The following is a 57,336-nucleotide window of genomic DNA, read 5'->3' on the forward strand; positions in this document are numbered from 1 at the left end:
CTCATCTCCCGGATATTTCCGGTCGACGGGGTATCAACATATCTGGCGTTGACTTTTGGCACGCTGTTGAGTTCTCAAGGAACGGACGCTTCCTTTGTGCCTGTTTCACCAGGCTCTCCGGGCGCTTCCCTTCGGTCTTGCGTTTCCGACTCTATCAGATCCTTGCGGCTCCGATTTTCGCCGGTGCGTTTCTGCCTTTCGGCTTCTTCGCGTTTCCAACCTTACCAGATCCGTTTCCGTCTCTGGCCCCCTGCTGGAGCGGGGCTGGCCTTCCAGCTTTCGCTTTCCGGCCTTTCCGACTTTAACAGATCCGATCTTCACCGTTTCCGGTTCGGATGGGATTCCGTTTCCCCGTCGGAGGGGTTTGCCTTTCGGCTTTTCCGACTTTAGCAGAAGATGAGCGGCCGAGATAATCGGCCGAGCTTCTGATAATTGATCGAATCTGCTTCGCCGATTTGAATTTCCGGCCGAAGCGAAGAAGAGACTAACCGTCGCTGACGAGCCTGTCTAGTTCGTCGCAACCGTTTGAATCTACCTCCCCACGCCGACCATGTCAATGGCTTTGTGGGCAGATGAGGAGACTAGCAGGTCAGCTGGGTTGGACGCACATCAGGCGGCCGTCGGGAGGGGGGCCTCACGGTCGGTGGCGGCGATGTCTCCGGTTTCGCCGGTGCGTACGGCTCGGCCGCCCAGGACGTAGACGTACAGGAGGAATGCCAGCTCGGCGACGACGCCGATGGTGATGCGGGCCCAGGTGGGCAGTCCGGAGGGGGTGACGAAGCCTTCCAGGGCGCCGGATATGAAGAGGACGGCGGCGAGGCCGATGGCGACGCCGAGGGCGGAGCGGCCCTCTTCTGCCAGGGCCGTGCGGCGGGTGCGGGGGCCCGGGTCGATGAGGGTCCAGCCGAGGCGTAGGCCGATTCCCGCGGCTACGAAGACGGCGGTCAGCTCCAGGAGGCCGTGCGGGAGGATCAGGCCGAGGAAGGTGTCGAGGCGGCCCGCGGAGGACATCAGACCGATGCCTGCGCCCAGGTTCAGCATGTTCTGGAAGAGGATCCACAGGACGGGGACGCCGGCGAAGGCACCCAGGACCAGGCAGAGCGCCACCGCCTGTGCGTTGTTCGTCCATACCTGGGCGGCGAAGGATGCGGCGGGGTGGCTGGAGTAGTACGCCTCGTACTCGCCGCCGGGGCGGGTCATTGCGCGGAGGTCCTCCGGGGCGCCGATCGCCGCCTGGACCTCGGGGTGTGCGGCGATCCACCAGCCGAGGAGGGCAGCGACGACGGTGGAGAGGATCGCGGTGGGGATCCACCAGTGGCGGAGGCGGTAGACCGCTGCAGGGAAGGCCGTGGTGAAGAAGAGGGCGGCGTCGCGCCAGGAGGACTTGCGGGCGCCGGTCACCGCGCTGCGGGCGCGGGCCACCAGGGAGGTGAGGCGGCCGGTCAGGGCGGGGTCGGGGGCGCTGGAGAGGAGGAGGGAGAGGTGGGTGGTGGTGCGTTGGTAGAGGCCTACGAGTTCATCGGCCTCGGTTCCGGTGAGGCGGCTTTTGCGGCGGAGGAGGGCTTCGAGGCGGTCCCATTCGGCACTGTGGGCCGTGACGAAGACATCGAGGTCCATGAGGGGTCGCTCCTCGTAGCGCCGGGTGGGTTCCGGGCCAGCTTGGCAGACTGGGCCTGATCGGCGTGGAGTGGGCGGGAGTTGTGCGCAAGCGGGAGTGGAAGGGCGTGGGGCGCGGTGAGTGAGCTCGTAACGGGTGAAGCGGTGGTGCTGGGGCTCCGGCCGGCGCGGTTGCCGAGTCGGGGGCTGGCGGTGCTGGTGGATCTGGCCGTGGCCTGGGGGGCGTACCTCGCGGTGTCGCTGGTGCTGGTGAGCACGATGTCGTCGATGGACAGCGCGGCACTGGCGGCGGCTTCGGTGGCGGCGTTCGTACTCGTGCAGGTCGGGATGCCGATTGCGATCGAGACGGTGAGCCACGGGCGGTCGCTGGGGAAGGTGATCTGCGGGCTGCGGGTGGTGCGGGAGGACGGGGGGCCCATCCGGTTCCGGCATGCGCTGGTGCGGGGTGCCATGGGTGCCATCGAGATCGTGCTGACGATGGGGGTGGTGGCGTCCATTGCGTCGCTGGTGTCGGCGCGGGGGCGGCGGGTGGGGGACGTGTTCGCCGGGACGCTCGTCGTGCGGGAGCGGATACCGGTGGAGGAGGCGGGGGCGCGGTTGCCGGCTCCGGCTCCTTGGCTGGCGGCGCAGGTCGAGGGGCTGGATCTGTCGCGGGTGCCGGACCGGTGGTGGCTGACCGTACGGCAGTACCTGGGGCGGATGGGGCAGCTGGATCCGCAGGTCGGCTGGGCGATGGCGGGGCGGCTTGCGGAGGACCTGCGGGGGTTCACGGGGGCAATGGCACCTGCGGAGGCGGATCCGGCGGCCTATCTGGCCGCGGTGGTGGGTGAGCGGCAGGCACGGGAGGCACGGCGGGCGTTCGGGGGGTCGGTGGGGATACCGGAGGAGGGGACGGCTTGGGGTCCGGGTCCGGGGCCAGGTTTCGGTCCGGCTCCTGTTCCTGCCGACGGTGCAGGCACGGTTTCGTTGGAAGGTCCGGTGGAGGGTGCGGCCCCGGTTCCGGTGGCGGGTGAGGGGCGATGGGCTGCGCCCGGGGATGTGCCGGCGGGCCGGAGTCCGGGGGTGGCCGGGGTGCCGTCGGCCGGTGCGAGTTCCTCGGTGGCCGGGGGCGGGGCCGGGCGTACGGACGTGATGCTGGAGGCGGACGGGGCCGGTGGGGTGGCGCGTACGGGGTTTGCGCCGCCTGCGTGACGGGGCCAGGAGGCGGCGGGTGAAGGCGGGGGTGTGCCGTCGGCGCGGGGCGGGCGCCGGGGCTCGGGCGGCGGTTTTACGGGAACGTCGACGGTGGGGATTCGAGGGATTCGAGTTCGATGCCGGGGGCGGAGAGGACGACGTCGCCGGCGATGTGGACGGTGTGCTGCTCGCCGGTTTCCAGGTCGTTGACCTGGTATGCGTCGGCGGTCAGAGAGCCGTTGTCAGTGGCGTGTGGTGTGCTCGACAGCAGGGCCCAGGACTGGTCGAGGGTGCGAGGGGCGAGGACGGGGGGTGTGAAGGCGACGAGGCGGGTGCGGACGGCGCCGGCGCCGAGGGCGGGGCGCAGCAGGCGGGTGGTGGCGATGAGGAAGGCGGGGGATGCGCCGGTGAAGGCGTGGGCGGGGACGTTGCCTTCGGTGGCGTGTTCGCCGGTCGGGTCGGTGCGTACCCAGGTGACGCCGTCCAGGGCTGCGCCGCGGACCTGCCAGGCGGAGGCGTGGAGTTCCAGGCGGATGGGGCGGCCGAGTTCGTCGAGGGTGAGGTCGACGGAGCCGGCGTGATCGCCGGAGGGGGTGGTGATCTGCGAGACATAGCGCCAGCCGGAGGGGCCGGTGGCGCAGTGGAAGTGCTCTTCACCCAGGGGGGTGTGATCGTGCGGGTCGTGGAGGGAGTAGTGGCCGCGGGGCATGGGGCTTGCCGTCCTTCGGGCGGGCCGGTGGCGGATGAGCTCGGTGGGCCTGTGGTGGGGCCCTTACGGGCCAGGCCCCCGCCGTGAGGGGCGAGGGCCTGGCTTTCCGGGTTCACCGGCTGCTGGTGGGTGCCAGTTGCTGATCGCCGGCGCCGGAAAGGGCGCCGGGGATCAGGGGATGGCTCAGTAGCGGTAGTGGTCGGACTTGTACGGGCCCTCGACCTGGACGCCGATGTAGGCGGCCTGCTCCGGGCGCAGCTCGGTGAGCTTGACGCCGAGGGCGTCGAGGTGGAGGCGGGCGACCTTCTCGTCGAGGTGCTTGGGGAGCACGTAGACGTCGGTCGGGTACTCCGCGGGCTTGGTGAACAGCTCGATCTGGGCCAGGGTCTGGTCCGCGAAGGAGTTGGACATCACGAAGCTGGGGTGGCCGGTGGCGTTGCCCAGGTTCAGCAGGCGGCCCTCGGACAGGATGATCAGGACCTTGCCGTCGGGGTGCGTCCAGGTGTGGACCTGGGGCTTGACCTCGTCCTTGACGATGCCGTCGACCTTCGCCAGGCCGGCCATGTCGATCTCGTTGTCGAAGTGGCCGATGTTGCCGACGATCGCCTGGTGCTTCATCCGCACCATGTCCGACGCCAGGATGATGTCCTTGTTGCCGGTGGTGGTGATGAAGATGTCGGCGGTCTCGACGACCTCTTCGAGGGTGGCGACCTGGTAGCCGTCCATGGCTGCCTGGAGGGCGCAGATCGGGTCGATCTCGGTGATGATCACTCGGGCGCCCTGGCCGCGCAAGGACTCCGCGCAGCCCTTGCCGACGTCGCCGTAGCCGCAGACCACGGCGGTCTTGCCGCCGATGAGGACGTCGGTGGCGCGGTTGATGCCGTCGATGAGGGAGTGGCGGCAGCCGTACTTGTTGTCGAACTTCGACTTGGTGACGGCGTCGTTGACGTTGATCGCCGGGAAGAGGAGCTCGCCGTCGCGCTGCATCTCGTACAGGCGGTGCACGCCGGTGGTGGTCTCCTCCGTGACGCCACGGATCTCAGAGGCCAGCTTCGTCCACTTCTGCGGGGACTCGGCGACGGTGCGGGTGAGCAGTTCGAGGATGGCGCGGTGCTCGTCGCTCTCGGCGGTCTCGATCGCGGGGACCTTGCCGGCCTTCTCGTACTCGACGCCCTTGTGGACGAGGAGGGTGGCGTCACCACCGTCGTCGAGGATCATGTTCGGGCCGCCGGTGGACGAGTTCGGCCAGGTCAGGGCCTGCTCGGTGCACCACCAGTACTCCTCGAGCGACTCGCCCTTCCAGGCGAAGACCGGGACGCCCTGGGGGCTGTCGGGGGTGCCGTTCGGGCCGACGGCGATGGCCGCGGCGGCGTGGTCCTGGGTGGAGAAGATGTTGCAGGACGCCCAGCGGACCTCGGCGCCGAGCGCGACCAGGGTCTCGATCAGGACGGCGGTCTGCACGGTCATGTGCAGCGAACCGGTCACGCGGGCGCCGGCCAGCGGCTGCGTGGCGGCGTACTCCTTGCGGATCGCCATCAGGCCGGGCATCTCGTGCTCGGCGAGGGTGATCTCCTTGCGGCCGAAGGCGGCGAGGGACAGGTCGGCGACCTTGAAGTCCTGGCCGGTGGCTGCTGTCGTCATGCGGGCTGCTCCTCGAGCGTCGCGTGGTTTCGGGCTGGGCAGTCTGCGGCGCGGGCAGGCGTACGCAGAAGCGGATACACCTCTCCCCTGGCCGCAGCGCAGTCCGTCGGAGGCCCTCTCTCCCTCGGCCGGTCCGCGGGGCGGACCGCCCGACCGCCATCAGCAGCGACGTCTGGCACTGGTCACGAATCTACACCGATCGGCCCAGTGAACCCCAGCCCGATTGGTCCGTCGAGGGGCCGGATCCGTGCCATCCAGGCCAGGAAGGGGTGGCTCGTGCGCGAGCTCCGGTGCCGGGACGGGGTGGCACCCAGGGGGCTTGACAACGTTGCCGTGTGGTGCAGGATGCCCGGAGCGCGGGAACGGGAGAACCCTGCACGGCCGCGCTCATGTTCGTGAGGAGAACCACGTGACGATGAGTCCAGCCGATCCCCCCAAGGGCGCGGGGAGGGGCGGGCAGGGGCTGAAGCTGCTCGCAGTGACGGCCTGCCCGACCGGTATCGCCCACACATATATGGCCGCGGAGAAGCTGGCGCAGGCGGCGCGGTCCCTCGGGCATGAGATCAAGGTGGAGACCCAGGGGTCGATCGGGGCCGAGAATGTACTCTCTGACAACGATGTCAGAGACGCGGACGGGATCATCATCGCCGCCGACAAGGATGTGGACCGGGGGCGGTTCGTCGGCAAGAGGGTGCTGGCCGTCGGGGTCGCGGAGGGGATTCACCATCCCGAGGCGCTGATGGATCGGGTGCGGACCGCGCCGGTGTACGAGGGCGGCGGTCCGGCGGCCCCGGAGAGCGGCGGCGGCCGAGAGCGAAGCGTCGGGTACAAGGCGCTGATGAACGGGGTCAGCTACATGATCCCGTTCGTCGTGGTCGGCGGGCTGCTGATTGCGATATCGCTGGCGCTGGGCGGGCATCCGCAGGCCGACGGCGGCCTGGTCATCCCCGACGGGTCGTTCTGGAAGCACGTCAACGACATCGGTGTCATCGGCTTCACGCTGATGGTGCCGATCCTCTCCGGCTATCTCGCGTATGCGATCGGCGACCGGCCGGCGCTGGTGCCGGGCATGATCGGCGGCTGGATCGCCAATACCGGTTCGTTGTACGACTCCAAGGCGGGCGCCGGCTTCATCGGCGCCATCGTCACCGGCTTCCTGGCCGGCTATCTCGTGCAGGGGATCAAGAAGGTCAGGGTCCCCCGGTTCGTCCAGCCGATCATGCCGATCATCGTGATTCCGATCGTGGCCACGACCGCGCTCGGGCTCTTCTTCATCTATGTCATCGGCAGGCCGGTCGCGTGGGTGTTCACGCACCTCACCGGCTGGCTCGGCGGGATGACCGGGTCGAGCGCGGTGCTGCTCGGCGCGATTCTGGGCCTGATGATCGCGTTCGACATGGGCGGCCCGGTCAACAAGACCGCGTTCCTGTTCGGCGCGGGGCTGATCGCGTCCGGCAACCAGACCGTGATGGGCATGTGTGCCGCCGCGATCCCGGTCATGCCGCTGGGCCAGGGGCTGGCCACTCTGCTCCGTCGGCGGCTCTATACGGAGCAGGAGCGGGAGACCGGGATGGCCTCGCTGTTCATGGGGCTGTTCGGGATCTCCGAGGGGGCGATCCCGTTCGCCGCGGCGCGGCCCGCGCAGGTCATTCCGGCGAACATGCTCGGCGGCGCGGTGGCCGGTGCGCTCGCGGGGATGACCGGGGTGTCGGACGCGGTGCCGCACGGCGGACCGATCGTGGCGGTGCTGGGGGCGGTCGGCGGGGTGCCGATGTTCTTCGTGGCCGTGGTGGCCGGGGCGGTGGTGACGGCGCTGACGACGGTGGCGCTGGTGGATGTCGCGGAGCGGCGGAAGGGGCGGGGCGCGGCGGCCGTCGGCGCGCCGGTGGCGGAGCCCGTGCCGGTGGGGGCCGGGGTGGCCGTGGGGGCCGGGGCAGCCGTGCCCTCCGGAGCCGGTGGCGGGGCAGCCACCGGAGCCGGTGCGGCGGATTCCCGTACGGCTCCGGACGCGGACGGCGACGACGGGCCGGAAATCCTCTCCGGCTACATCACGCCGGGGACCGTGCGGACGCACCTCGCGGCCGACAGCAAGGAGGCCGCGATCCGCGAACTGGCCGGGCTGGCGGCGGCCACCGGCAAGGTGGCGGACGTCGGGGAGCTCGTACGGGTGGCGCTGGCGCGGGAGGCGCAGGGCACCACCGGGCTCGGCGAGGAGATCGCCATTCCGCACGCCAAGACGGATGCGGTGACCGCGCCGGTCGTCGCCTTCGCGCGGTCCGCGTCGGGCATCGACTGGGGTTCGCTGGACGGGACGCCGGCCAGGCTGGTGTTTCTGATCGCGGTGCCGGAGGCGGCTGCCGGGGACGAGCATCTGCGGATCCTGGCGCTGCTGTCGCGGAAGCTGATGGATACGGACTTCCGGGCGCGGCTGCAGGGCGCGGAGGACGAGGCGGCGGTGCTGCGCGTCCTCGGCGAGATCCGGTAGCCGCAGGCGCAGCACCGGCCGGCCGTACGCAGCGAAAGGCCCCCGCACCTCACCCGGTGCGGGGGCCCGCTGCTTACGGGACGGCTCAGTGTCCGCCCGGCGTCGCCTCCGGGTCGTTGCCCGCGGCGGCCGCGGTCTCGCTGTAGATGTCGGGCTCCAGGTAGATGACGCGGGCGATCGGCACGGCCTCACGGATACGGGCCTCGGCGGCGTCGATGGCCTTCGCGACCTCGGCGGCGGTGTCGTCGTGCTCGACCGCGATCTTGGCGGCGACCAGCAGCTCCTCGGGGCCGAGGTGGAGGGTGCGCATGTGGATGACGCGGGTGACGACATCGCCGTCGACGATCGCCTCGCGGATCTTGGCGACGTCTTCGGGGCCCGCGGCCTCGCCGAGCAGCAGCGACTTGGTCTCGGCGGCCAGGACCAGGGCGATCAGCACCAGCAGTGCGCCGATGCACATGGTGCCGATGCCGTCCCAGATGCCGTTGCCGGTGGCGAGGGTGAGGCCGACGCCGCCCAGCGCGAGGACCAGACCGACCAGCGCGCCGAAGTCCTCCAGGAGGACGACCGGCAGCTCGGGGGCCTTGGCGCGGCGGACGAACTGGGTCCAGGTCTGCTGGCCGCGCAGCTCGTTGGACTCCTTGATGGCCGTACGGAAGGAGAAGCCCTCGGCGATGATCGCGAAGATCAGGACGCCGACCGGCCAGAACCAGTTGTCCAGCACGTGCGGCTCGTGGATCTTCTCGTAGCCCTCGTAGAGCGCGAAGACGCCGCCGATGGTGAACAGGACGATGGAGACCAGGAAGCCGTAGATGTACCGCTCGCGGCCGTAGCCGAAGGGGTGCTCGGCGGTCGCTGCGCGCTTGGCCTTCTTGCCGCCGAGCAGCAGCAGGCCCTGGTTGCCGGAGTCCGCGATGGAGTGCACGCCTTCGGCCAGCATCGAGGACGAGCCGCTGAAGGCGAAGGCCACGAACTTCGCTACGGCAATCGCCAGGTTGGCGCCCAGCGCCGCGACGATGGCCTTTGTCCCGCCTGATGCACTCATATGTGCCGCTTGTCCCTTCCGTCGACCGGGCTTTACCGCCCCTTTAATGCCGTGCGGCGGTCATTGTTGCAGCCCGGCGCCGGGGCGGTGGCATGAGGCCAGCATGCGGCCGTGGGGGCGGGGGTCCCTAGGGGGTGGGGGAACAGATCCCTTAGGGGATGCGGGCGCCCCCTCGGGGCCACAACGCGGCGGGGTCGGGGCGGTATTCCCGGGCTCGGGGCGGTATTTCCTGGCCCTGAGCGATACTCCCGGTCCCGGGGCGATACTCACGGTCCCGCGGCGGCAATGGCCTACCGGGGCGGCAACGGCCCGGCGCTGAGGCTGCCGACCTGCCGACCTGCCGACCTGCCGACCTGCCGACCTGCCGACCTGCCGACGCAACGACCGTAGCGCTACGCAACGACCGTAGCGCGGAAAAGGGTTCCCTCGCCGGAGACGGTGAGCCGTTCGCCGGCGGCGACGAAGGCGGATTCGCCGGGGGCGAGGGTCAGGGTGTCGGAGGCGTCGGCGGTCAGCCGGGCCGTGCCCGCGGTGCACAGCAGGACCTGGGGCGTACGGGCGTCCAGCGGGTGGGGTGCGGCGCCGGGGGCGAGGGCGAAGCGGGAGAGGCGGAATTCGTCGATCGGGGTCTCGTAGACCTCTTCGCCGTCGACGGCCTCGGGGCGCAGGACGCCCGGATCGCCGGCCGTGAAGCGGACGATCCGCAGGAGTTCGGGGACGTCGACGTGCTTGGGGGTGAGGCCGCAGCGCAGGACGTTGTCGGAGTTGGCCATCAGCTCGACGCCGAGGCCGCTGAGGTAGGCGTGCGGGATGCCGGCGCCGAGGAACAGGGCCTCGCCGGGCTGGAGTTGGACGTGGTTGAGGAGCATGGCGGCGATCACGCCGGGGTCGCCGGGGTAGTGGTGGGCGAGGGCGGCGTAGGCGGCGTAGTCCTGCGCGTACGGGCCGCCCTCGGCGCCGAGCCGCTCGGCCGCGGTGGCGGCGCGCTCGACGGTGTCGGCCATCGCGCCGTGCTCGGCGGACAGGACGGCGGTCAGCACCTCGCGCAGCGCGGATTCCTCGGGGCTGGCGCGCAGGATGTCGACGTACGGCTTGAGGTCGTCGATGCCGAGCGCCTCCAGGAGGTCGGCGGTGTGGGCCGGGTGGCGGAAGCCGCAGAGGCCGTCGAAGGGGGTGAGGGCGCAGATCAGCTCGGGCTTGTGGTTGGCGTCCTTGTAGTTGCGGTGGCCGGCGTCCATCGGGACGCCCCGTCGCTCCTCGTCGGCGAAACCTTCCTTCGCCTGGGCGAGGTCGGGGTGGACCTGGAGGGAGAGCGGGGAGCCGGCCGCGAGCAGCTTGAGCAGGAAGGGGAGGCGGGGGCCGAAGGCGTTCACGGTGGCGGCGCCCAGTTCGGCCTCGGGGGCGGCGTCGATCACCTCGGCGAGCGAGACGGGGCCCGTGCCGCGGTCGATGCGGGAGGGGGCGCCGGGGTGGGCGCCCATCCACAGCTCGGCCTGCGGTGCGCCGGTCGGCTCCACGCCGAGGAGCTCCGGGATGGCGGTGGTGGAGCCCCAGGCGTAGGGGCGCACGGTGTTGGCGAGGCGGTCCATGGGGCTGCTGCTTCCTCAGGTGTGTACGTGCCGCTGGCCGGGTCGGTCCGCGGGGATCCGACCAATGATCACTGGGTGTCGGCAAGCGCCAGGTAAACGGCGGCGAAATCCGTGATGGCGAGCAGTTCCGTGGCGCTCTCGAGTTCGCTGCGGCTCTCCGGTTCGAGCTCGCTGAGGGCGGTGTCGCACTCGTCGGCGAGCGCGTTGGCGGCGCGGGTGGCGGAGTGCGGTCCCGGCTCCCCGTCGCGCAGCAGCAGGACCCGGGCGCGCAGTGCGGCGGGCTGATCGACGCGGTCGCGGAAGAAGTCGTCCGGGTCGGCGCCGGCGGCCAGGGTGCCGGCCAGCAGCGGGCGGTGCGTGGTGAGGGCCTCGGGCAGTTCGGCGACGAGCGCGGGGCGGCCCGCGAGCGCGGGCAGGACGGTGGCGAAGTGCCGGCCGACGGCGCCGGCGACGGTGCCCTCGGTCCAGATCAGGGGGAGCGCGTCGGCGAGGTCGGCGGCCAGGGTCTTGGCCGGGTTGGTGTAGGTGGCAACCGCCGGGCCGCAGCGTTCGGCGAGCTGGTCGAGGCGGTCGGCGAGCTGGCCGAGCGCTTCCGGCGGCGCGGTGAGCAGGCCGATCCGGTCGGCGAGCGCGAGCAGCGGGATGAGCAGCGACCAGAGGGTGCCGGGGGCGGCCGGGGGCGCGCCCTCGACGTCGAATTCGGCGTCGTACGGGGTGGTGGCCAGGGGGACGGTGAGGCCGCGGGCCTGGGTGACGGCCTCGGCGAGGGGGCCGCCGGCCGGTGTGACGGCGACGACGGCGCAGCCACGGCGGTAGGCCTGTTCGACCAGCTCGGCGAGGCCCGGGTCGGAACCGTCGGGTCCGGCGAGCAGCAGCAGGTCCAGGGGGCCGGTCCAGCCGGGCAGTGTCCAGCGCAGAGCACCGGGCAGCGGGGCGACGCCGGTGGGCGGGATGTGGGTGACCGGGCAGCTGCCGCCGCCGAGTGCGCTGAGGAGTTCGGCGACTGCGGGGGCGGCGGGGCCGGGTCCGGCGACCAGGACGGCGCGTGGCCGCCCGTCGGGCGTCAGGTCGGGGATGCCGGCTTCGGTGGCGCTGCGGGCGGCGGTACGGACCCGGGCGCCGGATTCGGCTACGCCGCGCAGCAGTCCGTAACGGTCGGCGCCGGCCAGCGCCTCTGGAGCATCGAGGAGTGACTCGTCGAGCATGGTGGGCGCGGCCTCCGTTCGCCGGTACGGGCGGGTGGACACCGGGTGGCGCCGGGGCGGGCCCGGCACTTCCCGGTCAGGCGGGGCGGCTGGCCTCGTCGACGAGGAGCACGGGGATGCCGTCCCGGACGGGGTAGGCGAGACCGCAGTCCGCGGAGGTGCAGGTCAGCTCGGCGGGGTCAGCGGCCGTGCGGTCCTCGAGCGGGGCGTGGCACGCCGGGCAGGCGAGGATCTCGATCAAGCTGGCTTCGACCGGCATGGAGGCTGCTCCTTCGGGGTGGTTGCGGCCTGGCCAGCGTACCGCCGTACGGGGGGCCGGGTCCTGTGCGGAGGGGATGTGCGGAGGTCGGAGGGGGTGGGGGCGATGCGGCGGCCACCCCCGGACGGGCGGACCCAGGGCCTGTCCGATGGGTCAGGGCCGGAAAGGCTCTAGCCGCGGATGACGGCCAGCGCCTCGTCGCGTACCCGGTCGGCGGTTGCCCTGTCGCGGGCCTCGACGTTCAGGCGGAGCAGGGGCTCGGTGTTGGAGGGGCGGATGTTGAACCACCAGTCGGCGGCGGTGACCGTCAGGCCGTCGAGTTCGTCGAGGGTGACGCCTTCGCGGCCCTGGTAGGCGGCCTTGATGGCGGCGAGGCGGCCGGACTGGTCGTCGACGGTGCTGTTGATCTCGCCGGAGGCGGCGTAGCGGTCGTACTGGTCGACGAGCTGCGAGAGCGGTCCCTGCTGGCCGCCGAGGGCGGCGAGGACGTGCAGGGCGGCGAGCATGCCGGTGTCGGCGTTCCAGAAGTCGCGGAAGTAGTAGTGCGCGGAGTGCTCGCCGCCGAAGATGGCGCCGGTTTTGGCCATTTCCTCCTTGATGAAGGAGTGGCCGACGCGGGTGCGGACCGCCTTGCCGCCGTTCTCCTTGACGACCTCGGGGACCGACCAGGAGGTGATGCAGTTGTGGATGATCGTTCCGCCGGGGTGCTTGGCGAGTTCGCGGGCGGCCACCAGGGCGGTGATCGCGGACGGGGAGACCGGGTCGCCGTTCTCGTCGACGACGAAGCAGCGGTCGGCGTCGCCGTCGAAGGCGAGGCCGAGGTCGGCGCCGGTCTCGCGGACGCGGGCCTGGAGGTCGACGATGTTCTTCGGGTCGAGGGGGTTGGCCTCGTGGTTCGGGAAGGAGCCGTCCAACTCGAAGTACAGGGCGTCGAGTTCGAGGGGCAGGCCCTCGAAGACCGTGGGGACGGTGTGGCCGCCCATGCCGTTGCCGGCGTCGACGACGACCTTCAGCGGTCGGATGCCGGTCAGGTCCACCAGGTCGCGCAGGTGGGCGGCGTAGTCCTCGAGGACATCGCGCTGGGTGACGGCGCCGGTGGCGGCCACCGGCTCGGGGGCACCGTTCTTGGTCCAGTCCTCGACGAGGCCGCGGATTTCGGCCAGGCCGGTGTCCTGGCCGACCGGGGCGGCGCCCGCCCGGCACATCTTGATGCCGTTGTACTGGGCGGGGTTGTGCGAGGCGGTGAACATCGCGCCGGGCAGGCCGAACGCGCCGCTGGCGTAGTAGAGCTGGTCGGTCGAGCAGAGCCCGATCTCGGTGACGTCCGCCCCGCGGGCCGCAGCGCCGCGGGCGAAGGCGCGGGCCAGGCCGGGCGAGGAGGGGCGCATGTCGTGCCCGGTCACGATCGCGTCCGCGCCGGTGACCTGGACGAAGGCCGCGCCGAACAGCTCGGCCAGCGTCTCGTCCCACTGGTCGGGGACCACACCGCGCACGTCGTACGCCTTGACGATCTGCGACAGATCGGTCACTGCCGGGCCTCCTGGAGTCGCTGAGTCGCTACGGAGCCCCAAACCTACCCGGCCGTCCTGTGCGGGGGCCGTGAACCGGCCGTGCGTGGCACCGGATCCGCGACGGCCCCCGCGCCGGCGGTTGTCAGGGCAGCATCCAGCCCAGTACGGCGCCGCTCTGGCCGATCACGATCAGGCACATCACCAGCAGCAGGCCCAGGCTCCACGGCAGCAGCCTGCGCAGCAGGTCCCCCTCCCGTCCCGCGAGGCCGACGGCGGCGCAGGCGATCGTCAGATTCTGCGGCGAGATCATTTTGCCGAGCACCCCGCCGGAGCTGTTGGCGGCGGCGAGGAGTTCGGGCGGGAGTCCAGACTGGCGGGCGGCGGTGACCTGGAGGGCGCCGAAGAGGGCGTTGGCGGAGGTGTCGGAGCCGGAGACCGCGACGCCGAACCAGCCCAGGACGGGCGAGAGGAAGGCGAGCCCGGCGCCGGCCGCGGCGACGAAGTGGCCGATGGTGGCGGCCTGTCCGGACAGGTTCATGACGTAGGCGAGGCCGAGGACGGAGGTCACGGTGAGGACGGTGCGGCGCAACTCGTGGACGGTGGCGGCCCATTCGCGTACGGCGTCCTTGGCCCGTACGCCGAGCAGTGCGGCGGTGGCGAAGCCGGAGAGCAGCACCAGCGTGCCTCCGGTGGCGATCAGCGGCAGGGCGAAGACATTGCCGCCGACGGGCGTGCCGTCCGGGGCCGCGACATTCAGCAGGGGCCAGTCGAAGGTCTGCGTGGCCTTCTCCAGCAGCTGCTTGAGCTGCGGAATCTGGGCGAGGGAGAAGACGGAGATGATCAGCGCGTAGGGCGCGTAGGCGCGGACGACCTCGCGGCGCTCGTCGCGTACGTCGAGGTCCTGGCTGCGGGCGCCGGTGAGCACCTTGGTGCGTACCGCCTCGTCGGCCGGGCGGCGAGCGCCGGGGACGGCCACCAGCGCGGCGGTGCCGGCCAGTGCGGCGCCGATGTCCGCGAGCTGTGCGGAGACGTAGTTGGCCGCCGCGAACTGGACGGCGGCGAAGGCTCCTCCGCAGGCGAGCGCGGGGAGCCAGGTCTCTCGCAGTCCGCGCCGCCCGTCCACGAGGGCGACCAGTGCCAGCGGGACGACCAGTGCCAGCAGCGGCGTCTGACGGCCCACCACGGAGGCGACGGAGTCCAGCGGCAGCCCGGTGACCTGGGCGAGGGTGGTGACCGGGGTGCCCATGGCGCCGAAGGCGACCGGTGCGGTGTTGGCGACCAGGGCGACGACGGCGGCCTTGACCGGGTCGAAGCCGAGCGCGACCAGCATCACCGCGCTGATCGCGACCGGCGCCCCGAACCCGGCCAGCGCCTCGAGCAGCGCGCCGAAGCAGAAGGCGATGACCAGGGCCTGGATGCGGGGGTCGGCGGAGAACCGGGAGAAGGAGCGGCGCAGCACGTCGAAGTGTCTGGTGCGGACCGTCATCCGGTAGACCCACAGGGCGTTGACGACGATCCAGAGGATCGGGAAGAGGCCGAAGAGGGCGCCCTGGGCGGCGCTGGAGAGCGTCTGGCCGGCGGGCATGCCGTAGCCGAGGCAGGCGACGGCCACGGCGACGGCGAGGCCTATGAGGCCGGCGGCGTGGGCGCGCATCCGTACGGCACCGAGCAGGACGAGGACGGTGAGCAGCGGCAGTGCGGCGACGAGGGCGGACAGGGCGAGCGAGTTGGCGAGGGGCTCCAGCTGTTGGACGTACACATGGCCTCCCGGCGTGGGCGGCTCCCGTGGGGGATGGTGCGATCGCCATTCCGTGATGCGGAAGCGGATCACGCGGGAGTGGAGGCATGGTCGTGTCCGCGCCAAGTTGGCGTCAATGCTCCGTCATCGGCCGATCGCGAAGAGTTTCCGGCCGAGGCGCCGGGGTTCAGGAATCGGGGGACCGCAGTACCCGCAGATGGCCGCGGCGGGCCACCTCCATGGGCCGGCCGTCGCGGCCACCGGGTCCGCCGGTCTGCGGCCCGTCGGCGCCCGCGGCACGTTCCTGAGGGCGGGCGGCCTCGCGTACGGCATTGGCGAGCGCTTCGAGATCGTCGCCGCTGGGCTGGGCGGGACCCGTGTCGATGGCGAGGCGGACGACCTCCCAGCCGCGGGGCGCGGTCAGCCGCTCGGAGTGCTCGGCGCACAGGTCGTAGCAGTGCGGCTCGGCGTAGGTGGCGAGCGGTCCGAGCACGGCGGTCGAATCCGCATAGACGTACGTCAGCGTTGCGACGGCGGGGCGGCCGCACGCAGTGCGCGAACAGCGACGTACAGGGCTCACGACGTTGGACGCTACCGCACTCTTGAGCGGGCCGCGACGACTCTCCCCCGGCTCACCCAACCGTGTCGTCCCGCTTCGTCCGATGCGTCTGACCTGCACCCGCCCTCCCGTCGCCCGCCACCGCCCGAGTGGAAGCGCTCCGCGCTGCTGTGACATGGCCGGTCCGGGCAGGGCGGGACGGACGGCGCGCGGCGCGGAAACCCGTCATCAGTCGGTGCAGTTCGTGTCATTCCGCGGGCGATCCGCGATCTGATGGGGGGATGCAAACGAACGGAGTGCGGACCGGACCGGTCACTCGGCGACATCGTGCGTCTTGCTGCGCTTCCCGGTGCCACCCGGCCCGCGACGGTTACGCTCGATGCTGATGGACAGCCCCGTACCTCCCCGACCACCAGAGCCGCGGCTCCGCCGCCGCGACCGGCACGGCCGTGGCATGCGCGGCCCGATCGCGCCTCCCCAGGTGCCGCTTTCGGTGAGCCGCGCCGACGCCTTCGTGGATCTTGTCTATGACTCGCGGGACCGTCTGGAGCGGCGCTGGCCGCAGCTCGCGGAGGTCGACTTCATGGTCCTGGAGGTGCCCGGTTTCGGCCCGGACGCCCGGCCGGATGCCGAGGCGGACGACGAGACCGTCCCGCTGGGCCGGGTGGTGCCGGCCGGTGGCGGACATCGCGACCGGATCGTGATCTACCGCAGGCCGGTGGAGATCCGCACCAAGAGCCGCGACGAGCGCGCGCTGCTGGTCCACGAGGTGGTCGTCGAGCAGGTCGCCGAACTGCTGGGGCTGGCCCCGGAGTCGGTGGACCCGCGGTATGGGCAGGACTGATCCCGTACGGCGGGGCGGGGCGGGCCGGGGCAGGAGCCGTTGAGGGTTCCGCCCCGGCCGGGCCTCAGTCCGTCAGCAGAGACAGGTCCTGGCCCGCTGTCGGGACGACGACGGTGCCCCGGTCGTCCGGGAGGGTCTGCACGGTGAAGGCGGGGATGCCGCCCATCGGCTGTGCCAGGGTGCGCGCCGCATGGACCGGGCCGCTGCCCGGCTGGGGCTCCACCGTCAGCGCGTAGGAGCCCTTGAGGCCCGGCGGGCGCGGCGGGTCGACGGCGAGGGTGCTGCCGCCCTTGACCGTGTAGGTCCTGGAGACCGGCGTGCCGCCCTCGCTCCCCGCCGACGCGGTGACCTTGACCTTGGCGTCCTTGCCCTTCTCGGGCGCGACGAGCGAGAGCGTGCCGCCCCTGGCCCGGTTGTCGGCGACCGTGGCGCGCTTGTCCACCGGGCGGGTCGCCGGGATGAACGCCATCTCCTGGTGGGCGCCCTTGCCCCGGGTCACCCGCAGTGCGGCCGCGACCGGGGCCCTGGAGCCGCCGTCGGCGGGCGTGAGCACCAGCGAGCCGGCCTCGCCCTTGGTGAGGTCCTTGAGGTCGACAGCCTTGGTCATCCCGCTGTTGACGTGCAGCGTGTCCACTCCGGCCGGGGTGATCAGACCGGTCGGGGTGGCCAGCTGCACCTTGAGGTCGGCGTCCGCCTCACCGGGCGCGACGACGACCAGACGGACGGAGGTGGCGTCCTTCGGGATGCCGGGGAGCACCAGGGCGGCGGCCGGGTCGGCGGCGGGCGGCAGCCAGTCGCTGCCGAGCTTGGCATCGGTGGCCTGGACGGCGGCGCCGACCCGGCCCTGGGGGACGACGACGTGCAGCGCGGCGTTGGTGGTCGGGCTGCCGGTCAGCGTGGACAGCAGCCGCGAGACGGTGGTGTGCGCCGGAACGGTGATGCCGTCGACCCGTGCGCCGCTCAACTCCCCGTCGTTGCCGCGCAGTTCGAGGTCCACCTCGGCGTCGGTCGGGCCGGGGTTGGTCAGATGGATGTAGTCCTGACGGTCCTTGTCGGTGCTCACTCCGGGGAACCAGAACGTGGTGTCCGGGGCGGTGCAGCTCAGCCCGAGCAGTCCGCGGCCGCTGCCGGCGGCGACGGAGGTGGTCTGCTGGACGGACCAGCCGGGGGCGAAGGTGCCGTCCGCGTCGCCCGCCAGCGCGGGCGCATCGGCGGCGTCGGTCGTCGCGGTGACCGGCCTGCCGGCCTCCTTGAGGGGCGCCACGGGGCGGGTGTCGCGGGGCGGGACGATCTTGGTGCCGCCGGAGCCGTCCGCGCCCGTCTCCTTGGACCTGCCCTCGTCCTTGCCCTTGCCCTTCTCCTTGCCGCCCTTGCCGCCCTTGCCGTCGTCGGCGCCGCGGTCCTCCACCGTCCCGGCGGGCAGCAGCTTGGCGGTGCCCTTCTTGGCGTCCACACCGGCCGCCGCGCCCTTGGGCACGAAGGACGTGTACGTGGTGTCGCTGACCGCCGAGGACGACGGGGCCGGGCAGAGCAGCGAGGAGCGCTGGACGGGCAGCCGGGCGCCCCCCTGCGGGCTTGTACCGGCCGCGCCGTCCGGTACGGCGACGGCGGCGACACCGGTGACGGCGGCGAGCCCCACCGCCGCGCCGATCAGGGACATCATCGTGCGCTTCACTGCTGGTCGCTCCCGTCACGGCGCGGCTCGGGGTAGGAGCCGGGGTACGTCGTGCCGTCGTCGTAGGGCTGCTGGGGCTGCTGGGGCTGCTGGGCGTAGCCGTACGGGTCGTAGCCGCCCGCCTGGTAGGGGTCCGCCGCGTACGGGCCGGGCGCCTGGTACGGGTCGGCCTGGGGGTACGGCGGCTGCTGCGCGTACTGACCGGCCTGGTACGGGTCGGCGGGAGCGTAGGGCTGCTCACCGGGCTGGGCCGGGGCGGCCTGCGGGGCGGCCTGCCACTGCTCGTAGGACTGCTGCTGCGGGACCGCGGCGTACGGATCGCCGCTCTGCACTGCTTCCTGGGCCGGTACGGCCGGTGGCTCCTCCCCCGTCCGCGCCGCGGGAATGCCGGACTCCGGCGCGGCCTGCTGACCGGCGGCCTCCGCGGCGGCCCGCAGCCTGCGCGCCCGGCGGCCGTCCCCGGTGGCCGCCTGGGCGGCGGCCGCCACGGCGGCATCCTCGGGCAGGTCGTCGTCGATCTCCCGGCGGCGGCCCGGCAGCGCCATCACCACCAGGACGACGGCGAACAGGCCCTGCAGCCACAGCCAGACGGTGTGGCCGACGGGGTTCTCGTAGGTGAGGTCGAGCCGTCCGCCGTCCGAGGGGAGCTGGAATCCCTGCGCCCAGCCGTCGACGGTCACGGGCTTGAGCGCGCTGCCGTTCAGGGTGGCCCGCCAGCCCGGGTCGGCGGCGTCCGCGAGGCGCAGCACCCGGCCGGCGTCGCCGTCGGGCACCTTGTCGGTGTGCGCCTCGACGGGGCCGGACGGGACGGGGACGGGCGCGGCGGTCTGGCCGGCGGTGGTGCCGTCGGTGGCGCCGCCCGGCACGATGGAGACCCGCGAGACGCGGCGGTCGACGCGCCACAGGGCGCTGCCGTGGTCCTTGCTGAGCCGGGTCAGGCCCGGGGTCGCGTCCAGTACCCGGCCCATCGCGCGGGGCGCGCCGTCGCGCACCAGGATGTAGCGGACGGCGTAGCCGCCGAGCTGGTTGGTCTGGTCGGCGCCGGAGCCCGCCACGAGGTTGGCGACGATGCCGCCGAGCCGCTTGTCCTCGCCGGCGGTGACGGCCAGGTCGGCGTCGCCCAGGCGGGAGCCGGAGCCGCGGACCAGGGCGTAGTCGACATGGCCGGTGCTGCCGTCGAGGACCAGCGTGCGGGCCCGGTCGTCGCTGCCGGACTCCTCGGCGACGAACGCCGGGACCTGCGAGGGATCGCGCCGCTCCAGAGGACCGGCCGCGCCGGTGATCATCCAGCTGACGGCGGCGTAGAGCGGGGCGAGGACGGAGGCCAGCGCGATCAGCACGGCGACCGGCTGCTTCCAGCCGAAGCCCGTGGCGGCCATCCGGGTGCGGATGCCCTCGGCGCCGATCGCCGCGGCGCACAGCAGCGCCAGCCCGTAGACGAGCATGGCGGGCCCGGTCCAGCCGGAGCCGTTGCCGAGCGCCGCGCACAGCAGCCCGGCGACGGCCACGACCCAGGCGGTACGGATCGCGGTCTGCCGCTCGTCGCGCAGCGTGGCCGCCAGTGCGGCCAGGACGACGCCGATCAGGAGCAGCCCGCCGGCCGCCTTGGGGCCGCCGGGGCTCAGGCCGATCAGGTCCAGTGCCGAGGCGGAGCCGGCGCCGTAGTCGAGCCCGGCCTCCTGGAAGAAGCGCAGGGGGCTGCCGAACAGTGACAGCGACCAGGGGGCGAGCACCACGACGGGCACGACGGCCACGGCCAGGAAGCGCAGTACGTAGCCGACCAGCGGCTCACGGCTGCTCCGCTTCGCTCCGTCTCCGCTCTTTGCCGAGCCTCCGGATGCGGAGCCCAGGGCGCGCCGCACCAGGAGCGCGATGCCGAGCAGTACGGCGACCGGCCAGACGACCGGGGTGAAGGCCGCGGTGAAGGTGACCAGCAAGGTGTATGCCCAGGTGGCGCGCCAGCTCGGGCGGGTTCCGGGGCTCAGGCGCAGACCGCTGGCGGCGACCGCGGCGCGGGCCATCAGCGGCAGCAGGATGGCGAGTACGGCGGTGCCCAGGCGGCCGCCGGCGAGCGCGCCGGTGGCCGCGGGCAGGAAGGCGTACGCGATGCTGCCCCAGGCCCGCAGCAGCCGGGAGGCGACCAGCGGGCGGGAGGCGAAGTAGGCGGTGAGCCCGGCCAGCGGGACGGAGCAGACCAGCAGCAGGGTGATCGTGAAGCCGGTGCTGCCGAGGAAGACCGTGGAGACCAGGGCGAGGACCGCCAGGTAGGGCGGCGCGGAGGCGGCGTCCCCGGTGCCGACCGCATGCCAGCTGTCGAGATACGCCGACCACAGGTCGGACACGCTGCCGGGCGCGGGAAGCATCGCGCCGCCGGTGAGCGCGCCGGTGCCGAGCAGTCCCCGGCAGGCAATCAGCGAGACCAGCAGCAGCAGGAGGAAGAGCACCGGCCCCGGCTTGCGGGCGATCCGCTTGAGCCGTGCGAACTGCTCGATCTCCAGGAAGTCGGCGTCGTCGCCGCCGGGCCCGGACTCCGCGGCGCCGTGTCGGCCGGCCGAGGCGACATCCGGCGCGGCACGGCCCGCCAGATTGCCCGCGACCTGCTCGACGGTGGCCCGTACGGTCGCGCCGGGCGGCGGGAAGAGCGGCCGCAGCTCGCTCGCGTCCACTGCGGGCCGGCCCCTGCGTTTCCGCGCGGCGAGGATCTTTCCTGGTCGCAGCAGGGTGCCGAAGAGCCCGGCGAGTTCGTCGAGCGCCTGGCCGGGGACCTTGCCGACGAGATAGGCGAGGACCCGCAGGAAGGTGCCGAGCACCAGCCGCAGCAGGGTGTACAGGAGCAGCGCGCCGCGGGTGTTGGCGAGGAGTGTGTAGACGGCACCGGACTTGTCCACCCGGTGCGGGTTGGCGACGAAACGGCCGACGCAGTCGATGGGGCGGCGTTCGCGGGCGGCGGCCTCGGCGTGCCGCAGGACCGCGTCCGGCGCGACGAGCACCTGGTGGCCGGCCGCCTGGGCGCGCCAGCACAGGTCGACGTCGTCACGCATCAGCGGCAGCCGGCGGTCGAAGCCGCCCAGCTGCTCGTAGACATCGCGGCGGATGAGCATGCCGGCGGTGGAGACGGACAGCACGGGGCGGATCTGGTCGTGCTGGCCCTGGTCCTGCTCGCGGCGGTCCAGGCCGGTCCAACGGCGGCCGCTGCGGGCGATGCTGACGCCCGTTTCGAGCAGCTGGCGGCGGTCGTACCAGCTGCGCAGCTTGGGGCCGACGACGGCGGTGGAGGGGCTGGCGTCGGCGACCCGCAGCAGCTCGGCGAGCGCGGTGGGCGCGGGGGCGCAGTCGTCGTGCAGCAGCCACAGCCACTGGACGGGCTCGCCGTGCGGCAGCTCCGGCATGTCGTAGGCGTCGTCGCGCCAGGTCCGGCTGACCGGGTCCCAGCCGCTGGGCCGGCGCAGATAGGCCAGGTCGTCGGGGGTGAGCACGGGGGCCGTCCGGACGGCTTCGTCGACCGCGGTGCCGAATCCGGAGCGGCGGGCGAGATGCAGCACCCGCTCGTCCCCGATGGCATCGGCGAGCAGCTGGGCGGAGTCGTCCGCGCTGCCGGTGTCGGCGCCGATGACGTTCTGCACCGGGCGCTCCTGGCCGAGCAGCCCGGCGAGCGCGTCGGGCAGCCAGCGGGCCCCGTCGTGGGAGACGATCACGGCGGTGACGACATGCCGCGGGAACTCTGGGGTGTCAGCTGTGTATGAGGCGGCCTGGGCCGCCGACTGGCTGTGCACGGACATCGAGGTACGGGCCCTCCGGACCCGGGAGTCCGGGGCCCGCGGCGAAGTCGCTCAAGGCCCCCGCCCCCGGAAGACACTGCGACGGACTACGAGGCGACGCGCGCGACCCGTGGGGCGGCGGCGCATCTCGGACGGTGCCCCACACTAATGGTTCGCACCGGTGCGCTGACCGGGTCCGTACACAGCAGTCCGCCTCCGGCCGTCAGGGCACCGGAGGCGGAGTGTTCGCTATAGGGGGATATCGGGAGTTGGCGTGGTACGGCGGCATGCCGTGCGAAGCCGCGCGCCGTGGGCGTTACGGGCTGCCGTGACATCGTCAGACGGCGGCCTTCTTCAGCCGGCGCCGCTCGCGTTCGGACAGACCGCCCCAGATGCCGAAGCGCTCGTCGTTGGCGAGCGCGTATTCAAGGCACTCGGAGCGGACCTCACACGCGAGGCAGACCTTCTTGGCCTCGCGGGTGGAGCCGCCCTTCTCCGGGAAGAAGGATTCGGGGTCGGTCTGGGCGCACAGTGCGCGCTCCTGCCAGCCGAGCTCCTCGTCCGCCTCCTCGACCAGCAATTCCTGGAACAGCTCGGTCATGTGCGCCCCTCGTCTGTCTTTACGTCCCCGTGATCCAGCCGTGATCGTTTTTGGCTGAACGACACGAGTGAAATTACAAGTGTGCTGATCCGGGCCAGTCAAGCCGAGATCTGCTATTGGGCCTCTTATTCACTCTGTGGAACCAAGCGTATGCGGAAAGTGTTCAAATCATCAAAAACCAGGACACTTCCCCGGGCATGCCGCCCGGCGCTTCCTTCCCACCACGTGAGACGCGACGGGCGGCATTCACGTTGCACCCCGTGCGCCGGTGGGGGTCCCCCCTGCTCCTCAAGAGCTTGGGGGAGGGGAAGATCACAGACGGATCACGGGACCGCAACGGCGTTTGGATGCGCGGTTGATGGGCGACATCTCCCGGCCGACGAGTGCACAAACCTTTCAGCGGACACCGCAACCGGATGAGGTGAAACATCCGCGGCAAACCCGGCGTCCGGTTGACATCGCGCCGCGAACCCGGTCTCCTTGACCGCATGCCAGTGACTCCCGCGCCCCGACTGACCCGTGCCTACGGGTCGCTCTGCGCTGCGCAGGCTCGCTGTCGCTGTTCCAGCTGTTGAAGCCACTGAGCTCCAGCCGTCCCGCTCGCACCACCCCGCAGCGCCCCTGCTTTCTCTGCGAGCCCGCGCCGTGCCCCCACCGGGAAAGCCCGCGCCGCGCCGCACCCCTCCCCCAGCAGCTCCTGTGCCGAGGAACCCGTAACCCCATGAACAGCGACGTCCAGATCGCCGGCGATCCGCTCGCCATCCCCCACCTGCTGCCGCCCGTGCCCGCCCACCCCACCACCGTCGCCGGCTTCGTGGGCCTGGCCCGCTCCATCGCCGCCGACCGCGACAGCTGGGCCCCGCTCGTCCGCTACGACGCCACCACCCGCTGGTACCACCGGCTGCGCACAGGCCCCGGCTACGAGGTGTGGCTGCTGAGCTGGGTGCCCGGCCAGGGCAGCGGCCGGCACGACCACGGGCACTCGTCGGGTGTGCTGACGGTCCTGGAGGGCGAGTTGACCGAACGCGGTGAGGACGGCCCTCGCACGCTGGAGGCCGGCGCCCAGAGGGTCTTCGCGCCGGGGTACGTCCACGAGGTCGTCAACGACTCGCTGGCGCCCGCCGTCAGCCTGCATGTCTACTTCCCCGGACTGACGGACATGCCGATGCACAGTGCCCAGTGCGCACCCTCGGCCCAGGAGACCGCGGCCCGCTGAGCCCGCACCCCTGACACGCCCTCCCGTCGCCCGGCCGCCACCCCTGATGGACCCAGCCTTCGGCTGACACGCCCTCCCGCCACCCGACCACCACCCCTGATGGACTCAGCCTTCGGCTGACACACTGTCCGGCATGCGCATTGTGGTTCTGGCCGGCGGTATCGGCGGCGCCCGCTTTCTGCGGGGACTGAAGGCAGCGGTTCCGGACGCGGACATCACCGTCATCGGGAACACCGGAGACGACATCCATCTGTTCGGGCTCAAGGTGTGTCCCGACCTCGACACCGTGATGTACACCCTCGGCGGCGGCATCAACGAGGAGCAGGGCTGGGGCCGCACCGACGAAACCTTCCGGGTGAAGGAGGAACTGGCCGCCTACGGCGTCGGGCCCGAGTGGTTCGGGCTCGGTGACCGGGACTTCGCGACGCACATCGTGCGCACCCAGATGCTGGCCGCCGGCTATCCGCTGAGCGCCGTCACCGAGGCGCTGTGCGCCCGCTGGCAGCCCGGTGTGCGGCTGCTGCCGATGTCCGACGACCGGGTGGAGACCCATGTCGCCATCGACGAGGACGGCGAGCGCAAGGCGGTCCATTTCCAGGAGTACTGGGTGCGGCTGCGCGCCTCGGTGCCCGCGCACGCCGTGGTGCCGGTCGGCGCCGACCAGGCCAAGCCCGCGCCCGGTGTGCTGGAGGCCATCGCGGCGGCGGACGTGGTGCTCTTCCCGCCGTCCAACCCGGTGGTGAGCATCGGCACCATCCTGGCGGTGCCGGGCATCCGGGAGGCCATCGCGGACGCCGGGGTGCCGGTGGTCGGCCTCTCGCCGATCGTCGGGGACGCCCCCGTACGCGGTATGGCCGACAAGGTGCTGGAGGCGGTCGGCGTCGAGGCGACGGCCGCCGCGGTCGCGCAGCACTACGGTTCGGGGCTGCTGGACGGCTGGCTGGTCGACTCCGTCGACGAGGGCACGGTGGCCGAGGTTGAGGCGGCCGGGATCCGCTGCCGGGCCGTACCGCTGATGATGACGGACGTGGAGGCCACGGCCACGATGGTGCGCGAGGCGCTGGCGCTGGCCGAGGAGGTTCGGGCTTGACTGCTCCCCTCTCTCTGAAGGGGAGGGATTCTCTCCTTCAGGGCTGAGCGGGGATTTCCAGCACACGCTGCCAGACAGGGCGGCGCCCCGCCTGGTCTTACGCGATCAGCACCAGCCGGGTTCAGACCAGCCCGGACGTGGGGGCACCTCCCAGCGGTAGCTGGGCGACATCACGCGGGCGGAGTTCTTGTCCCTGGGCGAGACGGCTCCGCACGCGGTGCAGGCACAGGTTCGTTCGGAAAGAGGTAGTGCGTGCTTGGTTCTCGCTTCGCACTGCGCACAGTCCCTCGTGGTGTGCGCGGGGTGGACCAGATGCACGACGCGGCCGTGCTTGCGGCCCCTCTCGATCAGGGCCGCCTCAGCCGTGCCGATGGCGGCATCGGCGGCCTTGCGGGCCATGGTCGTCTTGGCCAGGAACTTCGGCCGGAAGTCCGCAACGGCCAAAGCGTCGTGGTCGCGGACCACGGACTTGGCCCTTCCCCAAGCTCTCGGCTCCGCTCGAGCAGGGGGAGACCCCATCCGGGCTGTGTCCTGGCGCTGTCGGGCTATCTGCTGGTGCGGCTTCGCCCTGGGCATCCCCGCACGCCGGCACATCGGAAGCCGGTCCTTGATGTCCTTCAGCGCCTTGGCAGGGGACTTGTCGAAGTCCCGTACGAGCTGCTGCTGCGGAACGCTGGAACCCTCCCGCAGCCACGGCGTCATCCGCCTCGCCTCTGTCAGCGTCCCGTCCAGCGCAGCCGGCCCACACTTCTCACCCGCGGTGTGCGCCTTCTTCGACCGTGCCACACACTCGTTCCAGAGCCACCGGCACCTCGCCCACTCACCGGGCAGCGCGGTACGGGCGGGGGACGACACACGCAGACGGTAGGTATACCGGGCGTGCCCGGCAGCCTCGCCCGTCTGCGCTTGCGTCGCCATGTACACGAACCTACCTGGGAGGTATGGCAGTTGAGAGTTCCTGACCTTTACGGGCTGTCTGAAGGCCGGGGCATCCTCGGAGGAATCCAGTGACCGCCCCCCAGGCGCCCGCGTACCGGGTGTGGGCGCTGCCGGGGATTCCGGAGGTGCGGCCCGGCGACGACCTCGTCAAGCTGATCGCCGCGGCGGCCGGCGGCTCCGGAACGTCCCAACTTGCCGACGGGGACGTCCTGCTGGTGACCTCGAAGATCGTCAGCAAGGCGGAGGGCCGGGTCGTCGAGGCCGCCGACCGCGAGGCGGCGATCGACCAGGAGACCGTACGGGTGGTGGCGCGCCGCGGCGCCCTGCGGATCGTGCAGAACCGGCAGGGGCTGGTGATGGCGGCGGCCGGCGTCGATGCCTCCAACACCCCTTCCGGGACCGTCCTGTTGCTGCCGGAGGACCCGGACGCCTCGGCGCGCGCCATCCGGGCGGGCATCCGTACCGAGCTGGGCGTCGACGTCGGCGTCGTCATCAGTGACACCTTCGGGCGGCCGTGGCGCGGCGGGCTCACCGATGTCGCCATCGGGGCGGCCGGGGTGCGGGTGCTGGACGATCTGCGCGGCGGCACGGACGCGCACGGCAATCCGCTCAGCGCCACCGTGGTGGCCACCGCCGATGAACTGGCCGCCGCCGGTGACCTGGTGAAGGGCAAGGCCGCCGGGCTGCCGGTCGCCGTGCTGCGCGGGCTCCCCCATGTCGTCGAGGAGGCGGGCGACGGTGACGGGGCGCGGGCGATGGTGCGAACCGCCGAGGACGACATGTTCCGGCTGGGGACCTCGGAGGCCGTACGGGAGGCGGTGACGCTGCGGCGTACGGTCCGCGCCTTCACGGACGATCCGGTGGATCCGGGGGCGGTACGGCGCGCGGTGGCGGCGGCGATCACCGCTCCCGCGCCGCACCACACCACGCCCTGGCGGTTCGTCCTGCTGGAGTCGCCGGAGTCGCGCACGCGCCTGCTGGACGCGATGCGGGAGGCCTGGGTCGCGGATCTGCGCGCCGACGGGAAGTCGGAGGAGTCCATCGCCAAGCGGATACGGCGGGGCGATGTGCTGCGGAACGCGCCGTACCTGGCGGTGCCGTGCATGGTGACGGAGGGCTCGCACACCTACCCCGACGCGCGGCGCAATGCCGCCGAGCGGGAGATGTTCGTGGTCGCGAACGGCGCCGGGATCCAGAGCTTTCTGGTCGCGCTGGCCGGGGAGCGGCTGGGCTCGGCCTGGATCTCGTCGACGATGTTCTGCCGGGACGTCGTACGGGAGGCGCTCGGGCTGCCCGGGGAGTGGGAGCCGATGGGGGCGGTGGCCATCGGGCGGCCGGCCGGGCCGCCGAAGGAGCGGCCCGCGCGGGACGGCGCGGACTTCATCGTGGTGCGCTGAGCCCGCACCGCCGCGCCGGGAGCCTCACAGCCGCGCGATGTCGCCCACCGGGAAGCGCGGGGCGCGGCGCGGCGGCGCGATGCCGGACAGCAGGATCAGCCGGGCCGCCCGGTGGCGCTGGCCCTCGTACGGGGCGAGGAGTTCGAGCATCTGCTCGTCGGTCGTGCCCCGGCGGCCGGTGAGGGCATAGCCGATGATCTTCGGCAGGTGGAGGTCGCCGACGGTGAGGGCGTCCGGGGCGCCGAGGGTGCGTTGCAGCGTCTCGGCGGCGGTCCACGGGCCGATGCCGGGGAGGGCCGTGAGGCGGCGGGTGGCGGCGGCGAGGTCCATCCGGGCCGCCTCCTCCATGCGGCGGGCGACGCGTACGGCGCGCAGGATCGCGTCGGAGCGCTTGGCGTCGACGCCCGCGCGGTGCCACTCCCAGGAGGGGATCAGGGCCCAGCCGCGGGGGTCCGGCATCACCCGCATCCGGTCCCACGGGCCGGGGGCGGGCTCGCCGTGCCGCTGGAGGAGGAGCCGCCAGGCGCGGTAGGCCTCGTCGGCGGTGACCTTCTGCTCCAGGACCGAGGGGATCAGCGACTCCAGGACCAGGCCGGTCCGGGCGAGGCGGACGCCGGGGTGGCGGCGGCGCGCCTCGTGGACGATGCGGTGCCGGGCGGTGAGCCGCTCCGGCTCGTCGGACTCCCCCAGCAGGTCGGGCAGCCCCTCCAGCAGCCAGTCGGCGCCGGGGCCCCAGGCCTCGGCCTCGACGGTGCCGGCGGCCGGGCGGGCGGCCAGGCGCAGGGTGCCGGGGCCCTGGGGCGTACGGCAGGCCCGCCAGATCTCGTCGCCGCGCACCGCGAAGGCGGGGTCGCCGGGGCCGCGCCGCAGCACGCACAGGGTGCGGTGCAGGTCGTAGGGGCCGGGCGGGACCCAGCTGCGGGCGGGCATGCGGCCAGATTAGGCGATGCCGGGCAGTGCCTTACTGGTCGGAGGAGAAGCGCACCGAGCCCGCCGGGATGTCGGCGCCGCACCAGATGCGGATGCCGTCGCGCAGTTCGTTGTCGGCGCCGATCCGGGCGCCGTCGCCGATGACCGCGCCGTCCAGGACCGTACGGGCCCCGATCCGGGCCCCGGCACCGATCAGGGAGTCCTGAACCTGGGCGCCCGGTTCGATCACCGCGCCCTCGAGGACCGCGCTGCCGTCGATCCGGGCGCCGGCGCCGACGACGGCGCGCGCGCCGATGACGGTGCCGCCGGTGAGCTTGGCGTCCGTGGCGACCTCGGCACTCTCCAGGACGAGGCGGTCGCCGCAGCGGCCGGGGACGGCCGGGGACGGGGCGCGGCCCAGGACCAGGTCGGCGGAGCCGCGGACGAAGGCCTGGGGGGTGCCGAGGTCGAGCCAGTAGGTGGAGTCGACCATGCCCTGGAGGTGGGCGCCGTCGGCGAGGAGACCGGGGAAGGTCTCGCGCTCGACGGAGACCGGGCGGCCGGCCGGGATGGTGTCGATGACGGAGCGGTTGAAGACGTAGGCGCCCGCGTTGATCTGGTCGGTGACGATCTCTTCGGGGGTCTGCGGCTTCTCGAGGAAGGCGGTGACCCGGCCGGTGGCGTCGGTGGGGACCAGGCCGAAGGCGCGGGGGTCCTCGACGCGGGTGAGGTGGAGGGAGACGTCCGCCCCGGAGGTGCGGTGGGTCGCCACCAGGGCCTTGATGTCGAGGCCGGTGAGGATGTCGCCGTTGAAGATCAGCACCGGGTCGCCGGGGGCGGAGTGCAGCCGCTCGGCGACATTGCGGATGGCGCCGCCGGTGCCCAGCGGCTCCTCCTCGGTGACGTATTCCAGGTGCAGGCCGAGGGCCGATCCGTCGCCGAAGTACGGCTCGAAGACCTCGGCGAGGTAGGAGGTGGCCAGGACGATGTGCGTCACCCCCGCGGCGCGGGCCCGCGCCAGCTGGTGCGTGAGAAAGGGCACACCGGCCGCCGGGACCATCGGCTTGGGCGTATGCACCGTCAGCGGGCGCAGCCTGGTGCCTTTGCCGCCGACCAGGAGGATCGCTTCAGTCACCTTGTCGTCTCTGCTTCCTGCTGGGGTCGGCGAACGGCCGACCAGTGTAGGCAGACGGGAATTGCGGCCGCGCTCCGTGGGACATCGGGAGGCGAGCGCGCGTCATGGCCGGTAGGACGTAGCGAACGCGCGAGCGGTTCATCGGTGGCACACCCGGACGGTACCGGACGGTAACTGCCGGTGCCCTGGTCAGCGGCCCTGGAGTTTGGCGGCGGCGGTGCGGGTGGCGGCGAGTTTGTCGTAGAGGCGGTCGCCGGGGCAGGCGGACTGGAAGCCGTCACGATGGCCGGAAATGACGTGCAGTTGGGCGGTTTCACCCTTCTTGAAGAGGTTGCTGCCGGCGGAGGTGAGGCGCACCGTGCCGCGCGGATCGACGCCGGCCAGGCCGAGCTTCCAGGCCGTCAGGGCGGAGACGGCCTCGACGGAGGCCTTGGCCGGTTCCTCCTCGGTGAAGGTGCCGAGGACGGCGATGCCGGTGGTGTCGTCGTTGAAGCCGAGGGTGTGCGCGCCCAGCACCGCCTTGGCGACGCCGCCCGAGCGGCCTTCGTAGATGACGCCGCATTTGTCGATGAGGAAGTTGTAGCCGATGTCCCGCCAGCCGCTGCTCTTGACGTGGAAGCGGTAGATGGCGCGGATCGCCGAAGGGGCCTCTGCGCAGGTGTAGCCGTTGCCGGTCGCGGTGTGGTGGACGAAGGCGGCCTGTACGGCGCCGGTGTAGCCGGCGGTGGGCTCGCGCAGTTTCTCGTCGGCGCCCCAGCCGGCCCGGGTGACGATCCGCGGGCGGGGTCCGATGTACGCCTTGGGAGGGGCGGCCTGGCCGTCGGGCGCCGGCGGGTCGCCCTGGGCCTCCTTCGGGGCCTCGCCCTGGTCCTGCCCCTGGGCCTCCTTTTGCGCCTCCGCCTGTGCCTCGGCCCGGCCGAGGGGCGGGAGTTCGGCGGCCGCGCCGCGCTCGGCGGGCGGGGCCGCTCCCGGGTCGACGAGCTCCAGCTGGAGTCCGCCGGGGACGGGGGCCGGCGCGCGCTCGCCGGACTCCGGGTCGCGGCCGCCGCTCTCGGGGACGCGGTCGCCGGCCTCGGGGGCGATGCGCAGCTGTACGGCGTCGGAGGCGCCGACCCACAGGGGCGCGGTGCTGCCGCGTACCCCGCTGTTGCGGCGCTCGGCGGAGTCGGGGTCGGGGAGGTCGTCGTTGTGACTCTGCACGTCCTGCCAGCCGGACCAGGTGTGGGAACCGGTGGCGCGGGTGCGGACCTGGATCTGGCCGCGCAGCTGGACGTTGGGGTCGTCCCAGACGACGCCGAGGAGCGAGAACGGCCGTACCTCCTTGACCGGCATGACCCGCGTTCCGGGGACGGGGGCGGGCTCGGGCTCGGGCTCGCCGGCGCGCGGGGCGGGCGCGACGAGGTCCTCCAGCGGTACGGACTGGGTGCTGCCCGGCGCGGCGTCGGCGGGCGTGGGGGCGGCGCCGGCCGGGGACTGCAGCGGCAGGGCGAGCGCGGCCGCCGTCAGGGCGCCGAGGGCAGCGGTGAGAAGAGAAGGGCGCATGAACAGCATCCTTGCCACGGCCGAGCGCCCTTTGCCATCGCTGATCTGACGGTGTATCGGCCGAACGGCGGCAGGCGCATGGGCCGAACCGGTGGCCGGGACTGCCGCGCCCGGCCGTTTGCCGGCCGCCGCCGCGCGTACCCTGGCCGCGATGAACGCCACCGATCGCACCCCCGCCGACCTGCTGCGTTCCGCGCTCGCCGCGGACCCGGCCCGCCCGCTGGTGACCTTCTACGACGACGCCACGGGCGAGCGCGTGGAACTGTCCGTCGCCACCTTCGCCAATTGGGTGGCGAAGACCGCCAACTACCTCCAGGGCGATCTGGCCGCCGCGCCCGGCGACCGGCTCGCGCTGCTGCTGCCCGCCCACTGGCAGACCGCCGTCTGGCTGGTGGCCTGCTCGTCGGTCGGCGTCGTCGCGGAGGTCGGCGGCGATCCGGCCGCGGCCGACCTCGTCGTCAGCGGCCCCGACACCCTGGAGGCGGCGCGGGCCTGTTCCGGGGAGCGGGTGGCGCTGGCGCTGCGCCCGCTGGGCGGCCGCTTCCCGCAGCCCCCGGCGGGCTTCGCGGACTACGCCGTCGAGGTGCCGGGCCAGGGCGACCGGTTCGCGCCGTTCGTACCGGTGGACCCGGGCGCGGTGGCGCTGGCCGTCGACGGCGAGGAGCTGACCGGCACGGACATCGGCGAGCGCGCGGCGGCCGACGCCGCGGCCGCCGGGATGCCCGGGGCGCCGCGGGTGCTGTCGGGGCTGCCGTACGACACCTGGCAGGGCCTCTCGTACGGGCTGTATGCGCCGCTGGCGACCGGCGGCTCGGTGGTGCTCTGCCGTCACCTGGAGCGGCTGGAGGCGGACGGGACGACCGCCCGCGAGGCCGACGAGAAGATCACCCACCGGGCGCCGCTCCCGGCCTCCTGACCCCTTTTCCTCCCCCGTCCGGCGGACCGGCCCCCCTGCGAGCGGGCCGGTTCGCCCGATGTGTTCCAGGATTTTGCCTACGTGCAACCATGCGCGGGTTCGTCCGCCGTCACCGTCGGCCGGCACCGCGTGCGGGCGCGACGCCGACTCCGTGAGGGAGGGACGCACAGTTGACCGACCGCCCCAGGACTCCGTCCGGCCGCCAGAGCCCTTCCGAGGGCACCGGCCGGGCGCGGCGGGGTGCCGGTCGCCCGGCGGCGCGCAGCGCGCGGTTCCCCGGCTGGGGCCCGCGGCCGCTGCGCTCGGGGGTGGCGGGCGACGGTCCCGGCCCGCCGCGCACCCCGCCCTCCCCGCTGCACTGGATGCGCCGGGCGGCGCTGGGGACCGCGGCCGCCGTACTGGTCACGGCCGGTACCGGCTGGGGTCTGTACACCAAGCTCAACGGCAATATCCGGTTCGACAGCGACACCCAGAACGAGCTGGAGAAGTACGAGGCCGAGCGGCCCGATGCGGGCCCGCCGAACGTCGAGAACATCCTGCTGATCGGCTCCGACAACCGCGGCGACGGCAACGAGGGGTACGGCGCGGACAGCGGCACCCAGCGCTCGGACACCACGATCCTGCTGCACCTGGCGGCGGACCGGAAGAGCGCCACCGCGGTCAGCATCCCGCGGGACCTGATGGTGCAGGTGCCGCACTGCAAGCGCTCCGACGGCAAGGAGATCGCCGAGCAGACGGCGCAGTTCAACTGGGCGTTCCAGTTCGCCGGGGCCGCCTGCACGATCCGCACCGTCGAGAAGATGACCCGGATCCGGATCACCCACCACATGATCATCGATTTCGTCGGGTTCAAGAAGATGGTGGACGCGGTGGACGGCGTCGAGGTCTGCCTGCGCCGGCCCATCAATGACGAGAAGGCGCATCTGGTGCTGCCGGGCGGTCGGCAGACGCTGCACGGGGAGGATGCGCTCGGATTTGTACGGGCCCGGAAAAGCCTGGGTAACGGCAGTGACACGCAGCGTATGGAACGCCAACAGGAGTTTCTTGGCGCGCTCGTGAAGAAAGTGCAAAGCAATGGTGTGCTGCTCAATCCGACGCGGCTGTATCCGGTGCTGGATGCCGCGACGAGTTCCCTGACCACCGATGCGGATCTGGCTTCGCTCACCGGCCTGTACGAATTGGTCCGCAGCATGCGCAGCATTCCCACGGGCCGGGTGCAGTTCCTGACGGTGCCGCGTCAGGAGTACCGCTACGACCCCAATCGCGACGAGCTGGTGGAGCCCGACGCGGGCCGTCTCTTCGGTGAGCTGCGCAGGGACCGCCCGGTGGCGGTGGCGCCGACGCAGGACCCGGAGGAGACGGCCGCCGCCTCGGACGGGAAACCCGATGATCCGCCCTCGCCGGCCGGCGGTTCGGCGCCGCCCTTTCCGGGGACCACGGCGGAACGCGGGACCTGCGAATAAAGAAGCCGCAAAGGAACCCGCGGCGAACCCGCAGCCTCTCGAATGGATTGGGCGGATTGCCCAGTTGTAGGGAAGTGGAATTTGTCACCGGCGTCGCCGGGCGCTGAACTGGGCGGATAGTGTGAGCGACCCGGCCCGCCCGACCACGGGCCGATGACCATGAGGTCACAAGTATTTGCACGATCGACCGACCGAGCGCCTTGAGGGGGAGGCGCCGCGCCACCGACGGAGGATTCAAGGCACCGTGGACGCGCAAGGCCGTGGGCGGGCGGGCGACGACAACGTCGATCCCGCCGATCAGTGGGTGTTCGATCCCGACACCGGAAATTACGAGCTGCGGCTGGACCCTGCCGGTCGTGCCGCGGACCGGCCCTCCGGCCGTAAGGCCTCCGGTCCCAGACGCGCCCGGAGAAATCCCGCGGAGCGGGGCGGTGACAGCGACACCCGTCCGCTGCCGGTCCAGCGCGACCGCCGTGGCGGTGGCAACGGGCGGCCCACCGGCGGCCGGGCCGAGCGCCGCGCCGCCGCCCGGGGCACGTCGACCGCGATGGCCTCGGGCTCTGCGAGCCGCCGTCGGCCCAAGCCGAAGAAGTCCGGCAAGAAGAAGGCGCTGATCTGGACGTCCGGCGTGCTGGGGGTCGTCCTGGTGGCCGCCGCCACCACGGCGTACGTCATCTACCAGCAGCTGGACGGCAACATCAACAAGGTCGACGTCGGCATCGAGAACGACGCGGTCTCCGACGGCCCGGTCAATCTTCTCGTCATCGGGACGGACTCCCGCGCCGGCAAGGGCAACGCGGGCTACGGCGACATGGGCAGCGTCGGGCACGCGGACACCACGCTGTTGATGCACATCTCCAAGGACCGGTCGAACGCGACCGCGCTGAGCATTCCGCGCGACCTGATCACCGACATCCCCAACTGCCCCACGAAGCAGAAGGACGGCTCGAAGAAGGTCATCCCGGGCGAGCAGCAGGTGCGCTTCAACACCAGCCTCGGCCAGGAGGGCCGGGACCCGGGCTGCACCTGGCGCACCGTGCAGAAGCTGACCGGACTGAAGATCAGCCACTTCATGATGGCCGACTTCAACGCGGTCAAGGAGCTCTCCAATGCGGTGGACGGCGTCGAGGTGTGTGCCGGCAAGGACATCAACGACCCCAAGTCGCATCTGAAGCTGAAGGCCGGCCGGCATGTCGTCAAGGGCGAGCAGGCCCTGGCGTTCGTCCGTACCCGGCACGCCGTCGGCACCGGCAGCGACCTGAGCCGGATCGAGCTCCAGCAGCAGTTCATCGGCTCGCTGATCCGCAAGCTGAAGTCCAGTGCGTTCAGCAGCCCGGGCAAGCTGTACGACGTCGCCCAGGCGGCGACCAAGGCGCTGACCGTCGACACCGGCATCGGCAGCGCGAGCAAGCTGATGGACTTCGGCGACGACATGAAGAAGGTGAACATCAACAAGATCACCTTCGCGACGGTGCCGGTGCTGGACAACCCCCAGGACCCGGCCACCGTGATACTCGACAAGGCCAAGGCCGACCCGCTGTTCCGGATGGTGCAGGCCGACCACGCCCTGGCCAAGGGCAAGAAGTCCAAGGGCAAGAAGGCGCCGGTCAAGAAGGCCCCGCCGGAGCTCGTACGGGTCGATGTCAGCAACGGCGGCGGGCCGATCGGCGCGGCCCAGGAGACCGTCGACTGGCTGCAGAACACCAAGGCCGCCCGGCTCTCCACCAATGCCGGCAACGCCCCGCAGAAGGTGGCCAGGACCGTTCTCGAGTACGCCCCCAACCAGGCCGACCAGGCCGCGACGCTGGCCGACTGGATGGGCCTGCCCAAGAGCGCGCTGAAGAAGTCCTCGCAGGACGCCGGCGACCGCGTGCCGATGAAGCTGGTCCTTGGCAAGGACTTCACGGGCGCGGGCGAGCCGATCGAGGCGCCGACCGAAACCCCGGACGGTGTCCAGAACGTCAATGCAGATGACAAGAACATCTGCGCCAAGTGATCTGAGCGGGATCCGTCCGCCTGCGAAGGCGCCGGGCGCACCACCTAACTGACAACGGGGAGAGGGCCAATGCGGCAGAGCAGTGTGCGCGGTGAGCGATCACCGGAGCAACGCCGGCCCGGAAAAGCACAGCGGCTGGGCTTCGACGACAGCCTGTACGAGGACGGGGAGGGCGGGCTGCCGCCGGATGCGCCCGGCTGGACGCCGGGCGACGACGGCGAGGTGCCGCCCGCGCCCGACGAGGGCGGCGGCCGCGACGGTGGCCGGCGCCGCCGCAAGAAGGGCGGCAAAGGCGGCAAGGGCCGCAAGGCGCTGCGCTGGACGGCGCTCGGCCTCGGCTTCCTGCTGGTCGCCGGGGCGGGCGCCGGTTACTGGTACTACGAGCACCTCAACGCGAACCTCCGCAAGGCCCCGAGAACCCTGGGCGGCAGCGATCTGAAGAAGCCCGACCCCAATGCGTTCGGGCAGACGCCGCTGAACATCCTGCTGCTGGGCTCGGACGGCCGGGACAACAAGGAGAACATCAAGCTCGGCGGCGCCCGCCAGGACGCGGACCGCAAGCCGCTGGCCGACGTCCAGATGCTGCTGCATGTCTCCGCCGACCGCAGCAACATGTCGGTGATATCCATCCCCCGGGACACCCGGGTGACGATCCCCAAGTGCACCGACCCCAAGACCCACGAGAAGTATCCGCAGACCACCGCCGCCATCAACCAGTCGCTCCAGCACGGCGGTCCGGGCTGCACGCTCGCCACCTGGCAGGAGCTGACCGGCATCTACATCGACCACTTCATGATGGTCGACTTCTCCGGCGTGGTGGACATGGCCGATGCCATCGGGGGCGTACCGGTCTGCGTCGACAGCAATGTCTACTCGCACGACAGCAAGGGCCACGGCAGCGGCCTGAAGCTGACCAAGGGCACCCACTCCGTCAAGGGCGTCCAGGCGCTCCAGTGGCTGCGCACCCGCTACGGCTTCGAGGACAACACCGACATCGGCCGGGCCAAGGCCCAGCACATGTACATGAACTCCATGGTCCGCCAGCTCAAGCAGAACGCCAAGCTCACCAACCCCGGCGAACTGAACGACCTGGCGGAGGCCGCGACCAATGCGCTGACCGTCGACGACGGGCTCGACACCGTCAAGAAGCTCTACGACCTGGGCGGCGACCTCAACCGGGTGCCCACCAAGCGCATCACGATGGTCACCATGCCCTGGGTGTACAGCCCCGACGAGTCGTATGTGCTGCCCAAGCCCGGCGACGCGGAGCAGACCTTCGCGATGATGCGCAACGACACCGCGCTGGACGGCAGGGGCGCCAAGAAGAAGCCGGCTCCCGACCCCAAGCCGTCAACTCCCAAGGGGGAGCTGAAGGTTGTCGTCCAGAACGGCACCAACAGCACGGTGACGGGACCGGTCTCCGGCCGCGCGTCCGTCATCCAGCAGCAGCTCGCCCAGCGCGGCTACACCGCCGCCGGCACCGACTCCTCCCTCACCACCCAGGCCGACACCACCATCACGTACCGGGACAAGGCGCAGCGCGGCGACGCCCTCGCGCTGGCCAAGGCGCTCGGCCTGGCCAAGAGCGCGGTGAAGGAGTCCAGCGCGGTCACCCAGATGCGGCTGGTGGTCGGCAACGACTGGCGTACGGGGACGGAGTACCCGAAGAAGCAGGGCGGCGACAAGGACGCGGACAAGGCGCCGGACAGTGCGGATGCGCTCAACGGTGACGACAAGAAGGCGTGCATGAAGGTGAATCCGGACTACTCCTTCTAGCCGGCACCGGTCCGGAGATCCGGCACGGAAAGGGGGCGGGGCGGCCGAAGTGGCCGCCCCGCCCCCTTTCTTGTGCCTGTTGCGCCCTTGCGCCCTACTCGGCCGCGGGCTGCTCGGCCGCGGGCGCGAGGACCGCCGGGCGCCGGCTGGCGATGACCTTCCTGGCGAGCGACCGCGGGCTGGTGAGGAACCCGTAGCCCCAGGACATGTGCATCGTGGCGAGCGCGACGGGGATCTGGGCGCGGGCCTTGAGCGAGAGCCCCTTGCCGGCCGGGAGCGAGCCCGCCACGATGCCCGCCAGGTAGCCGCCGAGGAAGCCGAAGCCCCAGGGGGTGACGGTCACGCCGACCACGGCGCCCGCCGCAATGGCGCACACCGCGGTCGGCGGCGCCAGATAGCGCAGGTTGATCGACCCGGCGTGGTAGCGCGCGACGACGTGCCGCCACTTCCCGTAGTCCTTGTACTGCTTGGCCAGCGCCTTGATGCTCGGCCGCGGCCGGTACTGCACCTTCAGCTCCGGCGAGAACCAGACGCCGCCGCCCGCCTCGCGGATCCGGAAGTTCAGCTCCCAGTCCTGCGCGCGGATGAACTCCACGTTGTAGCCTCCCTGTTGCTCCAGCGCCTCGCGCCGGAACACGCCGAGGTAGACGGTCTCGGCGGGCCCCGCCTTGCCGCCCGTATGGAAGGCGGCGTTGCCCACGCCGATCTTGGAGGTCATCGCGGCGGCGACCGCCTCCTCCCAGGCGCTCTCGCCCTCGGCGTGCATGATGCCGCCGACGTTCTGCGCCCCGGTCTCCTCCAGGAGGCGGACGGCGGTGGCGATGTAGTTCGGCGAGAGCATGCCGTGGCCGTCGACGCGGACGACGACCGGGTGCCGGGAGGCCTCGATCGCTGCGTTCAGCGCGGCGGGCGTGCGGCCCGTCGGGTTGGGCACGGTGTGCACCCGCGCGTCCTCGCTCACCAGCTCGGCGGCGATCTCGTCCGTACGGTCCATGGACGGGCCGAGGGCGATCACCACCTCCATCTCGCCGGCGTACTCCTGCTCCAGGATGTGCCGGACCGAATTGCGCAGGTGTCGTTCCTCATTGAGCACCGGCATGATCACGGAGACGGCCGGGGGCTGCTGCTGCGGCATGGTTCCTCGGGGGGACGGCCCGCGGCGAGCCGCCAGGGGCGGCAGCGTCCGCCGGGAGACTGCGGAATCGCACCTCACGTTACCGCGAACGGGGGACAGGGGCGGACGTCGGACGGGTGGCCGGGCGGCCGGCGCCCGGCGTGTGACGCTTTGCAGTCGATCGTATAGGCCTACGGTGTTCCCGCCGGCTTCACCCGATTCGCCGCCCGTCCCGCCGCGGAGGTGTCCCTCGTGACCGCCCCGTCCCGCTCCTCCCGCCCCACGCAGCGCCGGACCACCCGGCCGACGGGGCGCCGGCGTCCGCCGCGCAAGCGCTGGGGCCTGCGGACCAGCACCGTGGCCGCCGCTCTGCTGCTGGGCGCGGGCGGTGTGGGCCACGCCATGGTCACCGGCGTGGAGACGCGGATCGGCAGGGTGGACGCCTTCCAGGGCATGCCGACGGACGAACGGCCCGGCGGCGGCAGCGGACTGAATTTCCTGGTCGTCGGCACGGACGGCCGCGACAAGCTCACCAAGGAGGAGAAGCGGACGTACCACCTGGGCGGTGTCCCGTGTCACTGCACCGACACCCTGATGCTGGTGCACCTCTCCGCCGAGCGGGACCGCGCCAGCATCATCAGCCTGCCCCGCGACTCCTACGCCGAGGTCCCCGCCCACCGGGACGCCACCGGCCGGCAGCTCCGCAAGCACCCCGTGAAGCTGAATGCCGCGTACGCGGAGGGCGGCCCCAACCTCACCGTCCGGACCGTCGAGCACATGACGGGCGTCCATATCGACCACTACCTGGAGGTCGATTTCACCAGCTTCATGCGGAGCGTGGACGCGGTCGGCGGCGTGGAGATCTGCACCCCGCGCCCGCTCAGGGACAGCTTCACGGGCCTCGACCTGCCCGCCGGCAAGACGCTCCTCGGCGGCGGGCAGGCCCTCCAGTACGTCCGCTCCCGCCATATCGACGCCTCCGCCGACCTGGGCCGGATGCACCGCCAGCAGCGCTTCCTGGCGTCCCTCATCCACAAGATCACCTCCTCCGGCGTCCTGATGAACCCCATCCGCTTCAAGGACGTCGCCGAGACGATGCTGGAATCCGTACGGGCCGACTCCGGGTTCGAGGCCAACGACCTGGTCGACCTCGGCCAGGCCATGCGCGGCTTCACCCCGTCCTCCTCGGAATTCGTCTCGGTCCCCCTGGCCAAGGAGAATCTGCGGCTGCCGGGCGGCGGCGAGGCCGTCCGCTGGGACCCGGTGGCCGCCCAGCAGCTCTTCCAGGCCGTACGCGACGACAAGCCGATCGCCCTGCGCCCGGCCATGAACACGAAGAAGCCGCAGGCCACGGTCGTGGACGTGCCGCCGTCACAGATCAAGGTCCAGGTCGACAACGGCACCAAGCGGCCCGCCCTCGGCGACACCGTCGCCAAGGCCCTGCGCGCCACCGGCTTCCTCGGTGCCGGCGTCCCCGGCACCACGGCGGGCGGCGCGGCGCCCCGTACGGTCATCGACTACGACCCGCGCTGGGACCGCTCGGCCCGCTCGCTGGCCGCCGCGCTGCCCGGTGCGCAGCTGCGCCCGGTGGCGGGCCGCGGGCCGGTGCTCCACGTGACGGTCGGCAACGACTTCAAGGCGGTGACTCCGGTCAGGGCGGAGCGGCCGCCGCAGAACCCGGGCGGCGTCGGGGCCATCACCGGCGACGAGGCGGTGTGCGAATGACCGTTCCCGCACCCCGCCGTACGGTGCCCCCACGCCGCAGGGGACCCCGCCCGCTCACCGGCCGCCCGGCCGGGCACCACTACGTCCCCCGCGCCGGCGCCACGCTCGCCGCCCTGTGCCTGGTCGCCGCCTCCGCCGCCGCGGCCCCACCGGCCCCCGCCGCCCCGACCGGCTGTGGCGACCTGGCCAACGGGCGGCTGTGCCTGCACGGCCCGGTGGGCGCCACGGGCAGATACACCACGTCCTACCGGCGGAACGAGGCCGGCCCGGCCGCCGATTTCTCCGTACGCCTCGGCTACCAGCGCAAGAACACCAGGATCACCGCCTTCCCCGGCTGGTTCGGCGCGCGCCGCCTGCGGCACGGCTCCGCCGCCCTCGCCGGCCGCGTGGAGATGCTGCCGGACGAATGCATCCGGGGCGTCTTGGAGCACATCGAGACCGTCTTCGTCACCAAGTGGAGCTGCGCCTGATCCCCAGGTCCACGTCACCGGCCCCGCCCTAGGAGCGCACCATGTGGCAGGCAGCAGTACTGGCCGTCTCCCCCACCACCGTGGCGCTCTTCCTCGTCGCCATGGCGATGCTGGCCCTGTCCCTCGCCGTCTGGACCGCCCTCACCCCCGCCGGAACCGCCCCCCGCACCACGGCCGCCGCCCTCCTGGCCGGCTGGCTCCTGCTGCTCCTCTTCGCGACGCTGACCCCCACCCAGCCGGTCGGCTCCGGCGACGCCACCCTGTGGTGGCGGCCCGGCGAGGCCCTCTTCGCCCCCGGCGCACCGCCCCAGCCCCAGGAACTGGCGACTCTGATCCGCCAGCACATCGCCGGCGCCGCCGTGTACGTGCCGGGTCCCCTGCTGCTGCGCTGCGCGGCGCCCCGCCGGTCGGCCGCCGCCGCGTTCCTGCTCGGCGTCGGCCTGTGCGGCTGCCTCGAGACGGTCCAGCTGCTGATGCGGGCCGGGCGGATCGCCGACATCGACGACGTCCTGGGCGCGGCGGCAGGGACGGCGGTCGGGGCGGGGCTGGGGCTGCTGGCGCGGGTGGCGGTGGCCCGGCGGGGCGCGGGGGCTAGGGAGCCGGGACGTCCACCAGCCGCAGATGGAGTGATTTCAGGCCGTTGATGAAGTTCGACACCAGCCGCCGCGGCGGACCGGAGACCGTCAGCGCGGGCAGCAGGCGGCACGTCTCCTCGTACAGCACCCGCAACTGCAGCCGGGCGAGGTGCGCGCCCAGGCAGACGTGCGGGCCGTCGCCGAACGAGACATGGGGATTGGGGGTACGGGCCGGGTCCAGCCGGTGCGGGGCGGCGAAGACCCGTTCGTCGTAGTTGGCGGAGCCGTGGAAGACGACGACCTTGTCGCCGGCGTGTATCGGGCGGCCGGCCAGTTCGGTGTCGCAGGCGGCGGTCCGTCGGAAGCTGAGCACCGGCGGATGCCAGCGCAGCAGCTCCTCCACGCAGTCCGCCGTCGGCACGGCCCCGGTGCGCAGCGCGCGGTAGGCGTCCGGGTGCCGGGCCAGTGCCAGCAGGCCGCCGGGGGCCGCGCTGCGTACGGTGTCGTTGCCCGCGATGGTCAGCAGGAAGAAGAACATCTCCAGCTCGGGCGTGGCCAGTTCGCGGTCCGCCGCGAGGACGGTCATGACGTCGTCGCCCGGATGCTCCCGCTTGTGGGCGGCCAGCTCCCGTGCGAAGGCGAACATGTCCTGGAGCAGGGCGGGAGAGCGCGGGTCGGCCGGACGCCCGTGAGGGCCGGCCGTGGCCGGGCCGGCTTCGTCCGGGTCCTGGTAGCCGATGACGCGCCGGGTCCAGTCCAGGAGCAGCCCCCGCTCACCGGGCGGCACGCCGAGCAGGTCGGCGAGGTTGAGCAGCGCGTAGTCGTCCGTGACCTGGCCGACGATGTCGCAGACCCCGTCCCCGGCGCGCGCCGCCCCGACCGCCGCCGTCAGCAGGCCGCGGGCCCGCTCCCGTACTGCGGCCTCGAAGCGGTCCACGCGGCGCGGGGTGAAGGCCCGGCTGACCAGCCGGCGCAGCCGACCGTGGTGCGGGGGGTCCTGGTTGAGCATCATGCGGCGGATGAACGGCAGGTCGGCGGGGTCGGGATCGCGGATCTGGGTGGCGCCCAGGTGGGAGGAGAAGGTGCGGGCGTCCTTGAGGACCCGTACGACGTCGGCGTGCCGGGTCACCGCCCAGAAGCCGGGCCCGGCGGGCCAGCCGAGGACCTCGGGCTCCTCCTGCCAGGCCACCGGGTGCCTCTCGCGCAGGAGCCGGTACGCGGCGTGCGGCAGGCCGTCGGCGTAGCGGCGCGGATCGAAGACGTCCCAAACCTCTGGCACATCCGGTACGCCCGGTACACCGGTGACGTCCGGCACGGTCATCGGGCTTCCGGCCGGTCGACGGGAGCGGCCGCCCGGCCGTCCCCGTCGGCCCGCAGGAAGTCCTCCACGGCCCGGATCAGCTCCAGCGGCGTCTCGTCCATGGCGTAGTGCCCGGCCGCCGGCAGTTCGACCAGCTCGCCGGTGGCGTACCACTGCAGCCATGTCCGGCGCATCAGCTCGGCGCTCAGCGCGGGATCCAGCGCCCCGGTCACCGCCAGCGCCGGTACCGTCGAGCCCTCGACCTCGGCGGCGAAGCCCTCACCGGCCCAGGAGTCCAGCCAGGCCCGGAACGCCTTGGGGTCGCTGCACTCCAGCGACCGGCGCACCATCCGGTCCAGCCAGGGCGCGGGGCGCCGCCCGCCGGTGGTGAGGTCGAGGATGACCCGCCGGTTGTCCGGGCTGTGGGCAGCGGCGGAGAACAGCTCCCACTGCTCCGGCGGCATCGGCAGCCCGGAGGCGGGGACCGGCGAGATGCCGACGAGCCTGCGGACGCGGTGCGGTGCGGCGGCCAGTACGCGCTGGGCGACGCTGCCGCCCATCGAATGGCCGATCACCGAGAACCGCTCCCAGCCCAGCCGGTCGGCGAGCGCCAGCACATCGGCGGCCCCCTCGCCCGTGGTGTACGCGCCGGCCGCGTCCTTCGCCTCGCCGTAGCCGCGGAGGTCGACCAGTGCGTACTGGAAGGCGTCCCGGTCGAGGTCCGGCAGGACGGGGTCGTAGGCGGCGCGGTCGGCGAGCCATCCGTGGACGGCGATGACCTTGTGCGATCCCCGGCCGTACAGGGCATGGGGCAGTACGAAGGAAGCCACGCTCACTCCAGAGGTGTGACGGAAACCGCCGTGCCACCCGCCGGCCGACGGCCACCGGCGACCACACTGGCCGTCACCCCACCCTCACGCAAGGGCACCACGGGGGCGGCGGCTACACCTCGTCGAGCCCCTCCGCCGCCCGCCGCTCCCGCAGTTCCATGATCGCGCGGCGTCGGGCGAGCCGGTGGGTGCGGCGGATCTGGGCCTCCTGACAGCGGCGCTTGTCGCGCTCGGTCTCGGGGAGGACCGGCGGCACCCGGCGCGGTTTGCCGTGGGCGTCGACGGCGGCGAAGACGAGGTAGGCGGAGCCGACCTGCTGGGCCGGGGTGGATTCGTTCCAGCGCTCGGCCAGGACCCGCACGCCGACCTCCATGGAGGACCGGCCGGTCCAGTTCACCTGCGCCTTCACGTGCACCAGGTCTCCCACCCGCACCGGCTCGAGAAAGGCCATCTCGTCCATCGAGGCCGTCACCGCGGGGCCGCCGGAGTGCCGGCCGGCCACCGCGCCCGCCGCATCGTCGACCAGTTTCATGATCACGCCACCGTGCACCGTCCCGAGGAGATTGGTGTCGGACGCGGTCATGATGTGCGACAGCGTCGTACGGGAGACGGAGGTGGGCTTGCCGTCGAGCTCGCCCTCCTGGCTGTTGGTGACGAGTTCGGTCATGGGGCCAGCCTAAGCGGGCGCCCACCGGCGTCGCCCGCCAGGTGACGGCCGTCTCGTGACGACTGTCTCCCTACGTGACGCTCGTCTCCCTGCCCCCGCCGGAAACTATCCGGAATGGCTGCTTCCATGAGCCGCGCCTGAATGGTCACGGCCCCGTGCGGTATGGGCCGGAAGGGCCTCGTCGCTTTGCATCAGGTCTGCAACAGCCCTGGCCCGATCCGGCACCTGCTCTATTGGGCGGTCCCTCTTGGCGTGCACACTGCCGGGTATGAATGAGTGGCCCAGTGGGTGGTCCGGGGACCAGAGCGGCAACCGGTACGGACGCGGCAGCGGCAGCGCCGATCCGGAGGGCGCGCGTGCCATGCGGCAGGTGCGGCGCGACGCAGGGTCCGGCTACCCCCGGAGTGAACCCCCGCTGCCCCCGCAGATGTCCCCGCGCCGCGGCTCCGTACCCCAGCAGTCCCAGGGCTACGACGACTACGACGGATACGACGACGGCTACAACACCGGCCAGGTCTACGGCGGCGGGGGCGGTGGCCGCGGCGGCGACGGCGACGGCTATGACGACGGCCCGTACGACCGTGGCGGCGCCCGGCCGCGCCCCAACTGGGGCCGCCGTATCAAGTGGACCGTCCTGACGCTGGTCGTGGTGCTGGCCGTCACCTCCGTCGCCACGTACTTCTGGGCGGACGGCAAGCTCCGCCGCAAGGTCGACCTGAGCAAGGTCATCGACCGGCCGGAGACCGGTGACGGCACGAACTACCTGATCGTGGGCTCGGACAGCCGCGAGGGCATGTCGGCGGCGGAGAAGAAGAAGCTGCACACCGGCTCCGCGGACGGCAAGCGCACCGACTCCATGATGATCCTGCACGACGGCTCCAACGGCCCGACACTGATCTCGCTGCCGCGTGACTCGGACGTGGAGATACCGACCTTCGTCGGCTCGGACTCCGGCAAGAAGTACCCGGGCACCGGCCGGCACACCAAGCTGAACGCGGCCTACGCCGAGGACGGCCCCGAGCTGCTGGTGCGGACCGTCGAGTCCAACACCAAGCTGCACATCGACCACTACGTCGAGATCGGCTTCGCCGGCTTCGCCGGCATCGTGGACGCCATCGGCGGCGTGGAGATGGACATCCCCAAGGCGTTCAAGGACAAGTGGTCGGGCGCCGACTTCCCGGCGGGCAAGCAGACCCTCAACGGCCAGCAGGCCCTCGCCTTCGTCCGCACCCGGCACGCCTTCGCGGGCAGTGACCTGGACCGTACGAAGAACCAGCAGAAGTTCCTGGCCACTCTCGCCTCCCAGACCGCCACCCCCGGCACCGTCCTCAACCCCTTCAAGCTCTACCCGACCATGAGCGCCGGCCTGGACACGCTCATCGTCGACAAGGACATGAGCCTGTGGGACCTGGGCCAGATGTTCTTCGCCATGAAGGACGTCACGGGCGGCGAGGGCAAGTCGATGAACATGCCGGTCTCCGGCTCCAACGGCGGCAACCTGGTCTGGGACAAGACCAGGCTGCAGCAGCTGGTGCAGCAGCTGAACAACGATGAGAAGGTCACGGTCAGCGACGACCGGTAACCGCTGACCGACCCGCTGCCGAGCAGGACAAAGGGGCCCGTACCGCATGCGCGGTACGGGCCCCTTTCGGCGTTCCGGTGCCTGCCTGCTACGGCAGGTTCCTCGCCATCACGATCCGCTGCACCTGATTCGTGCCTTCATAAATCTGCGTGATCTTGGCGTCGCGCATCATCCGCTCGACCGGGTAGTCGCGGGTGTAGCCGTAGCCGCCGAGGAGCTGGACGGCGTCCGTGGTGACCTCCATGGCGGCGTCGGAGGCGTAGCACTTGGCAGCGGCGCCGAAGAAGGTGAGGTCCTCGTCCTTGCCGCCGGCCGAGATGCGCTCGGACTTGGCGGCCGCGGCGTAGGTGAGCTGGCGGGCCGCCTCCACCTTCATGGCCATGTCGGCGAGCATGAACTGCACGCCCTGGAAGTCACCGATCGGCTTGCCGAACTGCTTGCGCTCCTGGACGTAGCCCTTGGCGTAGTCCAGGGCGCCCTGGGCGATGCCGAGCGCCTGGGCCGCGATGGTGATGCGGGTGTGGTCCAGGGTCTTCATGGCGGTGGCGAAGCCGGTGCCCTCGGCGCCGATCATGCGGTCGGCCGGGATGCGGACGTTGTCGAGGTAGACCTCGCGGGTCGGCGAGCCCTTGATGCCGAGCTTCTTCTCGGGGGCGCCGAAGGAGACGCCCTCGTCCGACTTCTCGACGACGAAGGCGGAGATGCCCTTCGAGCGCTTCTCGGGGTCGGTCACGGCCATCACCGTGTAGTACTCGGAGACGCCGGCGTTGGTGATCCAGCGCTTGACGCCGTTGAGGACCCAGAAGTCGCCGTCGCGCACGGCCTTGGTCTTCATGCCGGCCGCGTCGGAGCCCGCGTCCGGCTCGCTCAGGCAGTACGAGAACATCGCGTCGCCCTTGGCGAGCGGGCCCAGGTACTTCTTCTTCAGCTCCTCGGAGCCGGAGAGGATCACCGGGAGCGAGCCGAGCTTGTTGACCGCCGGGATAAGAGAGGAGGAGGCGCAGACCCGCGCGACCTCTTCGATGACGATGACGGTCGCCAGGGCGTCGGCGCCGGCGCCGCCGTAGGCCTCCGGTACATGGACGGCGTGCAGGTCGTTGGCGACCAGCGCGTCCAGCGCCTCCTGCGGGAAGCGCGCCTCCTCGTCCACCGCGGCGGCGAACGGCGCGATCTTCGCCTCGGCGAGCGCACGCACCGACTCGCGGAGCATGTCGTGCTCCTCCGAAGGCCGGTACAGATCGAAATCAGCGGTTCCCGCCAAGGTTTCTCACTCCCCTGTGAGCTATGAGCTGATGCTAACTACCGTTAAGTAACCAGTTACGTCATCGGATTCTAGGCCTCGCGCCGGGGTTACGGATACGTGAGGTTGCCGACAGCCGCCTGATGAGAGGGTGCGCGGCCGCTGTGGGCCACAGGGGGCGCGACTATGCTCGGTCAGCACCATTTTCCCCAGGAAGCGTCTGGAGCATCCATGCCCCTCAAGATCACCGTGATCGGCACCGGATACCTCGGTGCCACCCATGCCGCCGCCATGGCCGAGCTGGGTTTCGAGGTGCTGGGTCTGGATGTGGTGCCCGAGAAGATCGAGATGCTGCAGCGCGGCGCGGTCCCGATGTACGAGCCCGGCCTGGAGGAGCTGCTGCGCCGCCATGTCGACGGGATCGAGGGGGCCAGCGGGCGGCTGCGCTTCACGACCTCGTACGAAGAGGTCGCGGCCTTCGGCGATGTGCACTTCGTCTGTGTGAACACTCCGCAGAAGCACGGGGAGTACGCGTGCGACATGTCGTACGTCGAGAGCGCCTTTGATGCGCTGGCGCCGCATCTGACCCGGCCCTCCCTCGTCGTCGGCAAGTCGACGGTGCCGGTGGGCAGCGCGGCCCGGCTCGCCGTACGGCTTGCGGAGCGGGCCCCGGCCGGGGAGGCCGCCGAGCTGGCGTGGAACCCGGAGTTCCTGCGCGAGGGGTTCGCCGTCCAGGACACCCTGCACCCCGACCGGATCGTGGCGGGCGTGGCGAGCGAGCGGGCCGAGGAGCTGCTGCGGGAGGTCTATGCGACGCCCATCGGGGAGGGTTCGCCGTTCGTGGTGATGGATTTCCCGACGGCCGAGCTGGTGAAGACGTCCGCGAATTCCTTCCTGGCGACGAAGATCTCGTTCATCAACGCCATGGCCGAGGTGTGCGAGGCCGCCGACGGCGATGTGGTGAAGCTGGCCGAGGCCATCGGGTACGACGAGCGGATCGGCAAGAAGTTCCTGCGGGCCGGTATCGGCTTCGGCGGCGGGTGTCTGCCCAAGGACATCCGGGCGTTCATGGCGCGCGCGGGCGAGCTGGGCGCGGACCAGGCGCTGACGTTTCTGCGGGAGGTCGACTCCATCAACATGCGGCGCCGCGGCCATATGGTCGAGCTGGCCCGGGACGCGGTGGGCGGCGGCTTCCTGGGCAAGCGGGTCGCCGTACTGGGCGCGACCTTCAAGCCGGACTCGGACGACGTACGGGACTCGCCGGCACTGAATGTCGCGGGGCAGATCCACCTCCAGGGCGGCCAGGTGACGGTCTACGACCCGAAGGGGATGGAGAACGCGCGGCGGCTGTTCCCGACGCTGGGGTATGCCGACAGCGCGCGGGAAGCGGTGCGGGGCGCCGATGTGGTGCTGCATCTGACGGAGTGGAGCGAATTCCGCGAGCTGGACCCGGCGGCGCTGGGTGAGGTGGTCTCCGAGCGCCGGATTCTGGACGGGCGCAATGCCCTCGACCCGGAGCTGTGGCGGAAGGCCGGCTGGACGTACCGGGCGCTGGGCCGCCCGCAGGCGTGACCCTCTCCTACGAGGGCTCCGCCGACGAGGACCCCGCGCGTCGGGCGCGGTAGGTCCGCATCTTCGCCCGGCTGCCGCAGACCGCCATGGTGCACCAGCGGCTGCGGCCGGCCGGGCTTTTGTCGTAGAAGACCCAGCGGCAGTCATGGGCCTCGCAGGCCTTGAGCCGGGCCCAGGTGCCGTCGGCGGCCGCGGTGGCGATGCCGGCGGCTATCAGGGCGGTGAGGCGGGCGGCGCCGTCGAGCGCGCCGGCCGGGCGCAGCGCCGCGCCGCCGTCCGGGCCGACGGCCAGGACCAGGGGCGCGCGGGCGAGCAGCCGGCCGAGGGTCCGGGTGGTGCCGGCGTCCACCTCCGTACGGGTCGTATGGGCCATGCAGACGGCGCGCAGCGCCGCCCGGAGCTCCCGGAGCCCGGCGAGTACGGACGCCAACTCCCCCTCTTCCAGGCCGGGTTCGGGCACGTCGTGCGCCCGGAGGAAGGCAGCCACGCCGCCCTCCGCCGTCAGCGCGTCCTCGCCGGTCTCGATGTCGAGGGTGTTCACCAGGTCCTGCACCAGAAGCAGGGCATCCGGAGCTGTTCGGTCGGCCACCCTTGTCACGTTACCCGCAGACCGGCATGATGCAGTAACGCAAGAGTTACCGGTTAACGTGATGAGGAGGTAACGCCATGGCTCTGATCGATCTCGGCGTCACGGTGCTGGACTGTCCCGACCCGCGGGCGCTCGCCGCCTTCTACGCCGAGATGCTCGGCTGGCAGGTCGAGGGCGCGGAGGACGACGAGTGGGTCGAGGTCCTCGGACCCGCCGGCCGTACGCTCGCCTTCCAGCGGGTGGACGGCGGCTACCGGCCGCCAAGCTGGCCCGGCCAGGAGCAGCCGCAGCAGCTGCACCTCGACTTCGACGTACGGACCGCGGACATCGACGAGGCCGAGGCCAAGGTCATCCGGCTGGGCGCGAAGCTGGTCCGGCCCGATGACGGCGAGCGGGACTTCCGGGTCTATCTGGATCCGGCGGGGCACCCGTTCTGCTTGTGCATGAAGTGAGCCCGTACCTGGAGTGGGCTCCGGACCGCGGTCCGCTTCGTCCGGCCTTCCCCCGGCGCCTACACCCGCGCCCCGTCCAGCCGCTCGATGGTCGCGGTGGACGGGACCCGGCGGCCCCGCACCGAGCGCGCGAACAACTCCGCGCCGCGCACCGCCCGTAGCGCATTTCCCCAGGTCAGCGCGGCCAGATCGCGGAACGACCAGCCACGGTCGACGAGTTCGGCGATCAGCAGCGGATAGCCCGCGGCATCGGGCACCGGGCTGCGGTGGGTGCTGGCCGGATCGGTGTCGAAGCCGGCGCCGATGCCGATGTGGTCGGGGCCGGCCACCGTCCGGATGTGGTCGAGGTGGTCGGCGATGTCCTGTACGGAGGCGGGGGCGCTGCCGTAGGTGAGGTGTTCCGGTGTGAAGGTGACCATGCAGACGCCGCCGTTGCGGGGCAGGAGGTGGAGCACCTCGTCGGGGACGTTGCGGACGTGGCCGGTGACCGTACGGGCCGCCGTGTGGCACCAGATCACCGGGGACCTGGAGATCGTGAGGGTGTGCCGCATGGTGTCGGCGGAGGACCGGGACAGGTCGATGAGCATGCCGAGGCGGTTCATCTCGCGGACCACCTCCTCGCCGAACACCGTCAGTCCGCCGGCCCTCGGCTCGTCGGTGGCGGAGTCCGCCCAGGGGGTGTTGCGGTCGGTGGTGAGAGAAAGGGACCGCACTCCCAGCCGGTAGAAGGAGCGCAGGACGCCCAGCGAGCTGTCGATGGCATGGCCGCCGGCGGAGCCGAGGAGCGAGGCGATCCGGCCGTGGTTGCGGGCCTCGGTCATATCGTCCGCGGAGAGCGCGAGGTGCAGTGCCTCGGGGTAGGTGCGGACCAGGGCGTGGACGAAGTCGATCTGCTCGAGCGTCGCGGCCAGAGCCGCCTCGCCGGCCAGCTCGGCCGGCACCTGGAGGGACCAGAACTGGCCGCCGACGCCGCCGGCCCGCAGCCGCGGTATGTCCGTGCGGACACCGGTCTCGCCGTAGTCGAGGTCGAAGCGGTGGCCGGGGGTCAGATCGTGGCCGGTGCGCTGCCGCAGCGCCAGGGGAGGCCGTTGCAGCCGTCGACGACGGGGTGCGCGGCGAGCAGGGCGCGGGCCCGGGCGAGCGGGCCGCGCAGATTGAGCGGCAGCGGGCCGTCGGCCTCAGGGGCGCCGTCGGCCTCCGGTTCGAGGAACCCGTCGGGGTCCTCGACCTCGGATATCTCCGGGAGGCCGGTGGGGTCGGTCAGCTCGGCAGGGGCGAGATCGGCCATGGCGTGCTTCCTAGATGGAGGGGCGCGCTCAGCGCTCGGTGAGGCGGTGCTGACGCCACCGTCGCACGCGGCCCCGTACGGTTCGCGATGAGCGGTCCGTACGGGTTACCGCAGCCCTGCCGTGGGGGCCGTCGCGCCTCAGCCGTCCAGCTGCTCGATCGTGGCGTTGGACGGGCCGCGCCGGGCCTGCTCCTCGCGTGCCACGTCCTCGGCGACGCGCAGCGTGCGGACCGCGTTCTGCCAGGTGAGCTTGGCGAGGTCGGCCTCGGACCACTTACGGTCCAGCAGCTCGGCGATCAGGTTCGGGTAGCCCGCGACATCGGCCAGGTCGGCCGGGGTGAAGGCGGTGCCGTCGAAGTCGCCGCCGATACCGAGGTGATCGATGCCCGCGACCTCGCGCATGTGGTCGAGGTGGTCGGCGATGGTGGCCGCGGTGGCCATCGGCCGCGGGTTGGCGGCTTCGAAGGCCCGCTGGACCGCCATGGCGGCCTCGGTGGTGTCGAGGTGGTCCAGCCCGTGGGCCTGCATGTTCTCGTCGGCGCGCAGCGTCCATTCGATGGCCGCGGGCAGCACGAACTTCGGGACGAAGGTGGCCATCGCGATGCCGCCGTTGGCGGGCAGCCGGTCCAGGACGTCATCGGGGATGTTGCGCGGATGGTCGCAGACGGCGCGCGCGGAGGAGTGCGAGAAGATCACCGGCGCGCGGCTGACCCGGAGCGCGTCGCGCATGGTCTCGGCGGCGACGTGCGAGAGGTCGACGAGCATGCCGAGGCGGTTCATCTCGCGGACGACCTCCTCGCCGAAGGCGCTCAGGCCGCCGGCACGCGGCTCGTCGGTCGCCGAGTCGGCCCACGCCAGCGAGCTGTTGTGGGTGAGCGTCAGATAGCGCACCCCCAGTTCGTACAGCGCGCGCAGCGTGGCCAGGGAGTTGTTGATGGAGTGGCCGCCCTCGGCGCCCATCAGGGACGCGATCCGGCCCTCCGCGCGGGCCGCCTCCATGTCGCCGGAGGTCAGGGCCGCCCGCAGGTCGTCGGGGTAGCGGGCGATCAACTGCCGCACCCCGTCGATCTGTTCGAGGGTGGCGCTGACCGCGTGGTCGCCCGCGTAGCCGGCCCGGACATAGACGGACCAGAACTGCGCGCCGACGCCGCCGGCGCGCAGCCGCGGGATGTCGGTGTGCAGGAACGCGGACTGGTCGGCGGCGATATTGCGCCGGTCGAGGTCGTAGCGGACCTGCTCGCGCAGGGCCCAGGGCAGGTCATTGTGGCCGTCGACGACCGGCCAGCGGGCGAGCAGGTCCCGTGCGGCGTCCTGGGAGTCGCTCATGCCGATACCTCGCAACGCTCGGCCTTGCATGCGCGCGGCGCGCACCTCTCGATTGTTCCCTCGCTGCGCTCGCTCACTTGCCGCCGCCGAAGCCGAAGCCGTTGGGGGTCGCGACCTTGTTGCGCAGCCGCTTGCCCTTCTCGGTGGCCTGGTCGTTCAGCTCCTGCTGGAACTCCCGCATACGGGAAAGGAGTTCGGGGTCGTGGGCGGCAAGGATACGGGCGGCGAGCAGCCCGGCGTTCCGGGCACCGCCGACCGAGACGGTGGCGACCGGCACCCCGGCGGGCATCTGCACGATGGACAGGAGGGAGTCCATGCCGTCGAGGTACTTGAGCGGGACGGGGACGCCGATGACCGGGAGCGGGGTGACCGAGGCGAGCATCCCCGGCAGGTGGGCGGCTCCCCCGGCGCCCGCGATGATCGCCTTGAGGCCGCGCCCGGCGGCGTCCTCGCCGTAGGCGATCATTTCGCGCGGCATGCGGTGCGCCGAGACGACATCGACCTCGTAGGGGATCTCGAACTCGGCGAGGACCTGGGCGGCGGCCTCCATGACGGGCCAGTCGGAGTCGGAGCCCATGACGATGCCGATGACGGGGGCGCCGGCCCCGGAAGTACTGGAGGTCATTCGGTAATTGTTCCTCGCAGATAGCCGGCGGCGTGCGCGGCGCGCTCGCGCACGTCGGCCAGGTCGTCGCCGTAGGTGTTGACGTGGCCGACCTTGCGGCCGGGCTTCACGTCCTTTCCGTACATATGGATCTTCAGCTGCGGATCGCGCGCCATGCAATGCAGATACGCCGCATACATGTCGGGATAGTCGCCGCCGAGGACATTGGCCATCACCGTCCAGGTGGCGCGCGGGCGCGGATCACCCAGCGGGAGGTCGAGCACGGCGCGGACGTGGTTGGCGAACTGCGAGGTGATCGCGCCGTCCTGGGTCCAGTGGCCGGAGTTGTGCGGGCGCATCGCGAGCTCGTTGACCAGGATGCGGCCGTCGGCGGTCTCGAAGAGCTCGACGGCGAGGTGGCCGACGACGTCCAGCTCCTTGCCGATGCGCAGCGCCAGCTCCTGGGCCCGGCCAGCCAGCTCGGGGTCCAGACCGGGTGCCGGGGCGATCACGGTGTCGCAGACACCGTCGACCTGGATGGACTCCACGACCGGGTAGGCGACGGCCTGGCCGTGCGGGGAGCGGACGATGTTGGCGGCCAGTTCCCGGACAAAGTTGACCTTCTCTTCGGCCAGAACGGGCACTCCGGCACGGAACGGTTCGGCGGCCTCCTTGGAGGATCGCACGAACCAGACTCCCTTGCCGTCATACCCCCCGCGGACGGTCTTGAGGATCACCGGAAAGCCGTCGCCCTCGGCCGCGAAACGCGCCACGTCCTCGGGATCGGAGACGAGGCGATGCCGCGGACAGGGCGCGCCGATCGCGTCCAGCTTCGCGCGCATCACCCCCTTGTCCTGGGCGTGCACCAGCGCCTCGGGGCCGGGCCGGACGGGGATGCCGTCGGCCTCCAGGGCCCGCAAATGCTCGGTGGGGACGTGCTCGTGATCGAACGTGATCACATCACAGCCACGGGCGAAGGCGCGCAGCGTCTCCAGGTCGCGGTAGTCGCCGATGACGACATCGCTCACCACCTGGGCCGCCGAGTCCTGCGGGGTGTCGCTGAGGAGCTTGAACTTGATGCCGAGGGGGATACCCGCCTCGTGGGTCATACGGGCGAGCTGACCGCCGCCGACCATGCCGACTACCGGGAACGTCACGCTCCCCAGGGTATCCGCACATCCATGCTGCCCCGACCCGTGCTTGGATGATCCTCCGAATGCGAACGTTCGAGGGCGAAGGAGAATCCGGATGGGGACCGGTGGCATAGCAAAGGGCAGACTGCTGGTGACCGTCGTCGCGATCGCCGCGCTGCTGATCGCCGTCTCCTCGGTGATCAGCCAGCTGTCCGGGCCGAAGGTCTACGACGCCGGCAGCGCCGAGATATCCGTCGGTGCCGGAGATCACTTCGAGATCAGGGTCGCGGACGACCGCACCGACGGCTTCCACTGGATCATCGCCGCCCCGCGTCCCGATCCGGCCGTCCTGGAGGCCACCGGGAACCATCTCGAAGGGGACGGGCCGCCGCCGTCCGGCAAGGGCGGCTCCCGCTACTTCGACTTCGCGGCGGTCGGCGCCGGCCGTACGGACCTGCGGCTGCTGCGCTGCCGGCGGTGCGCCGCCGGGGCGGCCGACGAGAACGGCGCCCGGAGCCTCAATTTCCGGGTCACCGTCGGCTGACCGGCCGGAATTGCCGGGGACCGGGCGCCACTTCCGCCCCCGTGGTTAGCATGAAGGGGCGTGCCAGGGTTGACGGCCGCGGACATCCGCCCACGACGGGAGCTGAACGATCACCATGAGTGAACGGAGCGGGCTGCGGTCGAGGCTGGAGGCGCTCACCCGCGAAGTGGTGAAGTTCGGTGCGGTCGGCGGCGCGGGCGTCGTCGTGAACTTCGTGGTGTTCAACCTCGTACGGCAGCTGACCGAGATCCCCGTCGTACGGGCCAGCATCGTGGCGACGGTCGTGGCCACCGGCACCAACTACCTCGGCTACCGCTACTTCACCTACCGTGACCGGGACAAGCGGGGCCGCACCAAGGAACTCACGCTCTTCCTGCTGTTCAGCGTGGTCGGCCTGATCATCGAGAACGGTGTGCTCTACGCCGCGACGTACGGGTTCGACTGGGACAGCCCGCTGCAGAGCAACATCTTCAAGTTCGTCGGGATCGGCATCGCGACGCTCTTCCGCTTCTGGTCGTACCGCACCTGGGTGTTCCGGGCGCTGCCCGCCCGGGAAGCCGTGGAGACCGCCGAGTCGTTCCTGGCCGAGGGCGCCGAGGGCACACAGAGCCCTGCGCGGGCCCGCACCGGCTCCCGCACGTAGCGCCGTACGCCGCACCGCCCGGCGGTCGCGTCACCGCCCGGCGGTCGCGTCACCGCCCGGCGGTCGCGTCACCGCCCGGCGGTCGCGTCACCGCCCGGCGGTCGCGTCACTCCTCCGCGGTCTCGGCCTCCCGCGCCAGGAACAGCGCGAACACCGGCGGATGCTGCTGCAGCAGCTCCAGTCGGCCGCCGTCCGCCTCGGCCAGATCGCGGGCGACGGCGAGGCCCAGGCCGGTGGAGTTGCGGCCGGAGACGGTCCGTTCGAAGACCCGCGAGCCGAGGTCCGGCGGGACCCCGGGACCGGCGTCGGTGACCTCGACGACCGCCTGGTTGCCGGTGACGCGGGTGCGCAGGGCGACCGTTCCGGCGCCGTGCATCAGGGAGTTCTCGATCAGCGTGGCCAGCACCTGGGCGACCGCGCCCGGCGTGCCCACGGCCCGCAGCCCCTTCTTGCCGGAGCGGACGATGGCCCGCCCGGCGCTGCGGTAGGCCGGCCGCCACTCCTCGACCTGCTGCTTGACCACCTCGTCCAGGTCGAAGGCGACCGCCGAGCCGGTGCGCGGGTCACGGGAATTGGTCAGCAGCCGCTGGACGACATCGGTCAGCCGCTCCACCTGGGCCAGCGCGATGGTGGCCTCTTCCTTGACGGTGTCCGGTTCGTCGGTGACGGTGATCTCCTCCAGCCGCATGGACAGCGCGGTCAGCGGCGTACGCAGCTGGTGGGAGGCGTCGGCGGCGAGCCGGCGTTCGGCGGTCAGCATCCGGGCGATGCGTTCGGCGCTGGCGTCCAGCACATCGGCGACCCGGTCGAGTTCCTGGACGCCGTAGCGGCGGTGGCGCGGGCGCGGGTCGCCGGAGCCCAGCCGCTCCGCGGTCTCGGCGAGGTCGGTGAGCGGTGCGGTCAGCCGACGGGCCTGGCGGACGGCCAGGATGACGGCGGCGACGATCGCCAGCAGCGCGACGGCCAGGATGACCAGCAGCGTCCGGCCGATCTCCTCGGTGACCGTGGAGCGGGACTCCTGGACCATGACGGCCTCGCCGCGCTCGCCCTTGACCTCCGACTCGATCACATCGCCCGTCGGGCGCTTGCCGACCTCGAGCGGTTCGGGCCGGCCCGGCACCCGGATCTCGGCGTAGCGGTGGGCGGTGATCTGCTCGGAGAGGATCTCCGGGGTGATCTTCTCGCCGCTGCCCAGCCGGCTCTCCACTATCCCCACCAGCCGGACCGCCTCGGACGCCACACTCTCCTGCGCCCCCGCCTCAATGGTGCGGGTCTCGACGATCACGAGCGAGACGCCGAAGACTGCGATGACGACGAGCACCACGGCGAGCGTGGAGTTGATCAGGCGACGGCGCACAGGCTCCTGGCTCTTTCAGCTTTTTTCGAATCGGAACCCGACACCGCGGACGGTGGCGATGTAGCGGGGGTTGGCGGCATCGTCACCGAGCTTCTTGCGCAGCCAGGAGATGTGCATGTCGAGCGTCTTGGTGGACGACCACCAGGTGGTGTCCCAGACCTCGCGCATCAGCTGGTCGCGGGTGACGACCCGGCCGGCGTCGCGCACCAGGACCCGCAGCAGGTCGAACTCCTTTGCCGTCAGCTGGAGTTCGTCGTCGCCCATCCATGCCCGGTGCGACTCCACATCGATCCGTACACCGTGGGTGGCGGGCGGCTGCTGGGGCTCGGCGGTGGAGCCGCGGCGCAGCAGGGCCCGTACCCGGGCGAGGAGTTCGGCGAGCCGGAAGGGCTTGGTGACGTAGTCGTCGGCGCCGGCGTCCAGGCCGACGACGGTGTCCACCTCGTCGGCGCGCGCGGTCAGCACCAGGATCGGGAAGGAGTGGCCTTCGTTGCGCAGCCGGCGGGCGACCTCGAGGCCGTCCATGCCGGGCAGTCCCAGGTCCAGGACGACGAGGTCGATATTGCCCTGGAAACCGGCGTCGAGCGCCGTGGGGCCGTCCTCGCGCACCTCGACTTCGTAACCCTCGCGGCGCAGTGCGCGGGCGAGCGGCTCCGAGATGGATGCGTCATCCTCGGCGAGCAGTACACGGGTCATGCGCCGATGGTAGTCCGAGGTATGGGGAGGCAGGGGCGGACAAGCACGGGCGGACAACGACCGGCCGCTGCCGCGCGGGCCGGGGCGCTGAGCTGCACACCCTCGGCGAGTGCCGCGCCAAACAGTTCCCGGCAGCAGTGTGAGCGTTCTCTCACCGCTCCCAATGGTGGCGGAACGAGACGTAAGGTGTCGGGACGTCCACTGCACAACCTCCGGGCCGCTGACGCTCATCTGGTGTCATCGGTCCCTGTTGTGTGCGGAGCTGGAACCCACCAGCCCCGGTACACAGTGACTGACCTGAAGACCGGGTCCACCGCGCGAACAGCTCGGGGGGCGTGGATCCCGGTGTAAGACCTTCCTGCCGGTGCCGTTCCGTACGGTGCCGGACCCCCGGACGTGGGGTGGGTATGTCTACGCCGGTGCCGGTCAACCCCCACAAGGGCGCGTAACGGTCACCGAGCGCGTCCCGAGCAGACCAAGGAACCTTCATGGCGTCCAGCCTTACGAAGGGCGCTGCCCAGCAGGGAACCCCTGCAAACGGCGGCAAGACCTTCTTCGGCCACCCCCGCGGACTGGCCCCTCTCTTCCTGACCGAGATGTGGGAGCGCTTCAGCTATTACGGCATGCGCGCCCTGCTCGTCGTCTATCTGATCTCCGGCGGCCCGGACGCCGAAAAGGGCGCCCTGGGCGGCGGTCTGGCCATGAATGCGGCCACCGCCTCGGCCATCTACTCCGTCTATGTGGCGATGGTCTATCTGCTGGCCATGCCCGGCGGCTGGATCGGCGACCGCGTCTGGGGGCCGCGGAAGAGCGTCGCCATCGCGGCGGGTGTCATCATGGC

46 protein-coding genes and 2 pseudogenes (1 of these 48 only partly in view) are annotated in these 57,336 nt (G+C 71.9%); 19 read left to right on the forward strand and 29 right to left on the reverse strand.

The genetic code is table 11. The annotated features are described in order from the left end of the window. Positions 1–609: 609 nt before the first annotated feature. Entirely contained in the window at positions 610–1,617 is a 1,008-nt protein-coding gene (locus tag AB0D04_RS15325; RefSeq protein ID WP_362703051.1) for a stage II sporulation protein M, read from the reverse strand. Positions 1,618–1,734: 117 nt separating this feature from the next. On the opposite strand from AB0D04_RS15325, the gene AB0D04_RS15330 reads away from it, so the two are divergent. Next, entirely contained in the window at positions 1,735–2,808 is a 1,074-nt protein-coding gene (locus tag AB0D04_RS15330) for an RDD family protein (protein ID WP_362703053.1), read from the forward strand. 76 nt (positions 2,809–2,884) lie between these two features. On the opposite strand, the gene AB0D04_RS15335 is transcribed toward AB0D04_RS15330, so the two are convergent. Further along, positions 2,885–3,499, reverse strand: coding sequence for a hypothetical protein (locus tag AB0D04_RS15335; RefSeq protein ID WP_362703054.1), 615 nt, complete (start codon positions 3,497–3,499; stop codon positions 2,885–2,887). Positions 3,500–3,682: 183 nt separating this feature from the next. Next, the gene (ahcY, locus tag AB0D04_RS15340; RefSeq protein WP_362703055.1) at positions 3,683–5,140 is read right to left on the reverse strand and encodes an adenosylhomocysteinase; all 1,458 of its coding nucleotides are present in this window, start codon (positions 5,138–5,140) and stop codon (positions 3,683–3,685) included. 415 nt (positions 5,141–5,555) lie between these two features. Here ahcY and AB0D04_RS15345 point away from each other — a divergent pair, with 415 nt between their 5' ends. Continuing rightward, a complete protein-coding gene (locus tag AB0D04_RS15345) occupies positions 5,556–7,625 on the forward strand; it encodes a fructose-specific PTS transporter subunit EIIC (RefSeq protein WP_362703167.1) in 2,070 nt (689 codons plus the stop codon). Between the two features lie 85 nt (positions 7,626–7,710). Here the strand turns inward: AB0D04_RS15345 and AB0D04_RS15350 are convergent, their stop codons facing one another. The 7 genes from AB0D04_RS15350 to AB0D04_RS15380 all read right to left on the reverse strand — a co-directional run bounded on the left by AB0D04_RS15350 (position 7,711) and on the right by AB0D04_RS15380 (position 15,612). Continuing rightward, the gene (locus AB0D04_RS15350; protein ID WP_362703057.1) at positions 7,711–8,670 is read right to left on the reverse strand and encodes a cation diffusion facilitator family transporter; all 960 of its coding nucleotides are present in this window, start codon (positions 8,668–8,670) and stop codon (positions 7,711–7,713) included. 392 nt (positions 8,671–9,062) lie between these two features. Next, entirely contained in the window at positions 9,063–10,259 is a 1,197-nt protein-coding gene (gene manA / locus AB0D04_RS15355) for a mannose-6-phosphate isomerase, class I (protein WP_362703058.1), read from the reverse strand. Between the two features lie 68 nt (positions 10,260–10,327). After that, a complete protein-coding gene (locus tag AB0D04_RS15360; protein ID WP_362703060.1) occupies positions 10,328–11,464 on the reverse strand; it encodes an SIS domain-containing protein in 1,137 nt (378 codons plus the stop codon). Between the two features lie 76 nt (positions 11,465–11,540). Beyond that, the gene (locus tag AB0D04_RS15365) at positions 11,541–11,723 is read right to left on the reverse strand and encodes a Trm112 family protein (RefSeq protein ID WP_362703061.1); all 183 of its coding nucleotides are present in this window, start codon (positions 11,721–11,723) and stop codon (positions 11,541–11,543) included. Positions 11,724–11,893: 170 nt separating this feature from the next. Continuing rightward, complete coding sequence (locus AB0D04_RS15370) at positions 11,894–13,252, reverse strand: phosphomannomutase/phosphoglucomutase (protein ID WP_362703063.1); 1,359 nt, start codon at positions 13,250–13,252, stop codon at positions 11,894–11,896. A gap of 124 nt (positions 13,253–13,376) precedes the next feature. Beyond that, a complete protein-coding gene (locus tag AB0D04_RS15375; RefSeq protein WP_362703064.1) occupies positions 13,377–14,993 on the reverse strand; it encodes a lactate permease LctP family transporter in 1,617 nt (538 codons plus the stop codon). A 166-nt stretch (positions 14,994–15,159) separates the two neighbouring features. Further along, the gene (locus tag AB0D04_RS15380) at positions 15,160–15,612 is read right to left on the reverse strand and encodes a DUF3499 domain-containing protein (RefSeq protein ID WP_362703066.1); all 453 of its coding nucleotides are present in this window, start codon (positions 15,610–15,612) and stop codon (positions 15,160–15,162) included. A gap of 304 nt (positions 15,613–15,916) precedes the next feature. Between AB0D04_RS15380 and AB0D04_RS15385 the strand changes: the two genes are divergently transcribed. Beyond that, positions 15,917–16,375, forward strand: coding sequence for a metallopeptidase family protein (locus AB0D04_RS15385; protein WP_362703067.1), 459 nt, complete (start codon positions 15,917–15,919; stop codon positions 16,373–16,375). A 64-nt stretch (positions 16,376–16,439) separates the two neighbouring features. On the opposite strand, the gene AB0D04_RS15390 is transcribed toward AB0D04_RS15385, so the two are convergent. From AB0D04_RS15390 to AB0D04_RS15400, 3 genes are all read right to left on the reverse strand, one after another. Further along, positions 16,440–18,050 carry a DUF5719 family protein gene (locus AB0D04_RS15390; RefSeq protein WP_362703068.1) on the reverse strand — a complete coding sequence of 537 codons (1,611 nt, stop codon included), beginning with the start codon at positions 18,048–18,050 and terminating at the stop codon, positions 16,440–16,442. Beyond that, positions 18,047–21,829, reverse strand: a complete 3,783-nt coding sequence (locus AB0D04_RS15395) for a glycosyltransferase (RefSeq protein WP_362703069.1) — start codon at positions 21,827–21,829, stop codon at positions 18,047–18,049. The genes AB0D04_RS15390 and AB0D04_RS15395 overlap by 4 nt, the downstream gene beginning before the upstream one ends. 316 nt (positions 21,830–22,145) lie before the next feature. Beyond that, complete coding sequence (locus AB0D04_RS15400) at positions 22,146–22,409, reverse strand: WhiB family transcriptional regulator (RefSeq protein ID WP_003983763.1); 264 nt, start codon at positions 22,407–22,409, stop codon at positions 22,146–22,148. Positions 22,410–23,130: 721 nt separating this feature from the next. Between AB0D04_RS15400 and AB0D04_RS15405 the strand changes: the two genes are divergently transcribed. Then, positions 23,131–23,625, forward strand: coding sequence for a cysteine dioxygenase family protein (locus AB0D04_RS15405; RefSeq protein ID WP_362703071.1), 495 nt, complete (start codon positions 23,131–23,133; stop codon positions 23,623–23,625). 133 nt (positions 23,626–23,758) lie between these two features. Continuing rightward, positions 23,759–24,715 carry a 2-phospho-L-lactate transferase gene (cofD, locus tag AB0D04_RS15410; RefSeq protein ID WP_362703072.1) on the forward strand — a complete coding sequence of 319 codons (957 nt, stop codon included), beginning with the start codon at positions 23,759–23,761 and terminating at the stop codon, positions 24,713–24,715. Between the two features lie 80 nt (positions 24,716–24,795). Here the strand turns inward: cofD and AB0D04_RS15415 are convergent. Then, positions 24,796–25,633, reverse strand: a pseudogene (locus AB0D04_RS15415) (transposase); the annotation flags it as partial. A gap of 89 nt (positions 25,634–25,722) precedes the next feature. Here AB0D04_RS15415 and AB0D04_RS15420 point away from each other — a divergent pair. Beyond that, the gene (locus tag AB0D04_RS15420) at positions 25,723–27,051 is read left to right on the forward strand and encodes a coenzyme F420-0:L-glutamate ligase (protein ID WP_362703074.1); all 1,329 of its coding nucleotides are present in this window, start codon (positions 25,723–25,725) and stop codon (positions 27,049–27,051) included. Positions 27,052–27,075: 24 nt separating this feature from the next. Here the strand turns inward: AB0D04_RS15420 and AB0D04_RS15425 are convergent, their stop codons facing one another. From AB0D04_RS15425 to AB0D04_RS15435, 3 genes are all read right to left on the reverse strand, one after another. Next, the gene (locus tag AB0D04_RS15425) at positions 27,076–27,981 is read right to left on the reverse strand and encodes a DNA-3-methyladenine glycosylase 2 family protein (RefSeq protein ID WP_362703075.1); all 906 of its coding nucleotides are present in this window, start codon (positions 27,979–27,981) and stop codon (positions 27,076–27,078) included. Positions 27,982–28,012: 31 nt separating this feature from the next. Next, on the reverse strand, positions 28,013–29,095 hold the full coding sequence (locus AB0D04_RS15430) for an NDP-sugar synthase (RefSeq protein WP_362703077.1): 1,083 nt from the start codon (positions 29,093–29,095) through the stop codon (positions 28,013–28,015). A gap of 189 nt (positions 29,096–29,284) precedes the next feature. Beyond that, positions 29,285–30,637, reverse strand: coding sequence for an N-acetylmuramoyl-L-alanine amidase (locus AB0D04_RS15435; RefSeq protein ID WP_362703079.1), 1,353 nt, complete (start codon positions 30,635–30,637; stop codon positions 29,285–29,287). A gap of 151 nt (positions 30,638–30,788) precedes the next feature. Between AB0D04_RS15435 and AB0D04_RS15440 the strand changes: the two genes are divergently transcribed. The 4 genes from AB0D04_RS15440 to AB0D04_RS15455 all read left to right on the forward strand — a co-directional run bounded on the left by AB0D04_RS15440 (position 30,789) and on the right by AB0D04_RS15455 (position 36,788). Further along, entirely contained in the window at positions 30,789–31,553 is a 765-nt protein-coding gene (locus tag AB0D04_RS15440) for a TIGR03089 family protein (RefSeq protein WP_362703081.1), read from the forward strand. A 308-nt stretch (positions 31,554–31,861) separates the two neighbouring features. Further along, positions 31,862–33,016: an LCP family protein gene (locus AB0D04_RS15445; protein WP_362703168.1), complete on the forward strand. Its 1,155-nt coding sequence runs from the start codon at positions 31,862–31,864 to the stop codon at positions 33,014–33,016. A 244-nt stretch (positions 33,017–33,260) separates the two neighbouring features. After that, complete coding sequence (locus tag AB0D04_RS15450) at positions 33,261–35,012, forward strand: LCP family protein (protein ID WP_362703082.1); 1,752 nt, start codon at positions 33,261–33,263, stop codon at positions 35,010–35,012. A gap of 69 nt (positions 35,013–35,081) precedes the next feature. Further along, a complete protein-coding gene (locus AB0D04_RS15455; RefSeq protein ID WP_362703083.1) occupies positions 35,082–36,788 on the forward strand; it encodes an LCP family protein in 1,707 nt (568 codons plus the stop codon). Between the two features lie 94 nt (positions 36,789–36,882). Here AB0D04_RS15455 and AB0D04_RS15460 read toward each other — a convergent pair whose 3' ends face one another. After that, a complete protein-coding gene (locus AB0D04_RS15460; protein WP_362703085.1) occupies positions 36,883–37,923 on the reverse strand; it encodes a glycosyltransferase family 2 protein in 1,041 nt (346 codons plus the stop codon). Between the two features lie 231 nt (positions 37,924–38,154). Here AB0D04_RS15460 and AB0D04_RS15465 point away from each other — a divergent pair, with 231 nt between their 5' ends. The 3 genes from AB0D04_RS15465 to AB0D04_RS15475 are packed head-to-tail and all read left to right on the forward strand — an operon-like array spanning position 38,155 to position 40,741. Further along, positions 38,155–39,627, forward strand: coding sequence for an LCP family protein (locus AB0D04_RS15465; protein WP_362703086.1), 1,473 nt, complete (start codon positions 38,155–38,157; stop codon positions 39,625–39,627). Next, on the forward strand, positions 39,624–40,097 hold the full coding sequence (locus AB0D04_RS15470) for a hypothetical protein (RefSeq protein WP_362703087.1): 474 nt from the start codon (positions 39,624–39,626) through the stop codon (positions 40,095–40,097). The genes AB0D04_RS15465 and AB0D04_RS15470 overlap by 4 nt, the downstream gene beginning before the upstream one ends. Positions 40,098–40,138: 41 nt before the next feature. Next, positions 40,139–40,741, forward strand: a complete 603-nt coding sequence (locus AB0D04_RS15475; RefSeq protein WP_362703089.1) for a VanZ family protein — start codon at positions 40,139–40,141, stop codon at positions 40,739–40,741. On the opposite strand, the gene AB0D04_RS15480 is transcribed toward AB0D04_RS15475, so the two are convergent. From AB0D04_RS15480 to AB0D04_RS15490, 3 genes are all read right to left on the reverse strand, one after another. Then, complete coding sequence (locus AB0D04_RS15480) at positions 40,689–41,993, reverse strand: cytochrome P450 (protein WP_362703091.1); 1,305 nt, start codon at positions 41,991–41,993, stop codon at positions 40,689–40,691. The genes AB0D04_RS15475 and AB0D04_RS15480 overlap by 53 nt on opposite strands. Beyond that, positions 41,990–42,802, reverse strand: coding sequence for an alpha/beta hydrolase (locus AB0D04_RS15485; protein ID WP_362703093.1), 813 nt, complete (start codon positions 42,800–42,802; stop codon positions 41,990–41,992). The genes AB0D04_RS15480 and AB0D04_RS15485 overlap by 4 nt, the downstream gene beginning before the upstream one ends. Before the next feature lie 112 nt (positions 42,803–42,914). Next, complete coding sequence (locus tag AB0D04_RS15490; RefSeq protein ID WP_362703095.1) at positions 42,915–43,469, reverse strand: acyl-CoA thioesterase; 555 nt, start codon at positions 43,467–43,469, stop codon at positions 42,915–42,917. A gap of 268 nt (positions 43,470–43,737) precedes the next feature. On the opposite strand from AB0D04_RS15490, the gene AB0D04_RS15495 reads away from it, so the two are divergent. Continuing rightward, entirely contained in the window at positions 43,738–45,051 is a 1,314-nt protein-coding gene (locus AB0D04_RS15495) for an LCP family protein (protein ID WP_362703097.1), read from the forward strand. Between the two features lie 88 nt (positions 45,052–45,139). On the opposite strand, the gene AB0D04_RS15500 is transcribed toward AB0D04_RS15495, so the two are convergent. Beyond that, positions 45,140–46,312, reverse strand: a complete 1,173-nt coding sequence (locus tag AB0D04_RS15500; RefSeq protein WP_362703099.1) for an acyl-CoA dehydrogenase family protein — start codon at positions 46,310–46,312, stop codon at positions 45,140–45,142. 210 nt (positions 46,313–46,522) lie between these two features. Between AB0D04_RS15500 and AB0D04_RS15505 the strand changes: the two genes are divergently transcribed. Continuing rightward, positions 46,523–47,863 (forward strand): UDP-glucose/GDP-mannose dehydrogenase family protein, encoded by a 1,341-nt coding sequence (locus AB0D04_RS15505; protein WP_362703101.1) that lies wholly within the window; start codon positions 46,523–46,525, stop codon positions 47,861–47,863. Positions 47,864–47,870: 7 nt separating this feature from the next. On the opposite strand, the gene AB0D04_RS15510 is transcribed toward AB0D04_RS15505, so the two are convergent. Further along, a complete protein-coding gene (locus AB0D04_RS15510; RefSeq protein ID WP_362703103.1) occupies positions 47,871–48,452 on the reverse strand; it encodes a CGNR zinc finger domain-containing protein in 582 nt (193 codons plus the stop codon). Positions 48,453–48,529: 77 nt separating this feature from the next. Between AB0D04_RS15510 and AB0D04_RS15515 the strand changes: the two genes are divergently transcribed. Then, entirely contained in the window at positions 48,530–48,904 is a 375-nt protein-coding gene (locus AB0D04_RS15515) for a VOC family protein (RefSeq protein WP_362703104.1), read from the forward strand. A gap of 59 nt (positions 48,905–48,963) precedes the next feature. Here the strand turns inward: AB0D04_RS15515 and AB0D04_RS15520 are convergent. From AB0D04_RS15520 to AB0D04_RS15535, 4 genes and pseudogenes are all read right to left on the reverse strand, one after another. Beyond that, a pseudogene (locus tag AB0D04_RS15520) lies at positions 48,964–50,057 on the reverse strand (dipeptidase). A 273-nt stretch (positions 50,058–50,330) separates the two neighbouring features. Next, complete coding sequence (locus tag AB0D04_RS15525; RefSeq protein ID WP_362703106.1) at positions 50,331–51,518, reverse strand: dipeptidase; 1,188 nt, start codon at positions 51,516–51,518, stop codon at positions 50,331–50,333. A gap of 73 nt (positions 51,519–51,591) precedes the next feature. Continuing rightward, positions 51,592–52,143 (reverse strand): 5-(carboxyamino)imidazole ribonucleotide mutase, encoded by a 552-nt coding sequence (purE, locus tag AB0D04_RS15530; protein WP_362703108.1) that lies wholly within the window; start codon positions 52,141–52,143, stop codon positions 51,592–51,594. Continuing rightward, positions 52,140–53,279 (reverse strand): 5-(carboxyamino)imidazole ribonucleotide synthase, encoded by a 1,140-nt coding sequence (locus tag AB0D04_RS15535; RefSeq protein WP_362703110.1) that lies wholly within the window; start codon positions 53,277–53,279, stop codon positions 52,140–52,142. Before AB0D04_RS15535 ends, purE begins: the two co-directional genes overlap by 4 nt. Before the next feature lie 91 nt (positions 53,280–53,370). On the opposite strand from AB0D04_RS15535, the gene AB0D04_RS15540 reads away from it, so the two are divergent. Next, complete coding sequence (locus tag AB0D04_RS15540; protein WP_362703112.1) at positions 53,371–53,799, forward strand: protease inhibitor I42 family protein; 429 nt, start codon at positions 53,371–53,373, stop codon at positions 53,797–53,799. Positions 53,800–53,914: 115 nt separating this feature from the next. Continuing rightward, the gene (locus AB0D04_RS15545; RefSeq protein ID WP_362703114.1) at positions 53,915–54,442 is read left to right on the forward strand and encodes a GtrA family protein; all 528 of its coding nucleotides are present in this window, start codon (positions 53,915–53,917) and stop codon (positions 54,440–54,442) included. A gap of 106 nt (positions 54,443–54,548) precedes the next feature. Here AB0D04_RS15545 and AB0D04_RS15550 read toward each other — a convergent pair whose 3' ends face one another. Beyond that, positions 54,549–55,799, reverse strand: a complete 1,251-nt coding sequence (locus AB0D04_RS15550; RefSeq protein WP_362703115.1) for an ATP-binding protein — start codon at positions 55,797–55,799, stop codon at positions 54,549–54,551. A 15-nt stretch (positions 55,800–55,814) separates the two neighbouring features. Continuing rightward, positions 55,815–56,495, reverse strand: coding sequence for a response regulator transcription factor (locus AB0D04_RS15555; RefSeq protein WP_362703117.1), 681 nt, complete (start codon positions 56,493–56,495; stop codon positions 55,815–55,817). A 488-nt stretch (positions 56,496–56,983) separates the two neighbouring features. Between AB0D04_RS15555 and AB0D04_RS15560 the strand changes: the two genes are divergently transcribed. After that, positions 56,984–57,336: the start of an oligopeptide:H+ symporter gene (locus AB0D04_RS15560; RefSeq protein ID WP_362703119.1), read on the forward strand. The gene runs 1,183 nt beyond the window's last position; only the first 353 of its 1,536 coding nucleotides appear in the window; the start codon lies at positions 56,984–56,986; its stop codon lies beyond the right edge, outside the window.

The organism is Streptomyces sp. NPDC048483 (assembly GCF_040651455.1).
Classification (GTDB): domain Bacteria; phylum Actinomycetota; class Actinomycetes; order Streptomycetales; family Streptomycetaceae; genus Streptomyces.

What these genes read in the sequence shown, in the direction of transcription:
- AB0D04_RS15325 (WP_362703051.1), bottom strand. Translation starts at nt 1,617, where the DNA reads ATGGACCTCGATGTCTTCGTCACGGCCCACAGTGCCGAATGGGACCGC.
- AB0D04_RS15335 (WP_362703054.1), bottom strand. Translation starts at nt 3,499, where the DNA reads ATGCCCCGCGGCCACTACTCCCTCCACGACCCGCACGATCACACCCCC.
- ahcY (WP_362703055.1), bottom strand. Translation starts at nt 5,140, where the DNA reads ATGACGACAGCAGCCACCGGCCAGGACTTCAAGGTCGCCGACCTGTCC.
- AB0D04_RS15345 (WP_362703167.1), top strand. Translation starts at nt 5,556, where the DNA reads ATGAGTCCAGCCGATCCCCCCAAGGGCGCGGGGAGGGGCGGGCAGGGG.
- AB0D04_RS15350 (WP_362703057.1), bottom strand. Translation starts at nt 8,670, where the DNA reads ATGAGTGCATCAGGCGGGACAAAGGCCATCGTCGCGGCGCTGGGCGCC.
- manA (WP_362703058.1), bottom strand. Translation starts at nt 10,259, where the DNA reads ATGGACCGCCTCGCCAACACCGTGCGCCCCTACGCCTGGGGCTCCACC.
- AB0D04_RS15360 (WP_362703060.1), bottom strand. Translation starts at nt 11,464, where the DNA reads ATGCTCGACGAGTCACTCCTCGATGCTCCAGAGGCGCTGGCCGGCGCC.
- AB0D04_RS15365 (WP_362703061.1), bottom strand. Translation starts at nt 11,723, where the DNA reads ATGCCGGTCGAAGCCAGCTTGATCGAGATCCTCGCCTGCCCGGCGTGC.
- AB0D04_RS15385 (WP_362703067.1), top strand. Translation starts at nt 15,917, where the DNA reads ATGGACAGCCCCGTACCTCCCCGACCACCAGAGCCGCGGCTCCGCCGC.
- AB0D04_RS15395 (WP_362703069.1), bottom strand. Translation starts at nt 21,829, where the DNA reads ATGTCCGTGCACAGCCAGTCGGCGGCCCAGGCCGCCTCATACACAGCT.
- AB0D04_RS15400 (WP_003983763.1), bottom strand. Translation starts at nt 22,409, where the DNA reads ATGACCGAGCTGTTCCAGGAATTGCTGGTCGAGGAGGCGGACGAGGAG.
- AB0D04_RS15405 (WP_362703071.1), top strand. Translation starts at nt 23,131, where the DNA reads ATGAACAGCGACGTCCAGATCGCCGGCGATCCGCTCGCCATCCCCCAC.
- cofD (WP_362703072.1), top strand. Translation starts at nt 23,759, where the DNA reads ATGCGCATTGTGGTTCTGGCCGGCGGTATCGGCGGCGCCCGCTTTCTG.
- AB0D04_RS15425 (WP_362703075.1), bottom strand. Translation starts at nt 27,981, where the DNA reads ATGCCCGCCCGCAGCTGGGTCCCGCCCGGCCCCTACGACCTGCACCGC.
- AB0D04_RS15435 (WP_362703079.1), bottom strand. Translation starts at nt 30,637, where the DNA reads ATGCGCCCTTCTCTTCTCACCGCTGCCCTCGGCGCCCTGACGGCGGCC.
- AB0D04_RS15440 (WP_362703081.1), top strand. Translation starts at nt 30,789, where the DNA reads ATGAACGCCACCGATCGCACCCCCGCCGACCTGCTGCGTTCCGCGCTC.
- AB0D04_RS15455 (WP_362703083.1), top strand. Translation starts at nt 35,082, where the DNA reads ATGCGGCAGAGCAGTGTGCGCGGTGAGCGATCACCGGAGCAACGCCGG.
- AB0D04_RS15460 (WP_362703085.1), bottom strand. Translation starts at nt 37,923, where the DNA reads ATGCCGCAGCAGCAGCCCCCGGCCGTCTCCGTGATCATGCCGGTGCTC.
- AB0D04_RS15470 (WP_362703087.1), top strand. Translation starts at nt 39,624, where the DNA reads ATGACCGTTCCCGCACCCCGCCGTACGGTGCCCCCACGCCGCAGGGGA.
- AB0D04_RS15475 (WP_362703089.1), top strand. Translation starts at nt 40,139, where the DNA reads ATGTGGCAGGCAGCAGTACTGGCCGTCTCCCCCACCACCGTGGCGCTC.
- AB0D04_RS15480 (WP_362703091.1), bottom strand. Translation starts at nt 41,993, where the DNA reads ATGACCGTGCCGGACGTCACCGGTGTACCGGGCGTACCGGATGTGCCA.
- AB0D04_RS15490 (WP_362703095.1), bottom strand. Translation starts at nt 43,469, where the DNA reads ATGACCGAACTCGTCACCAACAGCCAGGAGGGCGAGCTCGACGGCAAG.
- AB0D04_RS15495 (WP_362703097.1), top strand. Translation starts at nt 43,738, where the DNA reads ATGAATGAGTGGCCCAGTGGGTGGTCCGGGGACCAGAGCGGCAACCGG.
- AB0D04_RS15505 (WP_362703101.1), top strand. Translation starts at nt 46,523, where the DNA reads ATGCCCCTCAAGATCACCGTGATCGGCACCGGATACCTCGGTGCCACC.
- AB0D04_RS15515 (WP_362703104.1), top strand. Translation starts at nt 48,530, where the DNA reads ATGGCTCTGATCGATCTCGGCGTCACGGTGCTGGACTGTCCCGACCCG.
- AB0D04_RS15525 (WP_362703106.1), bottom strand. Translation starts at nt 51,518, where the DNA reads ATGAGCGACTCCCAGGACGCCGCACGGGACCTGCTCGCCCGCTGGCCG.
- purE (WP_362703108.1), bottom strand. Translation starts at nt 52,143, where the DNA reads ATGACCTCCAGTACTTCCGGGGCCGGCGCCCCCGTCATCGGCATCGTC.
- AB0D04_RS15540 (WP_362703112.1), top strand. Translation starts at nt 53,371, where the DNA reads ATGGGGACCGGTGGCATAGCAAAGGGCAGACTGCTGGTGACCGTCGTC.
- AB0D04_RS15545 (WP_362703114.1), top strand. Translation starts at nt 53,915, where the DNA reads ATGAGTGAACGGAGCGGGCTGCGGTCGAGGCTGGAGGCGCTCACCCGC.
- AB0D04_RS15555 (WP_362703117.1), bottom strand. Translation starts at nt 56,495, where the DNA reads ATGACCCGTGTACTGCTCGCCGAGGATGACGCATCCATCTCGGAGCCG.